Origin of the sequence: Caulobacter sp. AP07 (assembly GCF_000281955.1) — a bacterium.
In the GTDB taxonomy this organism is placed as follows: Bacteria; Pseudomonadota; Alphaproteobacteria; order Caulobacterales; family Caulobacteraceae; genus Caulobacter.
This window is the reverse complement of record NZ_AKKF01000130.1, coordinates 1-56,442: the sequence shown is the minus strand read 5'-3', so window position 1 is coordinate 56,442 and position 56,442 is coordinate 1. Positions and strand designations below refer to the sequence as shown.

The window sequence follows — 56,442 nt, the reverse complement described above, 5'->3', positions numbered from 1 at the left end:
CGCGGTCGGCAAGTTCTTCGACGAGCACGCCCCCGAGGCCGTGGTCGCGACGTGGCGCAAGAACCACGTCGTCGACCGGGCCATGTGGAACAAGTCGGGGGAGGCCGGCCTGCTCGGCCTCTCCATGCCCGAGGAATACGGCGGGGCCGGCGGCGACTATCGCCACGAGGCCGTGCTGATGGAGCAGTTGGGCCTGAAGGGCGTCGACGGCTTCGGCATCAGCCTGCACAACGCCATCGTCATGCCGTACATCCTGCACTACGGCACGGAAGAGCAGAAGCAGCGCTGGCTGCCGCGCCTGGCGACCGGCGAGCTGGTCGGGGCCATCGCCATGACCGAGCCGGGCGCGGGCTCGGACCTGCAGGGGGTCAAGACCACCGCCAAGCCGGTCGGCAACCAGTATGTGATCAATGGGTCGAAGACCTTCATCACCAACGGCCAGACCGCCAACCTGATCATCGTCGTCGCCAAGACCGACCCGACGGCCGGGGCGCGCGGGACTTCGCTGGTGGTGGTCGAGACCGACGGGGCCGAAGGCTTCGAGCGCGGCCGCAACCTCGACAAGCTGGGCCACGAGGCCCAGGACACCTCCGAGCTGTTCTTCAACGACGTCAAGGTCCCGACCGAGAACCTGCTGGGCTCCGACGAGGGCCAGGGCTTCTTCCAGCTGATGGGCCAGCTGCCCCAGGAGCGGCTGAACATCGCCGTCCAGGGCATGGCCACCATCGAGCGGGCCCTGGAGCTGACCATCGACTACGTCAAGCAGCGCAAGGCGTTCGGCAAGGCGATCCTCGACTTCCAGAACACCCAGTTCGTGCTGGCCGAATGCAAGACCGAGGCGACCGTCGCCAAGGTGTTCGTCAACCACTGCATCGAGCAGCACCTGGCCGGCAAGCTCGACGCCGCCACCGCCTCGATGGCCAAGTACTGGGTCAGCGACCTGGAGAACAAGATCGTCGACCGCTGCCTGCAGCTGTTCGGCGGCTATGGCTTCATGAACGAATATCCGATCGCCCGGATGTACCGCGACAGCCGCGTGCAGCGCATCTACGGCGGCACCAACGAGATCATGAAACTGCTGATCGCGAGGACGCTTTAGCCATGTTCGTCGACGCCCCCCCGCCTGCCCAGGAGTCCCGTTCCGCGGTCGTCTGCGTCCGCGCGGAGGGCCGTCGCCCGCTGGAGTTCTCCGGCAAGCTGATCGCCAAGCGCCCAGGCTACAAGCCGCCGCCGGGAACCGAGTTCACCGTGCCGCTGGGGCCGAACGTCCAGTGCAACAACCTGCTGCGCTCGAAGGTGGCCGACTGGTCGCTGTCGGTGACGACGTCGGGCTTCACGCCCTGCCGGCTGGCCGCGCCGGAGTTCGGCTACCGCGTCACCTACAGCGCCAAGTCCGGCGCGCGCGGCCTGTCCTGCGCCCAGACGGCGAAGGCGCCGATCGGACCGTGGAAATAATGACCCACGCCTCAGGCCTTGTTGACGCTGTTCGCCTTGATCTGGGCCGCCCCGCGCGCGTCCAGGTCCTGGCGCGTGGCCTCCAGGCTGAGCGGACCCAGCAGGGTGGCGTTGACCGCGTCCATGCCCGGGGCGGGAACACCCGGCTTGCGGGCGATCAGGTAGCGCAGGCTCAGGCGCTCGTTGTCGGCGGCGTCGGGCTGGGTGCCGTGCAGGGTGCAGGCGTGCCACATGGCCGCGTAGCCGGTCTGGCCGGTCAGCAGGTGCTGCCGGGTCTGGACCTCATGGCCGCGCCCGTCGCGATACAGCCAGCCGACCCCATTCTCGCCCGTGGCGTTCTTGGTCAGGTCGTGCGGGAACAGCGTCCCGCCCAGCTTGTGGCTGTCCTCCAGCAGGAACAGCGGCGCGTCATGCGTGCCGACGTCGTGCAGGTAGATGTACAGGGTGATGAAGTCGGCTTCCCGGTCCTTGTAGTCGATCAGGTCCTGGTGGAAGTCGATGCCGTAGAAATAGGTGATGTCCCGGAACGGGGCCTTCACATAGGCGCCCAGGTTGTTGACCGGGTTGCCGGCGATGCGGGCCTTCAGCCAGTCGGGCACGACGCTGGACGGCACGCCGCAGATCAGTTTCTTGAGCAGGATCTCGTAGCCCTCGCCCAGCAGGGCGGTCAGGGCCGAAACGATGGCCGGGTCGTTCTCGACGAAGGCCAGCTCGGCCTCGAACCGTTCCAGCAGGTTGCGGCCGGGCGCGGGGTTCACCCCGATATATTGCGGGTCGGCGTCGAACTCGGCCTCGCCGAGGAAGAGGTCCGTATCGAAGGTCCGCAGCGCCCGGATCTTGGCCAGCAGGTCGCCGGCCGCCGCCGGGTCCACGCCGCCCTCGAACACATGATAGCCGCGCGCGATGAAGTCGCTCACCACCGGGTGGGCGGCGTCCGTCGAGCGCTCAGCTGCCGTCATCGTCCTGTTCTCCAAGCCACCGGAAACAGACGCCCTTTTGGTTAACGAACCATCCAAGCCTACGCAGGAAGGAGCCATCAAATGGCCGACGCTTACATCTTTGACGCCGTGCGCACCCCGCGCGGCAAGGGCAAGAAGGACGGGTCTCTGCACGAGATCACCGCCCTGTCCCTGGCCACCCAGGTTCTCGAGAACCTGCGCGACCGCAACGGCCTGGACACCTCCAAGGTCGACGACGTCGTCCTCGGCTGCGTCTCGCCGGTGGGCGAGCAGGGCGCCGACGTGGCCCGCACCGCCGTGCTGACCGCCGACTACGCCGAGAGCGTGGCCGGCGTGCAGATCAACCGCTTCTGCGCCTCGGGCCTGGAAGCCGTGAACATGGCCGCGGCCAAGGTGATGTCGGGCGAAGCCAACCTGACCATCGGCGGCGGCGTCGAGAGCATGAGCCGCGTGCCCATGGGCAGCGACGGCGGCGCCTGGCCGACCGACCCGTCCTCGGCCTTCAAGACCTACTTCACCCCGCAGGGCGTCAGCGCCGACCTGATCGCCACCCTCTACGGCTTCTCGCGCGACGACGTCGACGCCTATGCCGTGGAAAGCCAGAAGCGCGCCGCCGCCTCGTGGGCCGACGGCCGCTTCAAGAAGTCGGTGATCGGCGTGAAGGACCAGCTGGGCCTGACCATCCTCGACCACGACGAAACCGTGCGCGGCAACACCACCATGCAGACCCTGGCCTCGCTGAACGCCTCGTTCGCCGGCATGGGCGAGATGGCCTTCGACGCCGTGGCGCAGCAGCGCTACCCGCAGGTGGAAAAGGTCAACCACGTCCACCACGCCGGCAACAGCTCGGGCATCGTCGACGGCGCGGCCGGCGTGCTGATCGGCACCAAGGAAATGGGCGAGGCCCTGGGCCTCAAGGCCCGCGCCCGCATCAAGGGCATGGCCTCGATCGGTTCGGAGCCCTCGATCATGCTGACCGGCCCGTCGCTGGTCACCGAAAAGCTGCTCAAGAAGCTGAAGATGGAGGTCAAGGACATCGACCTCTATGAGCTGAACGAGGCCTTCGCCGCCGTCGTCCTGCGGATGATGCAGGCGCTGGACATCCCGCACGACAAGATGAACGTCAACGGCGGCGCCATCGCCATGGGCCACCCCCTGGGCGCCACCGGCGCGATGATCCTGGGCACCATGCTCGACGAGCTGGAGCGCTCCGACAAGGAGACCGCCCTGATCACCCTGTGCGTCGGCGCCGGCATGGGCACCGCCACCGTCATCGAACGCGTCTAGTCGACGATCTAAGGATTAGAACCATGGAAAACTTCAAGATCGAGGTCGACGGCGACGGGATCGCCCTGGTCACCTTCGACGTCCCCGGCCGGACGATGAACACCCTGACCGCCTCGGTGATCCGCGAGATCGGCGAAGTGGTCGAGGCCATCAAAGCCAACGACGCCATCAAGGGCGCCGTCCTGACCTCGGGCAAGACCACCGGCTTCTGCGCCGGCGCCGACCTGGGCGAACTGGGCGGGGCCGAAGGCGGCATCGGCGGCGGTGATTTGAAGGCGGCGTTCGACGCCGGCTTCGCGCTGAACAAGGCGTTCCGCGCCCTGGAGACCGGCGGCAAGCCGATCGCCGCGGCGATCAACGGCCTGGCGCTGGGCGGCGGCCTGGAAGTCGCCCTGGCCTGCCACTATCGCGTGGTGGCCGACAATCCGAAGATCCAGCTGGGCCTGCCGGAAGCCAAGGTCGGCCTGCTGCCCGGCGGCGGCGGCACCCAGCGCCTGACCCGCCTGATGGGCGTGATGGCCGCGGCCCCGTTCCTGCTGGAAGGCAAGTCGATGAAGCCGGCCGAAGCCCTGGGCTTCAAGGTCGTGCACGAGGTCGTCCCCGCCGACCAGCTGGTCGAGGCGGCCAAGACCTGGGTCAAGACCAAGGGCGACCCGGTCGCGCCGTGGGACAAGAAGGACTTCAAGCTGCCCGGCGGCGGTCCCTACACGGCCGGCGGCAGCCAGGTGTTCGTCATGGGCAACGCCATGCTGCGCAAGAGCACCTACGGCAACTACCCGGCCCAGCTGAACATCATGAAGGCGGTCTATGAGGGCCTGCAGGTGCCGTTCGACGCGGCCATCCGCATCGAGACCCGCTACTTCCTCAAGACCCTGATGTCGCCCCAGGCCAAGGGCATGATCCGCACCCTGTTCCTGTCGCTTCAGGAACTGGGCAAGGGCTCGGGCCGTCCGGCCGGCGTGCCGCACTACGACGTCAAGAAGGTCGCCGTGCTGGGCGCCGGCATGATGGGCGCGGGCATCGCCTACGTCCAGGCCATGGCCGGCATCGAGACCGTGCTGATCGACCAGACGCAGGAAGCCGCCGACAAGGGCAAGGGCTACGCCGAAGCCCTGGTCAACAAGGCCGTGTCGCGCGGCAAGATGACCAAGGAAAAGGGCGAGGGTATCCTGGCCCTCATCCACCCCACCGCCGACTACGCCAACGTCAAGGGCAGCGACCTGGTGGTCGAGGCGGTGTTCGAGAACCGCGACGTCAAGGCGTCGGTCACCAAGCTGGCCGAAGCCCAACTGGCCGAGACCGCGATCTTCGGCTCCAACACCTCGACCCTGCCGATCACCGGCCTGGCCAAGGCGTCGGTGCGCCCCGCCTCGTTCATCGGCATCCACTTCTTCTCGCCGGTCGACAAGATGGGCCTGGTCGAGATCATCATGGGCGAGGAAACCTCGCAGGAGGCCCTGGCCAAGTCGATCGACTACGTCCTGAAGATCAAGAAGACCCCGATCGTCGTCAACGACAGCCGCGGCTTCTACACGTCGCGCTGCTTCGGCACCTTCGTGCAGGAAGGCATGGAGCTGCTGGCCGACGGCTACGCCCCGGCCATCATCGACAATGTCGGCCGGGCCACCGGCATGCCGCGCGGTCCGCTGGAGATGCACGACGACGTCGCGCTGGACCTCTCCTACAAGATCGCCCAGCAGACCAAGAAGGACCTCGGCGACAAGTACGAGGAGCGCCCCTTCACCACGATCATCGAGAAGATGGTCGAGGGCGAGGGCCGCTACGGCCGCAAGAACGGCAAGGGCTTCTACGACTATCCGGAGAGCGGCCCCAAGGTGCTGTGGAAGGGCCTGGCCGACCTCGCCCCGGTCAAGATCGCCGAGGTCGACAAGGCCGGCATCGAGGAGATCCGCACCCGGCTGCTCTACCGCCAGGCCGTGGAAGCCGCGCGCTGCTTCGAGGAAGGCGTGATCACCGACCCGCGTGAAGCCGACGTCGGGGCCATCCTGGGCTGGGGCTTCGCGCCCTGGACCGGCGGCCCGGTCAGCCTGATCGACGGCGTCGGCGTGGCCAGGTTCGTCGAGGCCTGCGACGCCCTGGCCCAGAAGTACGGCGCGCGGTTCGCCCCGCCCCAGCTCCTGCGCGACATGGCCGCCAAGGGCGAGACCTTCTACAGCCGCTTCGGCGTCAAGGAGAAGGCCGCCGCCTAAGGGCCGCGTCACGGCGACAACCCAAGGGGCCCGGCGGCGACGCCGGGCCCCTATTTTGTCGCCGAAACTATGCCGTAGCGGACATCAAAGCTATGCTGTGGCGATCACCAGAAGAGCCGCAGCCGTGCTTCACCGCGATATCGTCGCCCTCGCCCTGCTTTGCCTGGCGCCCGCCGCCTGCGGGCCCAGACCGAACGCCACCACGCCTCCGGCGGAGACCGCGTACGTGACCCCGGCCGACCCGGTCTCGGCGGCGCTTTCAGGCGCCGCGCAACGTTCGCTCGAACACCGCCATCCGGACGCCCAGATCATCCTGACGGACCAGGCCATGAACCAAGGCGTCGACCAAGCCTGGATTTGCGGCCGCTATATCCTGCTGGCCCGCAATACCCGCTACGACCGGTTCTTCATCGTCAGCACGACCGAGCTCGTGGAGTTGCGCAGCAAGGCCGACCGGCGTTGGGTCGAGACCTGCATCGACGCCAAACCCGTGCCGGGAACCCTGGACGCCGCCGGCGCGGAGGCCCAGGCCGCGCTGCTGACGCGTCGATAGTCACCCCGCTTGCCGCGTGCATCCTCGCTGGCCCGGCCTATGCCAGCATTGGACGCGGCCGAGCGTCGGAGGTACAGACGGCGGACCATGACCGTTATCATCACCGGCGCCGCCGGCTTCATCGGAGCCCATGTCGCTCACCGCCTTCTCGACCGAGGCGAGACCGTCATCGGGGTCGACGTCTTCACCGACTACTATGATCCGGCGCTGAAGGCGGCGCGGGCGGCGCGGCTGGAGGCCCGTCCGGGCTTCACCATGGTCCGCATGGACATCGCCGACGGCGCGGCGTTCGAGGCGCTGGTCCGCGACAGCGGCGCCAAGCGGATCGTCCACGTGGCCGCCCAGGCCGGCGTGCGCTACTCGATCGACAACCCCTTCGCCTATGAGCGCTCGAACCTGGCCGGCCACCTGTCGGTGCTGGAGGCCGCCCGGCGCAACGGCGTCGCGCACCTGGTCTACGCCTCGTCCAGCTCGGTCTATGGCGACCGTCTCCAGTCGCTCGACGGCGATCACGGCGCGGGCTTCAAGGAAACCGATCCGGTCGACGAGCCGGTGTCGCTGTACGCGGCCACCAAGCGGGCCAACGAGCTGATGAGCATCAGCTACGCCAAGCTCTACGGCTTCCCGATGTCGGGCCTGCGGTTCTTCACGGTCTATGGGCCGTGGGGCCGGCCGGACATGGCCTATTTCAGCTTCACCCAGAAGATCCTCGCCGGCCAGCCGATCGAGGTCTACGGCCAGGGCCGGATGGCCCGCGACTTCACCTATATCGACGACATCGTCGACGGCGTCGTCGGGGTGCTCGACCACCCGCCGGCCGCGGGCGGGCACGAGATCTACAACATCGGCGACAACGACCCCGTCGGGCTGATGGAGATGATCTCGACCCTGGAAACGGCCCTGGGCCGCGAGGCGGTCAAGGTCATGCGCCCGATGCAGCCCGGCGACGTCACGGCCACCTATGCCGACATCTCCAAGCTGCACGCCCTCACCGGCTACCGGCCCAAGGTCAAGCTCGCCCAGGGCCTGGAGCGTTTCACCGAGTGGTATCGCTCCTTCTACCCCTAGACAGGCCTCGCTGATCCCCGAGACAACCTGCTCGCCAAGGTCCGGAGACAGCGCCTTGGCGCGTCCCGCGCGATTCCATCGGGGTCGGGAACGGAGACGTTCGCCAGATTCAGGACGTCGGCGCGACCGCCATCGGCGGCAAGCCCTGCTCGGACGGCGCCCCTACCGGACATTTCGCAATCCGCCGGACGGCTCTCATCGGATCAGTTCGCCGTATATCGCCCAAAAATGACAGTTTTTACGTCATCGTCGGACGATAATGATTCAAATGTCGCCACCTTCTAAGCTTAAGCTTTAAGTTTCTCTATTCATCGACATCCCAATTGTATAACCAAACAACAGCACAAGACGACCGCAAGGAACTGTCATATGCGCAATGTTGTTGAAAATTCGATTCCAATACTGAAGGTTGGCGACGCACCGCGTTCCGGAAACCGGGCCTCATTCGACTGGACGGGCGGTAACCTTCGCGCTGTGGTGCGCAACGTCGCGATCGAGGACTTCCCCCAGGCGGACTGGACCGGCGGCGGCGGTGTCGCCCTGAGCCCGAGCGGCCGGCTCGCGCTTTTCCCCGCGGGCGCTCCGCGCATCGTCCCCGGGGCGGGGCTGCTGCTCGAGCCGGCCGCGACCAATCGGATAGCCGCCGACAATGTCAGGCCCGCGAACCTCCAGGATTTCGAGGTGACCGGCGGCGCGCTGGAGATCATCGACGACCACGAAGCCCTGCACCACGCGCGTGACGCGCGGTCAAACGCGCCGATCTTCCACGACCTGCTCACGGCGCGGGTGATGAACGGCAAGGTCTACCGGCTGCGGAACACCCATCCCGACGAGGAGGCCATGGCCGTCATCCCGGGTTCCATCGGGGCCGTGCGCGAACACGCCATCGCCGCCTATGTCCGCTGCCTGAGCGGAAGCGGCGCATTGCGGCTCACCGGCTCCGCCTCCGGCGTCGCCTTCGACAACGAGGCCTGGCGACGGGTTCAGCGCTCCAACCTCACGCCCGCCTCGAGGGAATCCCGCCTCGCCGTGGTCGCGCGGCCCGGCGCGGACGTCCTGTTCATTCTCATGGACCTGCAGAACCTGCCCACGATCACCAGCCCCATATGCACGCGAGGCGCGCCCACGCGCCGATCGGCCGACCGCCTGGTGATCGACGATCTGGGCGACCAGCTCCGCCTGCCGCTCACCCTGGAACTCGACGCCCAGATGGACGCGGCCGACGGCCAGTTCACGCCGCTGGTGCGCGTCGCGTCGTCCCGTGGCGGCGGCGAGGCCGCGATATGCCGCACTCAGGACAATGCGCTTTCGGCCACCATGACCCACGCCGTGCTGCGCCCCCGCGTCCCCAACTGCGTCGGCCCGGGATCGATCAAGGCGGCCCTCGCCCTTCGTCCCCAGGGGCGCATCCTCGCCTTCGGCGGCGCCCTCGCTTACGACCCCTTCTCCGCCCCGCCCGAGACCCTCGACCGCCTGATCCTCGGCCATTCCGGGAACGGCCGCAAATCCGGCGGGACCTTCTGGCTACGACGCCTGCTGATCGGCGGCTTTCTCGGCCAGGCCGCCCTCGCGGCCAACACGGTCCCGGCCTTCGACTGCGCGGCCAGCGAAGTCCATCGCTACATCGATCCCGCCGGCGACGACGCGGCCGACGGCAAGACTCCGGAGACGGCCTGGGCGAGCTTGGCGATGGCGCACCACGAGTCCATCCCAGCGGGCGCGGTCGTGATGCTGAAGCGCGGCGGTGTCTGGCCCGGCGGCCTGCTTCCCAAGAGCAACTGCACCTACGGGGCCTATGGCGAAGGCGCCAAGCCCAGGCTTGGTGAAGGCGTGGAATACGCCGTCGACGACAACAACGCTTCGGCCGTTCGCCTGCAAGACCTCATGCTCAGCGGGGCGACGATCCGCGGGATCAATGTCGACGGCGGTCCGACGAATGGTTGCGGCGGATGGCAGATCGTTCGGGTCGATGTTCAGAACATCGCCGCGGGCCAACCGGAAACCAACAGGGCCGGCATCGCCATTCGGCGCACGAGCAACGCCTATCTCGGCATGGTCCGGATCCGCGACGTCGTCGGCGATTGCGTCTTCGCCGAAGCGGTGAAGGGGCAGTTGATCGACGAGGCGGCCGACTATGGCACGCCGCAAGGCGTCGCCGCCGACTGCTTCCAGGCGACCGCTTGCGAGGAGGTGATCATTCGTCACCCGGTCATGTCGATGCAGCTTCAGCCGACGAACAGCGGCAAGGGGGCGATCACGGTGCAATCCACCAGCTTGCTGATCGAGGATTTCGACCTCACGGGATTGAACTTCGTCATCTCCCTCCTCGGCGACAACGTGACCGTCCGGCGCGGCGTTTGCCGGGGCGCCCGGATGAACACCTACAGCTGGGGGATCGGCGCGTCATCGACGTCCGACCAGCGAACCCACCTCTACGAAGACGTCCGGATCGAGAACTGCACGAGAGGGGTCGCGTCCTCGAGTTCGGCGGGTTCGATCGACACGGGTCCCAACCACTTCGACATCGTCACCCGCAACGTCGTCGTGCAGGGCTGCGACGTGGGCCTGCGCATCGATCGCCCGACCAGCGGCGATTTCAGCGGCCTCACCTTCGAGGACTGCAAGACGAACATGCAGATTCTCAGCAAGGTCGCGCCCGCGGGCGGCAAGTACACCGCCCTCATTACACCACCGTCGTGAGACCTGGCCGGCGACGGAGCGGTCAGCCGGCCGTCGCGGCCCGCCGGAGCCTCTTGAGGGCGGTGCGGAGCGTGAACATCGCCCGCTCGCCCGTCGTCAGGCCGTTTCGGAACTGCCCCAGCATCGCCTGCGCGCCGCTGCTGGCCGACAGGGCCTTGGGATCACTGGCGGCGACCTCGGCGAAGCGAACCGCCAGCCCCCGGGCCCCCGGGATGTTCGCGTACAGCTCGCGCCCCAGATAGGCATAGCTCTGGACCTTGACCGGCGCCCCGCGGCCGGTGAAGAGGTTGCCCCCGTGCACGACCTGCACACCCAGCGGCTCGTCCAGCAGATAGCCCGGCGCCAGGGCCCAGCAGCCGAACTTCAGGTACGACTCGTTCATCATGATGCCCGGCGCTTCAGGCATCGGCATGATCCGCGCCAGGCATTCCCGGTCGAAGGACAGGCCGCTGGTCGCCGGCAGCTTGACGGGGAACCGGCCCGTCCTGGCCGCCTCGCGCAGGTCGTAGACGCCGCTGCGCAGGTTGGCGGGATTGCGCGCGTCGCCCGCCTGGGGCGTCAGGTCGGGACCGGCCAGCGACATGGCATGGTGCGCCCAGCCCACGGCGTGCTCGCCATAGAGCCGCAGCACCCGTTCGACCTTGCCCGGCAGGAACAGGTCGTCGGCGTCGAGGAAGAAGACGTAGCGCCCCCGGCTACGCCGGAAGCCCTCGTTGAAGGCCGAAGCCTGGCCGCCGTTCGGCTTGATCACCACTTCGCAACGGTCGGCATAGGCCTGCACCACCTCGGTCGAGCCATCGGTCGAGCCGTCGTCGATGACGATGACCTGGCACGGCGGCGTCTGCGCCAGGGCGCTGTCGATCGCCGCGGCCACGCAGTCGACGTAGTTGTGGACGGTGACGATGATCGTCGCTTCGGGGATCGGACTGGACATTCGAGCCTTTTCGGTCGGTGCGGACGCTTTGGAACAACCTGCTTGCCTGTCGGCCCGCCGGGGCGGTCGGGCGGCTAGGGCGCGTATTCCTCATGCCGGTGCCCCACCAGGCCGAACACCGTTCCCGAGCCGCGCAGGATGTGGATCATGGCCCGCATCGCGTGGAAGGGACCCAGCAGCGCCATCGGCAGGCTCACGACGCCGAACCCGACACGCGCCACGCCATAGGCGAACAGGCGCAGCGACTGACCGCGATCGCCCTCCAGGCGCGCATCGACGGCGAAGGTGTTTCCCAGGCGATACTGGCGTTGCAGAATCCACTTCCAGGTCAACCGGTTGGCCGGCACCTCGTCATAGACCAGGCTGGCGGCCGACCAGATGATGGTCATGCCCTGCTTGCGGCCCTGCTTGAAGAACCGGTAGTCGGAGCCTCCCGTGAACCGCATGCGCTCGTCGAAGCGCAGCCCGGTCCGGCGGATGAAGGCCGTCGAGACCATGGCGTTGTTCGAGGCCGCGTGGCCGATCGGCGCGCCGTCGGCGAACCGCTTGCGCTCGAACACCCGGCTCTTGATGAACCAGGCTGGCGGATCCTCGGGATAGACCGGCTCGACGGGTCCGTAGACACAGTCGACGCGACCGTTGTCCCACTTGCGCAGAAGGCTGGCGATCCAGTCGAGAACCGGCCACTCGTCGTCGTCGACCAGGCAGAAGGCGTCGGCGTCCTCCGGAACGTTGTCGAGCGCGGTGTTGCGGGCGACGGGAATGCCCCGCCGGCGCTCGACGAAATACCGGACATCAAGCCTTGGCGAGTTCAGATAGGCCTCGGCCACCCCGCGCCCGCCCTCGTTCTCGTCGTTGTCGACCACCACCACCGAGAGCCGGAACGGCAGATCCTCGGGCCGCTCCTGCGCCTCCAGCGCATCGAGCAACCGCTTCAGTCCGTCCGGCCGCTTGTAGGTGATGACGGTCACGGCCACGTGCACAGGCTGGGCGGCGCTCATTTGTGGGCCTCGGCGGGGACAGGGTCCTGCGTCGCGGCCTCGGACGCCTCCGACAGCGCGGCCTCGGCCTCCGCCGCGGCGGCGACGTCGCGCGGCGTCTTCATCCGGCCATAGCGGCTGATGATCTCGATGTTCTCCCGGATGACCCGCGCCGGATTGCCCGCCACCAGCGAGCGGGGCGGCACGTTCTTGGTCACGACGCTGCCCGAACCGATGACGCATTCGTCACCGATCTCGACGCCCGGCAGGATGATCGAGCGGCCGCCGATGAAGCACCGCTTGCCGATCCGGGTGTGCAGATAGAGGCCCCGCGTCAGGTCGTGCGTCAGGATCGCCGCGTCGAACGCGATATAGGTCTCTTCACCGATATGTATTCCACGCGGGAAGGTCATATCCAGTCGCGCCGACGTCGAGAACGTCGCCAGCGGATGAATATCCATGCCCCACACCTTCGTGTAGTACAGCCACCTCAGCTTGACGAATGACTTCCGAAGCCATTGGAATTTGTTCAAACTCTTCATGCTACCCTCAACGACCTGGCTTCACTTGGATTCGGCGTTGAACCGCGCGACGACCGCATCGTAGTAATCCTCAAGCAACCGAGACTGCACTTGGATGTCGAAATTCTCCGCCACGAACGCCGTGGCGGCCTGACTGGACGCGGCCCACAGGTCGTCGTCGGTCAGCAGGCGGCCGATGGCGTCGGCCATGGCGTCGGTGTCGCGCTCGGGCACGGTGAAACCTGTCACCCCGGGGCGCATGGCCTCGCCCACGCCGCCGGAGTCAAAGGCCACCACCGGCGTGCCGACGCCCAGGGCTTCGAGATTGGCGAGCCCCATGGCTTCGGCGTGGCCGTTTTCCAGGGTGACGCTGCCGTGCACATAGACCCTGGCGCTGGACACCACGTCACGGATTTCCTGCTGGCTGAGGTTCTCCATGAGGACGACATCCGGCAGCCTCCTGCGCGCCAACTGCTCGATCTCGTCGCGAAGCGGCCCTTGGCCGATCATCACCAACTCGACTGGCACGCCCGCCGCCGCGACCTTGGCCAGGGCGTCGATGATGTAGCGATGGCCTTTGTATTCGACAAAACGGGCCACCGAAACCACGCGGGCCTTGCGCCGCACGACTTGGGGCTGAGGTGCGAACAACTTGGTGTCTATGCCGATATAGTGCTGAAAGATGCGTCGTTCGTCGAAACCCATGGCCAGCAGCCGTTCACGGATGAACCCCGACACGGCGATCGAAAAGCCCTTCCCGCTGGCCATGGCCGCCCGGCCGGTCCGGAAGAAGCGGGTCTGGTTGAAGCCGCCGGGCGTGGCCGGATCACCGGCGTAGGTGGCGTCGAAGCCGTGGAAGGTCGTCACCAGCGGCACGTTCAAGGTGCGCGCCAGCGGCCCGAGGATGTAGCCGTTCTTGCCGAAGTGCGCGTGCAGCAGCCGCGTGCCGCTCACCCCCGACCAGAGCGCCGCCGGCGCCAGCCGCGGCGCCTTCAGGAGAAGGCCGGCGGCCTGGCCCAGCCGGGAATCCCGCAGATTGCGCACCGGATAGTCACCGACCCCCGACAGGCGCGAGCCGGTACGGCCGAAGGTGAGGAACTCCGGCCGATGGCGGACAAGGGCGCTGGCCTGCTGAATGACGAAGGCCTGGCTCGGAGGCAGAAACCGATCCACGAAGATCGTGACCCGATCCTCGCTCTCCCGCGGAGCCGCCGCATGATCTGTCGTCGGGTCAACCATGTTCGCCTAGCATCCCCAAGCTCGAGTCCAGACAGAGATCGCCGCGCCGACGATTGGCGAAAGCAGGGCCCGGTCGTGATTTGCCGTCGCGGCGGACAGGCTCATCCTCACCTCGGTCGCGCCGCGACGACCGATGGGGTCCGTGGCCGATCCGAAGGCAAGGCGGCGGCCAGGAACGGCCAGAGAATGACCGGGGCCAGCATCAATCCGGCTTCGGTCATCGAGCCGATCATGATCAACAGGATGATCACGATGTCCTTGGCCTGGGCTTCCTGCAGAAGCGGCTCCCTTTGGACCATGCCGATCTTCTGGAAGACCGTGCCGATCAGGTAGACGCACCAGGTGATCGTCGCCGGAACGCCGATATTCAGGCACAGCTCGATATAGGTGTTGTGGATGGACAGAACACCGTGTCCCAGATGAACATACTGATCGATGATGTAGGATTGCCTGAACGTCGCGAAGCCATATCCCAGCAACGGGCGATCATAGATCAGCGGAATCAGCTGATTCCAGATATCCGAGCGCCCCGAAAAGGTAAGGTCTTTACCAAAGGCGCTCGCGATAGCTTCCGCGACGGTGAGATAGACGTAGGATCCCAGTACGCCGACGACGATACAAAGTGTCAGCACGATGATCGAGCGCAGCAACGAGTCGCCGATCTTCTGCAGCATGCGCAGTCCAAACAGCAGCGCGACTCCGGTGAACACCATGACGATCGCCGTCGAGGAATGGGCGATCACCACCAGCAGCAGGGAAAGCACCAGGGCGCATTTTCGCAGGATCTCGCGCTTGTCGAGCTTCCGATACAGCCCAGAGCCGGAAAACAGGATCAGGAACCCGACCGCGCTGAACTGGCCCAGACCGTTCTTGTGATAGAACAGGCCCTTCACGTCACCGGCATAGGAGCCGCCCATGACGGCGAACTGCGGAAACGCCACGGTATAGAGGATGTTGGCGAACGCGGAGACGATCGCGAAATTCGCCAACGCGCGGAAGGTCTCCGCCCCGCCATAGCGCAACCGGTACAGAAGCGGCGCCGCGGTGAGGATCGCCACGGCCATGATGCCGCGCAGGGACGCGCCCAGGTCAATGGAAACGACCAGCGAGGCGAGGCAGGCGGCGATCACCCCCGCCGCCATCAGCGGCATGCGCGTGAAATAGCCGAAGAACCGCCGAGGCTCGAACAGCACATACAGCCCAAGCAGCGGAATCAGGCTGTAGAGCATCACCTTCTGGGCGGTGGGATCGACGCTCACGCCCTCGAGGAACCGCGAGGGGTAGCCGTACCACATGCCCGTGGCGCGCCAGAGCGCCAGGTACAGGATCACGGTCAGCAGACGCCGGACATACACCTCGGTGCGCCCGCGATAGTGGGCGTGGGCGCCCTGGGCGCGGGCCCGGCGGATATCGACTTGAGCGCCGTAGTCTTGGGAACCAGCCGTCATGGGTGCGCTCTACGTCTTCACTCTTCACTTTTGGGGCAGCCGTGACGGAATAGCGCCGCTCCACAGCTTGACCATGCAATAAGCGCCCGTCGTCAATGCCGATCGGCAAAGTCACTAGCATCACATGGCATCGGATCAATGACAGAAGACCAACAAGGGTCAAGTTGAGACCGGCGCCTTCCGCCTCTCTATCGCCTTGAGGGATCAGAAACGAATCTTCGGGGGCCCCCGGATTACGTCTGCGTAGATTTTGCGCAGCGCGCGTTACAGGACGCGAAGTTCCCCCACCGATCGCCTGTGGCGATTTCATCCCCGGCCTGACGGCCGAAAACCGGCGCTCCAGCGGCGGCCGTCAGGCTCGCGGCGAACAGGCGAACTCGCCCCCATGCCGCGCGCGTCCGAGAGATCCAGCGTCTCACCGAGCGCTTTCCGTCGGAAAGATGTGACGAAACATTCAACAAGTCTGTATCGAAACTACGCTCGCCTTAACCATACTCGCATCATCAGGACGCTGCGGGTGACCGATCCGATGCACGTGTGCGAGCGTGGCGTCCACATTCAAGATCGAAACCATTTTCGCCATAATCCAAAGACGTACTAACGACTGATGTATCGAGCCCTCGACAGCGCCGCGATTTCCCCGGTCACCGCCGGCGAGACTTCGAGCGAGCCCGCCTCGAAGCGCTTCGGTTTCAGAGCGGACATCGAAGGGCTGCGCGCGCTCGCCGTCGGCGCCGTGATCGCCTTCCATTTCGGCGTTCCGGGCCTGCCAGGCGGCTTCCTGGGCGTGGACGTCTTCTTCGTGATCTCGGGCTATCTGATCACCGGACTGCTGACCGACGAGATCTCGCGCACGGGACGGATCGACTTCCTGCAATTCTACGCCAGGAGAGCCCGCCGCCTCCTGCCCATCGCCTTCGTCGTCCTGGTGGCCACCCTGGCGACCGGCGCGCTGATCCTGGCGCCGGCCGAACAGGATCACGTCACCCAGGGCGCCGCGGCGGCGTCGCTCTACGCCAGCAACATCTGGCTCCTCTTCCAGAGATTCGACTATTTCGCGCCCGAGAGCGCGCTGAACCCCTTCCTGCACACCTGGTCCCTGGCGGTGGAGGAGCAGTTCTATTTCGTCTGGCCCCTGTTGCTGCAGGTCGGGGCCAGCCTGTTCCGCGTTCGCAACCTGCCCTGGCTGATCGCGGCCTTCACTCTGGCCTCCTTCGTCGCCTGCATCATCGTCGTCGGCGTCTGGCCCCCGGTCGCCTTCTATGCCTCGCCGACCCGCGCCTGGGAATTCGGCATTGGAGCCCTGGCCTTCCTGGTCCCGCTGCCCGGAATCCTGCGGCGACCGATCCCGGCGCGGATCCTGGCCTGGACGGGGCTGGCCGTGCTGGCGGCCTGTATCGTCGTCATGAGCGAGCGGAACACGTTTCCGAGCTGGAGCGCCCTGCTTCCCGTGTTCGCCACGGCGGCCCTGCTCGCGGCCGGCGGCGCTTCGGACGGCCGCGCCCTGGGCTTGCTCTCCTCTCCCATCGCGCAGTTCCTCGGCAAGCGCTCCTACGCCCTGTATCTCTGGCACTGGCCGATCATCGTCTTCGCCCAGATCCTGAAGCCCGAACTCACCGGGTGGGAACGCCTCGCCTGCGGCGCGCTGACCCTGGCCCTCGCGACGGCCAGCTTGAGACTGATCGAGCGCCCGCTCAGACTCAGCCCCTCGCTGATGACCCGCCCGAGGACAAGCCTGGTCCTGGGCGTCGGGATCAGCCTGGCGGGCGCGCTGGTCGCCCTCGGCGGCCACGTCACCGCCCGCAGGATCGGAAACCGTCCCGAACAGCGGTTGATCGTCCGGGCCGCCGAAGAGACACCCCTCGTCAGTTCGACGCCCAGCTGCATGCAGAAGCTGGAACACACCCGGCCGACGACCTGCGCCTTCAACACCACGGCGACCGGCCCGAACGTGGTGCTGCTCGGGGACTCCCACGCCGCGCAATGGTTCACGCCGCTGGAAGCCTTGGCGCGCGAAAGGAACCTGCGACTGACGGCCGTGCTGAAGTCGTCTTGCGCCGTCGCGGACGTCCCGGTGTTCAGCACGCGGCTGCGTCGCGAGTTCTCCGAATGCTACGCGTGGCGCAAGGCCGCGATCGACCAGATCCTGGCCGCCCGCCCCGCCATGGTCATCCTGTCGGAACACGCCATGGGCTATGTCATATCGCCGACGGCGCCGGACAAGGACGACGCGGCGATGGTCGACGCCGCCGTCTGGGGCCAGGGCCTCAAGCGCGTCCTCAAGCGATTTTCCGACGCGGGCATTCCTGTGACGGTGATCGCCGACACGCCAAGACCGGGCTTCAACATCCCCACGTGCCTGGGCCGGGCCCAAAGGCGGGGACACCCGCTCTCCAGCTGCGACGTGAAGGCCTCCGTCGCGACCAACGCCGATCTTGCCATCGCCGAAGGCGCCGCCGTCGCGGACTTGCCCCATGCCACGCGCCTGGATCTGACGCCCCAGTTCTGCGGCGACGGAACCTGCCCGGCCATGCGCCAGGACCATGTGCTCTATCGCGACGCGAACCATATCTCGGAAGGCGCCGCGATCCGCCTCAAGCCCGCGCTGGAACGGATGCTCGGCCCCGGACTGGACGCCGCCACACGCTAACTAGGCCGCGCTCGGCGCCACGCTTCGCGGACGTCGCAACTGGTTCAGCCAACGCCGCGCGGGTTGTTCGACGAAATAGAAGCTCGCCACGCCGCAGACCGTCGCCATGGCCAATAGGGCCCAGGTCGGGAAGGAGCCGATCAGCTTGTAGAAGGGCTGCTGCCAAAGGTAGAGCGAGAAGGACCAAAGCCCGATCCGGACGACGATCGGATGCCCCAGGATCTGGAGCGCGAACCGCGGGGCCACCGGCAGGGTGACGACTGAAAGGGCGAAGCATAGGGTTCCGGCCGTATACTTCACCATGTCGGGCACGTGGTTGATGCTCAACAGGACGCCGAGGGCGCCCAGCACGATCGGCGTCCAGGCGGGTGGCGTCTTGGACCGGAGGTAGAGATAGGCTGCGGCGCCGGCCAGGATCGAGGCGGCCCGCACGTCCGTCCGCCAGTAGACGCTGTAATAGTCGCCCCCGAGCAGGGTCTGCACGACGCCGTTCGCCGCGCAGGCCAGCGCCAGTCCGGCGAGGAGCGCCTTGACGTCGAATGAAAGCCGTCGCGCGAAGACGGCCAGAATCCCCAGGAGAACATAGGACCACTCTTCGATGCAAAGCGACCAGATGTGGTCGTACAGCGGCAACCGGGCCTGGGATTCCGAAAAGTAATTGATGGTGAAGGTCAGCGCCGCGACGATGTGGAGAAGGTCAACGCGGAGCAAGCCGCTCGCGCCAAAGACCACCCCTGACGCCAGGACGAAGAAGAAAAGGGCGGGCCAGATACGCGATATGCGCCGCAAGAAAAATTCCGGGAGCGGGTATTTTTCAACGAACAGGATTTCGGCCATCAATCGACCGCTGAGCACGAAGAAAAGCTCAACACCCATCTTGCCGATATTGATGCCTGGCAGGATAGCGAAGTGACCGACGAAGACGCTGAAAATCGCCACGCCGCGCCAGCCGTCGAGGAACAATACGCGCTCGCGGCCATGAACCGTAGCCGGAGTGATCGCGCTCGCTGCGTCCGTCATAGCGCCCCCTTCGCGTTATCGCGCGCGCCGGTTCGTGCGCGGCCGCGCTTGAACAGGCCTGACAATTCGGAAATCCAGGCGCGATCGAGCACGCTCAGGACCCCGGCATAGACCAGCGCCCCCAGTCCGATCAGCACGACCAACAGGATCGGATCGCTCAGTTGGCGCCGCAGAAAATGCTCCGCGGTCACGCCCGCGACCACCATCGCCGTCCCCGCGCCGATCGCGGGCGTGATGGCCTTGAGCTGCTGGGCCACCGAAAGGCCCATCACCCGCCGAAGGATCGAGAAGTTGGCGGGGGTCCACAGGGCGAGGCGCAGCACCTGAATCACGCCGGCCGAGATCGGCCCCATGCCCGCCAGCAGCAGGGCGGGGAACAGGGCCAGCGACAGGAAGACGCTGACCACATGGAAGGCCAGCAGGGCGGCCGGACGCCCCACGGCGGTCAGGCCGACACCGGCATATTGCTGGGCGAAGCTCCAGGCGGCGGCGACGGCGAAGATCTGGGTGGTGGGAATGGCCGACTCCCACTCCGGCCCGAAGATGATTCGGATCAGCGGCCCGGCGATGATGAACTCGCCAAGGAACATGGCGGTGGTGATCAGGGTGGTGGCGCGGGTCAGGGACTGATAGGCGCGCTGAACCTGTTCCAGGCTGTCCTGGCGTCGCGACAGGTGCGGCAGCGAGAAGCCGATCAGGCCGGACGAGATTGCCGAGCGCGGCAGCTCGACGATGCGCCAGGCCAGGGTGACGATGCCGGTCGCGGCGTGGCCGGCGAAGATCCCGACGACGATCGGCAGAGACCGCGTGAAGATGTCGTACACCATGCCGCGCACGGCCAACGGGGCGCCAAAGCGCAGGTGGTCCATCATCAGGCGCGTGCTGAAGCTCCACCTTGGCCGCCAAGGGCTCATCAGCCAGAGGGCCGCGGTCGCGAAGGCGCTCATGGCCACGGGCTGGGCGACCAGGCTCCAGGCTCCGTAGCCGCCGTAGACCATCCCAATGCTGACGGCGGCGCCCAGCGCCCGGCCGATCAGGGTCCGGCCGGCAAGCACCTTGAACTGGTCGGCGCGCCGCAACAGCGCCATGTGGGTCAGTGAGATCGCGGTGAGCGGGATCTGAATCGCGCCGAATGCGCTCATCCACGCGACGCGCGGGTCGCCGAACTGAGCCCAGATCACGGAGCCGATGACGAGCAGCAAGGCGCCAATCGTGCCGATCCCGACGCAGGACCAGAAATTGGTGTTCTTGTCCTGCTCGTCGATCTCCTTCTTCTGAACCAGAATATCCTGGAACAGCGACGTAAAGGCCATCACCAGGAACTGGCCGATGGACATGGCGAACACGCCAATCCCGAACTCCGCGGGCCCCAGGACTTTCGCGAAGACGAAGAAGGTCACGATCGAGATCGCGACCGTGCCGAATTTCTCGATCATCACCCAGGTGAGCGATACGATCGACTTCAGGCCATCGTCGCGCTTCTTGGCGTTTTGAGAATTGGCGGTGGTCATTATAACTCTACAAAAACAGCGTTTGTTGGAGGACTTCGACCACGCGTCGCCGCCACACCGGGAGGCGGGCCATCTATCGCGCCACGATCTGAACGACGTGGTAGCCGCGCGCCCGCAGGCCCTCCAGGAGGGCTGGCAAGAGCTTGGCCGTGTTGGCCTGGGCGTCGTGAAGGATCAGGATGCCCGATCCACGCGCGTCCAGCCGGGAGAAGATCCGCGCCAAGGTCACGTCCGGCGCATCGCCCCGCCAATCTTCGGAACTGATATCCGTACTGATGACGGCCACGCCGCGCGCCCGCGCGTGGTCCAGCAAGACGGCCGTGTCCTTGAATTGCGGAAAGCGAAAGACCGGGGCGGGACGCTGTCCAAGAGCCTTCTCGAGGCTGGCGAATCCGCGATCGAAATCAGCGACCTGATCGGCGGGCGCCAGGCTGGGCATCAGCTGGTGTGACCAGCTGTGCGATCCGACGGTATGGCCGTCCTCGAGAACCTGCCGCGCGATCTCGGGATGGGCGTCGACCCGCTGACCGATCATGAAGAACGTGGCCCGCACGCAGTGCTCGCGCAGCGTGGCCAGGATCGCCGGCGTGGTCCCCGGCCGTGGGCCGTCGTCGAACGTCAGCGCCACTTCCTTGTCGGCGAGCAGACGGCGCCCGTAACGCAGGTCGCCGTAACGCTCCCCATGCCGGTCGTCGATCACCACCTTGCGCGCGACAGCGCCAGCCTCGCAGCGCGCGGCCGCCCCCGCCTGCCCAGCGAAGCCGGACAGGCCCATGACCAGCACCGCGACGGCGACTAGGTCGAGCCTGTGGCGGCGCCTCGCGGATTTGGCGGATCGCCTCGCCACATCAGCCTGCCGCGGTTTTCAGGGAGTGATTGATCGTCTTCACCAGGACGGAAAGCGAAGGGCTGCCGTCGGCCTCGGGCGCGACGAGATCGTCACGCCGCAGCAGCGCTTCCAACGCGTCGCGGTCGTGCGCGATATAGACGCCGCGGCGCTGTTCCAACTGCTTGGCCGTCGCGACCTGGTGGTCGTTCCGGTGCTCCCCCATGGCCGCCCGCCTCGGGAAGATGATGATCGGGCGCCGATGTTTCTTGGCCGCCAGGACCGTCCCGATGCCGGCGTGGGCGACAATGCGGTCGGCCTGCCGGAACAGCTCCTCGAACTGCCGGGGCTCCATCGTTCGATAGTGCTCGATGTTCTTGGGGAGTTCGGGATTGTCGCCGATCTGCGCGACCACGCGATCCTTCAGGGACGGAGCCAGCTCGTCCAGGATTCGGATCAATCGGGGAAAGGGCAGCTGCGTTCCAACGGTCGCCAGGATCACAGGACGGCCCCCGCATAGAGGGGGCCTTCCGGCCGCGCCAGATGCTCCCACTGGGTCAGCCTGAGGTGGGCGATGCGACGGATCATCGAGCCCGACATCGACAGCCGCTCGGAGTTGGCGATGCTGTCGATCCAGATGGTGTGCTTGCCCATCAGCCGCCCGACCGCCAGCGCCACGAAGCCCGGCGCGGCCCCCGTCGAGACGATCGCGTCGGCTCTGGACCGCAACACCAGCTGGAAGATCGACCACAGGCTGAGCAACGTCTTCACGGGCTTCTGTGCGTTGAAGTCCGGGATGATCGTGGCCTCGTCGACGCCCGAGCGCTCGGCGAGGCCCGACAGGGTCGTCGCATAGACGACCTCGCAATCGGCGAAGGCCTCGCGCAGCAGCATCAACTGCTCCCAGTGACCGCCCGACGAGGAAACAGCCAGGACCCTCATCGCGCGCTTCGCCTCCGCCTCGCTCGACATGGCGGCGCTCACGCGTTGGCGGCGGAGAGGGTTGGCGCCGACGCCGGCGCCGGCACGGTTTCCGTCAGCTGCCCGCGTCCGATGGAGGCGTAGGTGAAGCCGGCGCGGACCATTTCGGCGGGCTTGTAGACATTGCGCAGGTCGACGACGACCGGGGCGTTGAGCAAGGTCTTCAGGCGGTCGAGGTCGAGGGCGCGGAACTGGTCCCACTCGGTGAGGATCAGCAGCACGTCGGCGCCTTCGGCCGCCTCGTAGGGACCGGACTTGAACGCGACGCCGGGCAGCATGTGGGCCGCTTCCTTGGCGCCTTCCGGGTCGAAGGCCTGGACGCTGGCGCCCATGGCCTGCAGGGCCGGCAGGATGTCGAGGCTGGGGGCGTCGCGCATGTCGTCGGTGTTGGGCTTGAAGGTCACGCCCAGCACGCCGACGGTCTTGCCCGCCAGGTCTTGCGAACCGAGCACCGCGGCCACCTTCTGGGCCATGGCCTTCTTGCGCGCGTCGTTGATCGCCACCGTGGCCTCGATCAGCCGGGTCGGCGCGCCGTAGTCGTTGGCGGTGCGCACCAGGGCGATGGTGTCCTTGGGGAAGCAGGAACCGCCGTAGCCGGGGCCGGCGTTGAGGAACTTGCTGCCGATCCGCTTGTCCAGGCCGATGCCGCGGGCCACCTGCTGGACGTCGGCCCCGACCTTTTCGCACAGGTCGGCCATCTCGTTGATGAAGGTGATCTTCATCGCCAGGAAGGCGTTGGCCGCGTACTTGATCAGCTCGCTGGTGCGCCGGCCGGTGAAGACGATCGGCGTCTCGTTCAGCGACAGCGGGCGGTAGAGTTCGCGCATCACCGCCTGGGCGCGCTCGTCCTCGGTGCCGACCACCACGCGGTCGGGGCGCTTGAAGTCCTCGATCGCCGCGCCTTCGCGCAGGAACTCGGGGTTGGAGACCACCGCGAACAGGGCGTCCGGACGCGCCCTCTTGATGATCGCCTCGACCTCGTCGCCGGTGCCCACCGGCACGGTCGACTTGGTGACGATCACGGTGAAGCCGTCGATCAGGCCGGCGATCTCCTCGGCGGCCGCATAGACGTAGGACAGGTCGGCATGGCCGTCGCCGCGCCGGGTCGGGGTGCCGACGGCGATGAACACCGCGTCGGCGTCCTTGATGGCTTGGGCGCCTTCCAGGGTGAAGGACAGCCGCCCTTCGCGCACGTTGCGGGCGACAAGGTCGTCAAGGCCGGGCTCGAAGATCGGGATCTCGCCCTTCTCCAGACGCTCGATCTTGCCCGGATCCTTGTCGATACAGGTCACCACGTGACCAAAATCGGCGAAGCACGCCCCCGACACCAGGCCCACATAGCCCGTGCCAATCATCGCTACACGCATACTATCCCCGCTCCGATCCGAGCTCGCCGAAAACCGACGACACAAACAACATCACGTGTATTTCGCCATTCCGCCGCCGAGTGCAATCTTTCTCCTGTGACAATCGCAAAAGAAATCCTGTCGGTCGAAGTTTGCGGCACAGACGTATGCACGCTCGCACAAATGAGCATCTTGGCGTCGTTATCGCCCAGGGCCCAAACTTAGCCATGCGAAGGATAAACGCCGCCTTGGGCGGTCAAGCTCAACCGTCGCCTACTGGATATACTGGTAGACCGGCTTGGCGGCCTCAATGCGGCGGAGAATCGCCTTCAGCGCGATCGGCGCGAATACCCCGCTGATCATCAACACCAGAACCAGCAGGCCAAACCAGGCCCCCTCGTACGGAAACAACCGCACGTACAGCACCTTGGCCACCCCGATCGCCAGGGTGTTGAACAGGTAGATGACCATCGAGTTCTCACCGAACCAGACCAGAACGCGATCGCGGGCGAAGACCGGCAGATTCAGCAGGCCGTGCAGAACCGGGATCGACAGCACGCCGCAGATCAGCAGCGCATGGGGCATGGCGCGACCGACATAGAGCGCCACGGCGAAGGCGGCGATCGTCAGCGGCAAGGTCCATCGATAGGCCTTCAGCACCGTCGGCGCATAGCGGCACGCCGCCATGCCCAGCACGAAGAAGATGAAGTAGCGCAGAATGCGCGCCAGGTAGAACGCCTCGGGCGCCGGGATGAACTGGACGCCCAGCGCGATGGCCAGCAGCAGCAGCCAGCGACCGTGGGTCAATCGCCACAGGAACGGCGTCGATACCGCGTAGACGAACAGCGTCAGCAGATACCAGACCGAGATCGAAGGATTGTTCGGGCCGTTGGAAATCACCGCCCACAGGCCGCTCAGCAGATTCGACACCCCGTCGTCGACATGGGCCAGCAGGCCGCCGAGGATCTTGGCGACCACCACCAGCAGCGAAATCGCCAGGAAGGGCACCAGCAGGCGATCGACCCGGGCCTGAAAGAACTTGCCGAACCGGCGGCCCAGGTGCGAGCCGGTGTGGAAATAGACGAAACCGCTCAGGTACATGAAGAAGGGCATGTGGAAGAGATAGATCGAGCCCTTGGTCAGGTTGTACCAGTAGGGCTCGCCCAGCGAGCCGGCCATCACCAGGTGGCCGTAGACGACCAGCAGGATGCCAAGCCCCTTGCCGCGCTCGATGTCCAGAAGCTTCGCCCGCGGCTCGCGCGGCGTTGGCGTGGCGTTCCGGCTAGGGTCTTGCACGTCCGACATCAGCAGTCCTTCCGGCGGCACTTCGACGATCAGCACGATTCCGGGGCCGCCATGCCGGAGCGCTCATGAAACGTTCGGCGGCGGCGCGCAACCGTCGAACGGCGACAGCGGCGTCGAAACCCGGCGATCGCCGCGTTTGGACGCAGGCCGCCACACCGAGCGGCCGCGACCGGCGTTGGCGAAGGCCCGGGCGACGGCGCCGCGCCCTTCGCCCCTTTTCAGCGCGCCCGCCGAGCGTCACCATGCCCTCGCGCGGCGGCCAGGGACGGACGCCGGTTTCGTCGGCGCTCGCGCTCTCTCCAGCGTCGCCGACGACCTTACGGGAACGACATGAGCAAGCTTGCCGAGCATCTGCGAAACCTGCGGCGATCGCGATATTTCCTGCCGGGCGTGTTGGTCGGCGCCGCCCTGGGCTTCGCGGCGGGGGCCGGCGCCACGCTGTTTGCGACGGGCGCGCCGCAATGGCGCCTCACCGGAAGCGCCCTGGCGGCCACCCACGTCGCCTTGCCTCCCCCGTCGGGCGGACCGACACGCCTGAAGCCCGGCGCGACGATCATCTGCGAGGGCGATAGCCTGACCTACGGGTTCGCGCGCGGCTGGACCCCGACCCAGGGCGGCATCAACGGGTCGCTGGCGCCCCGCAGCCTGACCCCCTACCCCGAAGAGCTGGGCCGGCTGCTGGGCGGACAGATCAAGGTGGTCAACCTCGGCATGCCGGGCGACCGCACGCTGGAGGGCGTCACACGATGGGCCGACGCCCCCAGCGGCCAGCTCGCGATCATCATGTACGGCGCCAACGACGCCGCCGTCCGTGGCCGCAACGCCCCCTTGGGCGTAGCGACCTATGGCGCCTTGCTGGAAGCGCTGGTCCGGCGACGGCTCAACGACGGGGCCCAGGTCATCGTGCTGCTGCCGCCCCCGGCCTCGGCTCGCGACACCCAGCCCCGCCTCGACCCCTATCGACAGATGGCCGCCGAGGTCGCCGCCCGGACGGGCGCGAAGGCCATGGACGCCGGCGAAGCGTTGCGGGGACTCGACGCCCCCTTGCAATATGACGGACTGCATCTCAGCGACCAAGCCAATCAGGCCATAGCGAAAGCCTTGGCCAGCCGGATCGTGGTCGAACCCTAGCCGTCCAACGCCCAACTCGAGCAACGCGCGGGGCCGATGGCTAGAAGAACCGTTCGCCAATGCGAATGGTGTCGCCCGGCGCCACGGTGGTCGAAGGCGAAAGCTCGGTCTTCACCTCCGAGGTCTCGCCGTTGCGCTTGATGAAGACCTTGTTCTTGTCGGCCCGGTAGGTGTAGCCGCCGGCCGTCGCCACGGCGTTGAGCACGGTCAGGCCCGACGTATAGGGATAGGTGCCGGGCTTGGTGACTTCACCCAGGATATAGAATGGGCGGAAGCCCAGGACCTCGGCGCTGACGCGCGGTTCCTTGAGATAGCCGTCGCTGAGGGCCTTCTGCACGGCCTCCTGGAACTGGCCGACGCTGAGGCCCGCGGCCTTGACCTCGCCGACCAGCGGCAAGGAGACCAGGCCGCTGCCCGTCACGAAAAATTCGCCCGACAGGGTGGGCTCGCCATAGACGGTGACGCGCACCTTGTCGCCGGAGCCGAGCTGGTAGTCCGGCTCGGTGATGGTGGTGGGAACGGCCGATGCGGCGGCCATCGGCGCCGAAGCCGCGGGAGCAGCGGCCGGGGGCGGGAAGGGGATCGCGTCCTGGGCCAGCGCCGGAGCGGCCTGAAGGCCGATCAGGGCGACACCCAACGGCAACGCTAAACGATTCAGGAAACGTCGAACGAAAGTCATCGGATAAGTGTTCTCAAGATTACGCACAGTCCCTGTGAGCGGTGTGATGGCACGGGGATGTGACGCCGACAAGGCGAAGCGCTAAACGCGGCGAGATTTTCGAGCCTGAAGCACAACAGGCGGACTCTCAGTCAAACGAACAGCGGTCAAGACGCCCGTCGCGTAGGCGCCGGTGTCGATATTGATGCGGTCAGGACCGATGAAAGGCTCCGCGTCCGGCGTGTGACCGTGCACCACAACGCAGCCCAGACGGTGGGGCAGGGACAGGAAGTCGTTGCGGATCCACAGCAGGTCCTCGGGCTCCTGCCGGTCCAGGGGCACGCCCGGTCTGACGCCCGCGTGGACGAACAGGTAGTCGCCGTACCGGGCCGACAGCTCCAGCGCCCGCAGGAACGCCAGGTGGTCGGCGGGCAAGTTCCGTTGGAACTGGGCTTGCACGTCCCGCCAGCTGTCGGCGTCGCCGCGACCCGGCGGCCGCACCACGTCGTAGGACGCCAGGGTCTCGCCGCCGCCGAACTCGACCCAGGCCGCGCCGGCCTCGGGCGTGTCGAGAAAGGACAGCAAGGTCTGCTCGTGGTTGCCCATCAGGGCGCGAACCTCGAAGCCGCTCCCCTGGTCGGAGAGCGTCTTCAGGGCCAGCACCCGCTCGATCACGCCGCGCGAGGCCGGGCCCCGGTCGACATAGTCGCCGACGAAGACCAGCACCGCACGGTCCTTCCGATCCGGCTCGCGCTCCTTCAGGTAGGCGAAGTCGCGGACGATGGTGTCCAGCAGATCGTCGAGCAGGTCGAGATAGCCGTGGATGTCGCCCACCGCATAGACCACGCGGCCGCCCGTCGACGCGACGACTGGGCCGGTCGCGGGGCGGGCCTTGGGACGAAGAAAGTTGAAGCGCATCACCTGGCCAATCGGCGCGCCACGGCGCCTAGGTTCGACGCCCGGCAACTTGCCTCACCCGTCCGCGCCGATCAACCGCCCAGCAACAACCTTAGCAATCAATACACCATAAATCTCAACGACCTAGTAATATAGTCTTAAGCGTTTCATTTACCAATAACAGACCAGTTACCAATAGAATTGATATAGCTGTTACCATGTCTTTTGATCGGATATTCAGACGATAACTTCACTCTAGTCTCACTCTCACCGGTGAGGCTTCGATGAAGATCCGAAGGAAGTTAGGCAGCATCGTTAGCGCGAGCGTCGCCATACTGATGGGCACGGCGGCGCAGGCTGGCGAACGCCCGTTCATGCCGCTGGGCGACGCGGTCGCGCCGCCGCCGGGCTTCGCCGACCTCTGCCAGAGGGGCGAGGTCGCCTGCGAGCCGCTCGAACCGTCGCTGGCCCAGGCGGCCCTGACGCCGACCGCCGCCGTGCTGGCCACCTCCTCGATCGGCTATTCCTGGCCGGAGCGGGTCGCCGCCGCGGCGGCCGCGGCGGCCGAGGACGCGAAACCCGACCCGACGGTCGCCCTGGCCCAGTTCACGGCGCTTGACGCCTATCGCCCGACGATCGCCGCCGATTTCGTACCGGCCGGCGGCTGGTCCTGGACCTCGGCCGAACAGGCCGCCCCGCCCCCCGCCCAGATCGCCGAAGCCGCGCCGGCGCCGGCGCCGGCGATCATGACCGCCCCCTTGCTGCGGTCGGCCCAGATGAAGATGGTCAACACCATCAACCGCGAGGTGAACCGCGACGTTCACAAGGCCACCGACTTCGATCTCTACGGCCTGCTGGAATACTGGTCGTTGCCGCGCGTCATCGACGGCAAGATGTATGGCGACTGCGAGGACTACGCCCTCGAGAAGCGTCGCCGCCTGATCGCCGCCGGCGTGCCGGCCCAGGCCCTGTCGATGGCCGTCGCGGTCACGGCGCGCGGCGAGAGCCACGCGGTCCTGGTCGTCAGCTTCGAGTCCGGCGACTGGGTGCTCGACAACCTCACCCCCTGGGCCACGCCCTGGGAGGAGCTCAACTATCGCTGGGTCCAGCGGCAGGTCGCGGGTTCGTCCAACTGGACGACGGTCGGCTAGGCGCCAGGCGGAGGGCGGTCGGCCGCCCTCCCGCTTCGGGTCGCGGACGCGCGCCGAACATAAAGACCCCCGCGGCGGCGCCGCGGGGGTCTTTATGTTCGGCGATGGGCGCCGCGCGTGACGCGGCGGCGGCGAGCGCTCAGAACGCCAGGCGAACCAGCTCGATGAGGCCATACCACAGGGCGCCGCCCACCGCGGCCGTCAGCATCCAGCCCACCAGTCGCGGCAGGCGGCGACGCGTCGAGGTCGCGGCGGTAGCCGTCGCAGTAACCAAAGAAACGTCAGCCGGGATCGTGGACATGGGGGGTGCTCCTCTAAGCTGGAGCCTAGATCACGAGCCCTAATCCCCGCCTAACGAACGTGATTTACGCAGCTTTATCATAATCTATGGTTAAGCTGAGGTTTATAAGGGACGGCGCGCGTGCATTGCGGTAGACAGTCACCGGGCTGCCTCTGAACCACGCTCAGAGCGGATTTATAGGGGATAGTGCAGTGAGCGGGAGCTTGAATACAGAAGTCATGCAGCGCGCTACGACTGAATTCCTTCCGCGAGTGGCGGTCGATCCGCTTAAACGCCTTTGCGACATTTTTGCGGCGTTTCTGTTACTGGTGTTCTTCGCGCCGGTGCTGTTGCTGACGGCGCTATTGATCAAGCTGGAGTCTCCGGGCCCCGCTCTATTCCGCCAGACGCGAGGTGGACTGAACGGCCGGCCGTTCACCATCTACAAGCTGCGTTCGATGCGCTGCGAAGAGAACGGCCCCAATGTCGTGCAGGCGCAGCGTGGCGACGATCGCATCACCCGAATCGGCAAGCTGATTCGCATGGCCAGCGTCGATGAACTGCCGCAACTGCTCAACGTCCTGAAGGGCGACATGTCGCTGGTCGGGCCGCGTCCGCACGCCCAGGCCCATGACGACTATTACGGGGCCTTGATCCCCAGCTACAGCCAGCGCTTCCAGGCCCGCCCGGGCCTGACCGGCCTGGCCCAGATCCGCGGCCTGCGCGGCGCCACCGGCGACGTCGACGAGATGTCCCAGCGGGTGAGGGCCGACCTCGACTACATCGACAACTGGACGCTGCTGTCGGACATCCGGATCATGCTACTGACCGTGCCGCACCTGCTGCTGGCCGAGAACGCCTACTAGGAGCAAGCCGCCGCTCCGCGCGGCGGGCCCCTAGCGGACCCGGGACGACATCCGCAGCACGGCGACCTGCAGCGCCAGCCCCACCCGGCCGGCGGGATTGCGGATACCGTTGGCCATGGCCACGAACCGCGCCGGTCGGCCCCGCAACCACTCGGCCTTGAGGTGGTAGACCGTCTGGTCGCGCGCGGCCGGGCTCAGGCGGTCCCAGTGTTCGTAGGCGAAGACCGTCCGCCGGTCGAACAGGCTGCTCTGCAACGGCGCCACCAGGAACGACCGCTCCAGCGCCTCGCTCGACGCCTCGTCATGGCCAAGCTCCGCCTCGATCGCGGCCCGCCGCAGCCACGCCGCGCCGGAGGCCGGCCGCAGCGCCAGCTCCCGCGCGTTGATCCGCTCCAGGCGCGCCAGCGCGGGCAGGCCGGGCCTGGGCGCGGCGAGGCCGGTTTCCACGCTCTGGGCCAGCGCCTCGGCGGGCGCGGTGGGCCAGGCCGACAGGTCGCCGCCCAGCTTCGCCGCGACCAGCGGCGGGCCGGCCAGGAGGGTCGCCAGGACGGTCCCGCCAGCGACGACGCCGATCGGCCATCGCGGCAGGACGCTCCCACCGCGTCGCGCACCGGTCCGCGCCAACGCCATGCCGCCGACCACGCCCAGCACCATCACGCACAACGCCTGGATGGCCGGAACCTGCAGCGCGAAGTCCGTCACCCCGTGCACCAGGAACACCACGGCGGCGCAGACGGCGGCCCGCGCCCAGACCCCGGCGGCGCTGTCGACCAGGCCGCCGCGCAGGATCGGCCAGGCCAGGCTGACGAACAGCGCCAGCATGGCCAGCGACCCGACCACGCCGCCCTCTTCCAGCCATTGGAGATAGAGGTTATGCGCCGCCCGGACATCGTGGAGGACCGACAACGAGGTCCCGGTGACGATCAGCTGGTTGACCGTCGGGAACGCACCCAGACCAAAGCCGCTCCACGGCGTCGACAGGAAGGCCTCCCAGTGGGGGGCGAAGATGTTCGAGCGAACCTCGATGTCACGACCGGTCGCGCTGAAGCGGTCGGCCAGATGGTCGACGCTGCGCAGGGCGACGGCGGCGACCAGCAGGACGGCGGCGACCACGATCAGGCCCGCCCCGCCGCGCAGGCTCTGGCGTTGGGCGAAGACGTTCCAGACCAGCAGCAGACCCAGGCCGATCAGCGAGGCGACGACCCCGGCCCGCGAGGCGGTCATCAGCAGCACGGTGGCCAGCAGGGCCACGACGCCCAGATAGGCCATGGCCTCGGGATCGCCCCGCCGCAGCACGGTCAGGCCGGGATAGCGCCGAAACCGGTTCACCGCGGCGGCCACGGCCAGCAACAGGCCCGCCCCGAAGGTCGTGGCCGCGCTGTTGGGGCTCAGCAGGGTGGCGGTCAGGCGCGCGGCCCGGCGCACGCCGACATGGTCGGCGATGGCCATCGCCGCATAGGCGGCCAGGGCGATCACGGCGGCGCGCAGGAACCAGGCCCCCCGCGCTTCGGAGGCGCCGAGCAGCCGGGCCGAGACGTACAGGGACGCCAGGCCGAACAGCTGCAGGAGATTGAGCAGCAGCGCCGAGCGGTCGACCGTCAGACTGCCCATGCGCCCGGGCAGGTAGTCCCAGACCGGATGGGCGCCGCCCGGCCCCCAGGCGGTCAGGGGCCAGAGCACGGCCGCCGCCAGGAGCGCGAACAGCACCGCCTGAAGGGGCAGGCCGGCCATCTTGCCAAGGTCACGCCGCGCCCAGTCGCACGTCGCCAACAGGCCCAGCAGATAGGCGGCGTAGAGGCCGGAGAACAGGACCGCCGTGACGACCTCGCTGGCCCCGAAGGCCAGGACGGCGGCGAACACCAGGGCCAGCAGGCCCAGCGCGGCGACCTTCTCCGACGCCGCCAGCCTGCGCGCGCGACGACGGGGCGTCCGATCGCCCGCGGCGACCGGGCGCCCCACCGCCGTGTCAGTCGGCATAGTACTTGCGGTAGCTCTTGTAATAGTAGTTGGCGTCGCCGTAGCCGTAGCGGCCCTGGGCCTTCAGATCGACCTGGGTCAGGGCCACGCCGGCCACGAACACGCCCTGGCCCTGCAGCAGCGACAGGGCCGAGGTGATCGCCTTGACCGGGGTCTTCTTCCAGCGCGCCAGCATCACAACCGCATCGGTTGAAGGGGCCAGGATGCGGGTGTCGGCGATCGCCAGCAGGGGAGCGGTGTCGAGCAGCACCAGGTCGAACTTTTGACGCAGCTCGGCCAGCAGGCGGCGCATGGCCACGGAGCCCAGCACGTCGCGCGGCGTATTGGCCGACTTCGCCAGCGGCAGGACCTTGGCCCCGCTGGCGTCGGTGATCAGCGCCTGATCCAGCGTGCAGACGCCGTTCAGCACTTCGAGCAGGCCCACCGTCGGCGGCTCGGCCAGGAACCGGCTGATCGCGCTCTGCCGCAGATCGCAGTCGACGACGACGACATTGGCGCCCGCGGTCGCCAGCGTGCGGGCCAGGGAGAAGGTGGTGGTGGTCTTGCCTTCGCCGGGCAGCGACGAGGTGATCGCGATCACCTTCACCGGCTCGCCGACCTTCGAGAACAGGACGGCGGCCCGCAGCTTGCGGAAGCTCTCGGCGAAGCCCGACAGCGGCTTGGTCAGCAGGTAGTCGGCCGGGCTGACATTGCGGGCCAGCTTGCCGTCGACGGCGGAGCTGAGCAGCGGCACCGAACCCAGATAGGGCAGGCCCAGGCGGTGCTCGACCTCGTCCTCGGTGAACAGGCCGGCCATCAGGATTTCCGCCATCACGACCGCCGCCAGGCCAGCGCCCAGCGCGCCGACCAGACCCACCATCAGGTTCAGCGACGGCTTGGGATAGCTCGGCGAGGTCGGAATCTTGGCCTGCGACACGACCCGGGCGTCAGGCTGTTCGATGCCCTGGCTGGTCGTGGTCTGCTTGAAGCGCGCCAGCAGGGACTCGTAGAGCGTGCGGACGGATTCGGCCTTGCGCTCCAGTTCGGCCAGGCGGATGCCGGCCCGGTTGTTGCCGGCCAGCGTGCCCTTGGAGACCGAAACGCTGCCCGCCATCGAGCCGGTCCGTTGACGCGCCACCTGGGCCTGCGCCTCGAGATTGGAGATGATGCGGCGAATCTCGGCCTGGATCTGGCCGTCCATGTCGGCCAGCTCGCGCTTGGCCTTCAGCAGGTCGGGGTGACGGTCGCCGTAGCGGCCGCTGAGGTCGGCGACCTGGGCGCTTTTTTCGGCGCGCTGCTTGCGCAGCTGCTGGACGACCGGCGAATTGAGGGATTCACCGACATCCTCGCCGTTGCTGCCGCGCGCCAGCTGGCTGCGGGCGATGTTGAGGCGGGCGTCGGTCTCGGCCTGGGCGGCCTTGGCCGAGGCCAGTTGCTGGTTGAGGCCTGAGATCTCCTGCTCGGTCAGGGTGGCGCCCTCGGCGCTGAGCAGGTTGTTGGCGATCTTGTACTGCTGGACTGCGGCCTCCGCCTGCTGCAGCTGATCGCGCAGTTCGACGACCCGGGTGTCCAGCCACTCGTTGGCCTTGGCGGTGGCGTCGAACTTGGCTTCGAGCTGTTCGGTCAGATAGAGGTCAGCGAAGGCGTTGGCCAACTTGGCCGCCTGCGCGGGGTCGGGGTGAGTGTAGTCGACGGCGATCAGGTAGGTCAGGCCGGCCCGATGGACCTTCAATCCGTCGAGCAGATTGTCCACGATCCTCTCACGACGGCGCTGAGCCTCGATCGAGTCGACCGCCGGGGTGGGCGCCACTGACTTCTTGATCCAGGGCAGCCACGACTTCAGCCCCTTGGACTGTTCGAGGTAGGGATTGAAGTAGGGATCCTGGTCGAGTTTCAGCTGGGTGACGACGCGGTTGGCCAGCGAGCGCGAGCGCAGCACCTCGACCTCGGTGTCCATCACCTGGGTGTCGGCCGGCAAGCCCGAGAGCACGGCGCTCATGTCGGTCACCTGCTCGGTGCGGGTGTCGAGCATGACCTGGGCCGTCGCCGTATAGCGCGGCGTCTGCTGCAGGGTAAAAAGCAGGACGGCGACGAAAACGACCAACGCCACCGCCGCGAACAGACGCAGACGGCGGCGGAAGGTGGCGATCAGGACATTGAGATCAAGCGTCATCTCTCCGACGCCGGGCGCCGGAGAGATCGGGGTTTGGTAAGCTGAGCCGTCCATGAAAAACTCTCGATGGGCGCTGGGGAAAGATCCCGGACGCTTTCCTAGAACTGCAGTGCGACGGAAGCCGCGAGCTTGTTGTCAGTGAAGGACGTCCCGTGGTCTCCACCGGAGGAGTTCTGCTTCAGGTAGGTGTACGTCAGGAAAAGCCCGACCCGACGGTTCAGCAGGTAGGCGGCCGAGGCGCCCGCGCCGGTGCGCTTGTCGCTGCGGTCGATCTTCTCGTAGTCATCCTTGCGGTAGTTGGCGTTGGCCGACAGCAGCACGTTGCGCAACAACTCGTGGTCAATGTTGAGCCCGATATTGTTCGAAATGTAGCCTGGCGCGCCTGAAGCGACCGCTTCCTCGATCGTCCGGCCGGCCGTGGTCGTCACGGTGGTCAGGGCGGTCGGGAACCATTCGACGCTGGCTTCGCCGCTGAAGCCGTCGATCTTGCCGTAGAGCGGGTTGTCGTAGGACTGCTTCATGTAGCCGACCGCGACGTCGCCCCGGACCACTTCGGAAAGCTCGAAATTGGCGCCGACCGTGGCGACATAGCCATCGGAGTCGCGACCGGCGATGGCCAGGTCATAGTTCTTGTTGTTGCCCAGCACGGACAGGAACAGGGCCGTGTCCGGGCTCATGGCGTATTCCACCTTGCCGCCGTAGTAGAATTCGTTGCGGTCGCGGGTGTCCTGCTCGACCAGGCCGCCGCTGATGTTGGCGCCGTCGTCGTAGTTGTAGTCGTAGTCCGACAGCTTGCCCGTCAGGCGCAGGCGGTTGAATTCCTTCACGCCGGTCACCTTGCCGGTGACCAGGCTGTATTCGATCGGCTTGACCGCTCCGACCGGCGACTGCGGCGAGGTCCGCGGTTCGGTCAGGGCCTGGTACTGCAGCGAACCGGTGACGTTCGAGCCGCGGACCACGTCCAGGCGGCCGTTGACCGCCACGGTGTATTCCTCGGTGTCTTCGCTGCCGAAGTCGGCATAGCGGTTGATCGAGGCCGACGCGAAGGCGCCCAGGGCGTGCCGCGACCAGTTGGAGCGCACCGCCAGCTCGGGCTTCACGCGCCAGATGGCGTCGGCCTTCTCGTCGGTCTTGGTGGCGTAGATGTTGTCGTTGCGCTCGACGCTCGCGGTCACCCGCGGATACAGCGTGAAGCCGCCCGCCTTGACCCCGATCGCCTCGTAGTCCGGGCGAGGACGCTCACGGACGCTGACATTCCTGTCGCGCTTGAAGTTCGACGCCAGATCCTGGGCCGAAGCCACGTGCGGAGTCGACACGACCAGCAAGGCCGCGATCGCCGCGGAAACCAGATATTTCATTTGGTCTATCCCCACCTTTTGGAGACATGCGTCTCCGCTAGGACCTTCACAAACACAAAGAGGTCGAACGCCCGATCGAAACCGATCGGGACGTAGCTAGCCGCCGCAGTACGCGGCGATCACGCCGGCGCAGGGGTCGAAAGGCGCCGCGGGAGCGGCCGCGCCGCCACCGCCGCCACCCGTCGCGCCTTGCAGGCTGACCAGGACGCTGACCGAAGGCCCGCCGTCCGTCGCGCCCGTCACCGTGGCCGATTGGCCGGTGGCGGCGAGTTGGGCGACGACCGCCGGGTCGTTGGCGACCATCTGGGCGAATTCCGGAGCCACGGCCGCGGCCACCGCGATCGCGACGCCGGCGCTGATGACGCCCGACTTGACCGCCTGGACCAGCGCGGCGGCGATCACCTCGGGCGAGGCGCCGCTGGTGGCGAGCGCCTGGGTGACGGCCGCCTGGATGGCCGCGAGCTTGTCGGCGTTGGAGAGGGCCGAGAAGCCCGCCGTCGAGGCGGCCGCGCGGGCGGCCGAGGAGATGGTGGCCTGCAGCGAGGCGGCGGTCGCGACCGGCGTGGCGCGAGCCCAGACGACGGACTGACCGATCGGTGCAGTGACCATCGCCAGTCCAATGACGATGGCGCTCAGATGACGCGATGACATGGCGAGTTTCCCACTTTGAATTTCACCAGCGGTATAATGCCGCACTCGCGAACACTCCAGCATTATTTACACGCTGTTATGGAAACCACCGTGTGACTCGTAAATTGCACGCGAACACGCCACTTTTCGAGCGATGATGGCCTAAAAACGGCAAATGCGCAGCATAGCGACGCTTCGAGATACGATAATCTTCTTCGGATTTCGCGCGCAGGGGGCATTCCCGCGTGGGGCGACTTCGCACACCTGATCAATTCGATGAGACAATTAAAACATTTGTCCAAGTTCACCGAAGAGCGGACCGCTATCGAAGCGCCCGCCGAAGCCGTCTTAGCACCCGCAGCAAATGCGGCTCGAGACTCGGCCAGATCAGCATTGCGATCAGGACCAGGATGATCAGCGCGGCGAGCTTCACTGACTCCCTCCGAAGACCCACGCCGACTAGCACGGCCTTGTGACGATCGTTCCCTGGCGAGGCGCGAAAATCCGGTTCGTGGCGCGAATTCGTCGAGGGCGCCCATAACCCGGGCGCTCCAGCATCCGCGTGGGGCGGTTCGCCGGCCGATTGCTCCAGGTCCGAAACACCGCGGCCATGGTCTCGCCTCAAGGTGACGCTAGCCAAGAGACACCGTGGTGGCGTGAAGGAGAAGTCGATGCGCCTGCCCGAGCGCCCATGGCCTTGAAGCGCGGCGTACGGCGGTGGCTGGTCATCGGCCTGACATCCCTGGCCCTGCACGCCGTGCTGGGATGGGCGTTGCTGCGAGGGGTCCCGCCGGCCCCGACCCTGGTCGAACCGCCCAGCCTGGTCGTCGACCTCCTGCGGCCCACCCCGCCGCCCGCCGCCAAGCCGCCGCCCCGGTCGCCCAGCCACACGACGCCGGCGCCCCGGCTTCCAGAGCTCCACCGGCCCGCGCTCGCGCCGCCGGCGAATATCCCGCCGATCGCCGCCGCCCCCGGTCAGATCGTCGCGCCGCCGGGCTTCGTCGCGCGCGGAACGCCGACCGGCGGCGGCGACGCCCTGCGCCAGGCCGCCCGCCAGGGCGGCGGCTGCAACCACGCCGACATCCTCAAGCTCAGCAAGGCCGAGCGCGAGGCCTGCGCCGAAGCCTTGGGCGCGAAGAACAAGAACGGGCCGGCCCTCTACGCGGCGATCGATCCGGACAAGAAGGCGGCGTTCGACGGCGACTGCAGGAAGGACGACGACTGGTGCCTCTACCGCACCGGCAAGGGCCCCTATCCGGGCCTGTTCGCCATCGGCAAGAAGAAGAAACGGCCCGGCTGGGATGACTGAAGGCGCGGGGCCCTTGATCGTCCGGGATGACAAGAGCGCCGATCAATCTGCTTACAGCCGAACGGCGATATCGTCGGACAAATCGTTTAATCGCGCAACAAGTGTTGGAGGCTCATATAGGCTGCGGCTTCTGACAGGGAGATCTACGTTGCTGTTCAGAACGGCGTTGGGCGATCAATTCGAGTTGCCCGACGAATGGGTTCGAGAGGCGGGGGCGGAGAATTTCCGCCCACTCAGCAGCTCTTATGCCGCTGCGACACCAGCAGCCGGATGGCCCGACTCGCAATTGGTTCTTATGACCGACCTCAGCCCGCCCAGACGGTCGTCCGGTGTCCGCTTGTTAGATCGGGTTCGGTCGATTGCGATCTTGTCGGCCTTTGTGGAGGGCATCCCCATTCCGCCGCTAGAGGCCTACGCCACACCCGACGAACACTTTGCATACCGTGTTGGTGATGGATGCCACCGGTTCCATCTATCCCTTGCCGTTGGCTTCACCCACGTTCCGGCATCGGTCAAACCGTGGGACCCACGATGGACCGAGTACGCCGGACTTTAACTTTGAATCTCAGGGAAAAGTGGTGCCGCTTACAGGACTCGAACCTGTGACCCCCTCATTACGAATGAGGTGCTCTACCAGCTGAGCTAAAGCGGCGCGCTTTCGTCCCCCAAGAACGCCGGGGTGACGCTGGTTTCCTCCGCCCGGCAAATCACCGCCCGGCGCGAAGAGCGGCCTATTTAGCGGCGCGCGGGCCGCTTGCCAAGCGTCGGCGTGAAGCTGTGTTGCGACGGGGCCCCGGACCGCCCGGTTCGCCGTCCGGTCCGCCGTCCATGACCGCCGTCGGGTCGAACACACCGGGGTCGTCGGGAATGGGCATCAGCGCCCCGCCGGTCTCGGCCGCGCGGACGAAGGGTGTGGATTCCACATAGGCCGAGGGCAGCTCGGGCAGCTCGCTCATCGCCCGCTCGCGGCGCTCGAAGCGCGGGTGGATCAGCTCGCCGGTCTCGGCGTAGCTGACGGCCAGCCGGGCCCAGTCGCCCTGGGCGTAGGCGAAGGCCCGGCCCTCGGGGTCGAGGTCCGACCAGTCGGCCTCCTGCGGCGCGGCCGCGCCCCGGGCGATCCAGGCGCGGGCCTCGTCCGGTTCGCCGTTGGCGTAGGCGACGCGCGACATCAGGCCGGCGGCGCGGGCCGTCAGCTCCTCTTCCGGAAGCAGCCGGGCGGCGGCGCGGGCGGCGACCGGATCACCGCCGATCAGGGCGCTCTCGACCTTGAGCAGGCGACTCTCGCGGGCCTCGGGCTTGAGGTTGGCCAGGGCCGCCAGGCGCGTAGCCCGCAGCTTGGGCGTCTCGTTGGTCTTCAGGTCGCGATAGGCCAGCCACAGGGCCGGGTGGGGCGAAAGTTTCCAGGCCGCCTCGATCAGGCTCCCGGCCTTGGCGGCCTTGCCGTCGGCGGCCAGCAGGCGGGCGGCCATCACCACCCCGGGGGCGAAGTCGGGCTTCAGCCGGGCGGCCTGGGCGGCGAAGTCGAGCGCCTGGGCCAGGGCCTTGGGATCGTCGGACTCCTCCAGGCTGGCGGCCGAGGCGGCCAGCAGGGCGGCCCGGGCCCGTTCGGCGACCAGCGGCGGCACGATCTTGCGGTCCAGGGCGCCCTGGACGAGATCGAGCGCCGCCTTCCAGTCGCCGGCCTCGAGCCGGGCCTCGAGCAGGGCGCGCCAGGCCCAGCGGGCGGTCTTGGCCAGGCCGTAGGCGGTCTCGGCGTGCTTCAGGGCCAGGGCCTTGTCGCCCTCGGCCAGGGCGGTCTGCATCAGGCCGCGCAGGCCGGCCAGGCGCATCTCGGGAAAGCCGAGCATGGCGTTATAGGCCGACCGGGCGGCGACGTGGTCACCGGCCGCCTCGGCGGCCTGGGCGGCCAGCACCCGGATCAGGGCCGGGGCGTCCTGGGCCAGGTCGGCGGCCTTCTGGGCCAGGCGGCGAGCCTCGGAGCCGTCGCCGGCCGCCACCGCGAGAAAGCCGCGCGACAGGGCCTCGACGCCCTGCTTGCGCTTGGCCTCGGCCCGGGCGCGGGCGGCGCGGCGCGGCGCCTCGACCACCCACAGCAGGCCGCGCCACAGGATGGTGGCCAGCAGGGCCGCGAACAGGGTCAGCAGCGCGGCGGCGGCGGCGGTCATCTCGACCCGCCAGCCCATCCAGTCGAGGCTGGCCGCGCCCGGTTCGCCGGTCAGGGCGACCACCGCCACGGCGATGGCGGCCACCAGGAAGAAGACGATCGCCGCGCGGATCATGGCGCCACCGGCGCGGCGGTCGGCGCGGCCACGACGGGGACGTCCGCCGACTGGGCCCGCGCCACCTGCACCAGGCCGGCCAGGGCGTCGGCGCGGATCGCGGCGATGTGGCGGTCGATCTCGACCCGGCGTTCGGCGGCGGCGCGCCAGGGGGCCAGCACGGTCTGGGCGCTGGCGGGCAGCGGCTGGATCTTGACCAGGGCGCCTTCGAGGTCGCCTTCGTTCAGCAGCGTCTGGGCGCCGCCCAGCAAGGCGTCGGGCGTCGAGCCCTGGGTCGCGCCGACCTGGCGGATCGAGACGATGCTGGACAGGGCGTGGCGCAACCGCGCCAGGAAATCGGCGCTGCGGCCGGGGTCGCGGGCGGCGACCGCGGCGCGGCCGGCCAGGGTCTCGAACTCGGCGGCCAGGCCGGCGCGGGTCGGCGCCCCGTCCTGGGCCAGGCGGGTCAGGGCCCGCAGGTCCGGCGACAGCGGCAGGACCCGCTCAAGACCGGCCAACTCTTCGGCGAACGGACGGGCGGTGCGGGCGGCGTCGGCCAGGGTGGCGGCGGCCAGGGCCGCGCCGGCCGCGTCGAGCGCCCGCTGCTGGCCGGTCTCGAGCAGGGCGACGCGGTTTTCCAGGCGGGCGACGTTTTCGGGCGCGACGGTCGGGGCCGATGGCGCGACCGGTCCGCCGAACAACGGGCGATCGCTCAGCGGTTGGACCGGCGTCCCGCCGCTGACCGGTTGCTGGACCGCGACCGGGGCCTTGGCCGCGAACCAGCTGGGGCCGAATCGCGCCAGGGCCGCGCCGGCCGCCACGCAGATCACCCCGAAGGCGATCACCGCCCAGAAGCCGAGGCCCAGGACACGGCGGGGCGCATAGAGCGCCGGATCGCGTGGGGTGGCGATTTCAGCGGGATCGGGAGCAGCGGTCATGGCCCATTCGTGCCCCACGCCGCCGCGCCGCGCAATCGCTCAGCTACGGCGTGAGCAGGCCGAGCAGCGCGGTTTCGTCTGGACGCGGCGCGAACGCCACAGAGCCCAGGGCGCCCGTTCGCTCCGGCGTCGCGAGCGGCGCGGCGACGGCGGCGGACAGGCAGAGGGCTTTCAGGCCCGGCGCGGGGTGCGTTGCGAGCACCTCGGACAATTTCCGCGCGGCCCTCGGCGAGTGCAGCAGCACCGCCTCCAGGTCGCCCAGGGCGGCCAGGGTCGAGGGCGCCGGATCGCGGGCCACGGCCTCGTACAGCGCCGTGCGCCGGGCGCTCAGCCCCGCCGCGATCAGGGGCGACAGCAGGTCGCCGGCCGGCTCCAGGGCGCTGGGGTGGAGGACCGCGCCCTCCAGGCTGGCGGCGTCGCCGACAATCAGGGCGGCCAGGGCCTCGACGTCGCCGTCGGCCGAGGCGACCTGGGCGAAGCCGGCCGCGCGGGCGGCGGCGGCGGTGCGGTCGCCGACCGCGAACACCCGCCGGGCGCGGTCCGGGCAGGTCCGAGCGAACGCGGCGACGCCGTTGACGCTGGTGAAGGCCAGGGCCGCCACGCCCGTCAGGTCGATCCCGGCCCCAAGGTCGCGCACCGCCAGCAGCGGATCGATCAGCGGCGTCAGGCCCAGGGCTTCGAGGCGAGCGGCGGTGGCCTCCGCGCCCGGCGAGGCCCGGGTGACCCAGATCCGCCGCGCGCCGCCGGTCATCGGCCTACTCGGTGAGGATCAGGGCCGGACCGCCCTCGATCCGGACCTGGCCGCCCAGGTCCAGGCCCAGGGCCCGGGCCTGGTCGGTGGCCTCGAGGCCGGAGAGCGTCACCGCGCCCTCGCGGCGGAAGCGGTGGGCCCCGTCCGGGGTCAGGGCCTCGACGATCATCGTCAGGTCCAGCCCGTCCAGCCGGGCATAGGCCCCGACCGCCGTGCGGCACGAGCCTTCCAGGGCGTAGAGCGCGCCGCGCTCGGCGGCGACGGCGAGGGTCGTGGCCTGGCAGCGCACGGCCTGCAGCCAGGGCAGGTCGACGTCCTCGGCCCGGGTCTCGATGACCAGGGCGCCCTGGCCCGGGGCCGGCGGGGCGGCGATCGGATCCAGCCAGCTGCGCGTCAGGTGGCCCAGGCCCAGGCGGTTGAGGCCGGACTGGGCCAGCAGGATGGCGTCGGCCTCGCCCCGTTCCAGCTTGGCCAGGCGGGTGTCGACATTGCCGCGCAGCATGACGATCTCCAGGTCGGGCCGCACGTGCAGGGCCTGGGCCTGGCGACGCAGCGAGGCGGTGCCGAGCCGCGCGCCCTTCGGCAGGTCTTCCAGCCGCTCGCAGACATGGCTGATGAAGGCGTCGCGCGGATCCTCGCGCTCGGGCACGGCGGCCAGCACCAGGCCCGGCGGCAGCACGGCCGGCATGTCCTTCAGCGAATGGATCGCGCAGTCGATGCGGCCATCGAGCAGGGCCTCCTCGATCTCCTTGGTGAACAGGCCCTTGCCGCCGATCTCCATCAGCCGGCGGTCCTGGATGCGGTCGCCGCTGGTGACGATCGGGATCAGCTGGGCGAAGGCGTCGAGGTCGTCGCCAGGACCCGCTCCAAGCGCGGTGGCGATACGGGCCTGCATCAGGCCGGACTGGGCCAGCGACAGCTTGGAGCCGCGCGCGCCGATGCGGATGGGTTGCCGGGACACGGTGGGGGCGTTACCTGCAGAGCGATACGAAGCCTTCGCTGCTACAGGAGCGGCGGGAACCCCGCAACATAATGACAACCCTTACGAACTCGGGCCCGATCAAACCGAGCCTCACCATCCTCGGGCTGGAAACCAGCTGCGACGAGACCGCCGCGTCCGTCGTGCGCCGGGGCGAGGACGGCCGGGTCGAGGTGCTGTCGTCGATCGTCGGCACCCAGTTCGAGCAGCACGCCCCGTTCGGCGGGGTGGTGCCGGAGATCGCCGCCCGCGCCCATGTCGAGGCGATCGACGGCGTGGTCGCCGAGGCGATGCGGGCGGCGGGGATCGATTTCGAGGCCCTGGACGGCGTCGCCGCCACCGCCGGGCCCGGCCTGGTCGGCGGGGTGATGGTCGGGCTGGCGTTCGGCAAGGCCGTGGCCCTGGCCCGCGACCTGCCGCTGGTGGCGGTCAACCACCTGGAGGGCCACGCGGTCTCGGCCCGGCTGGGGGCGGACATTCCCTATCCCTTCCTGCTGCTGCTGGTCTCCGGTGGCCACTGCCAGCTGCTGGAGGTGGCCGGGGTCGGGGCCTGCACCCGCCTGGGCACCACCATCGACGACGCGGCCGGCGAGGCGTTCGACAAGATCGCCAAGAGCCTGGGCCTGCCCTATCCCGGCGGCCCGGCCCTGGAGACGCTGGCGGCGTCGGGCGACCCGACGAAATTCGACCTGCCCCGCGCCCTGCTGGGCCGCAAGGACTGCGACTTCTCGTTCTCCGGCCTGAAGACCGCCGCCGCGCGGCTGGCCGAGAAGGTCACCGGCGAGCAGGAACGCGCCGACCTGGCCGCCGCCGTGCAGTTCGCCATCGCCCGCCAGCTGTCGGAGCGCACCGACCGGGCGATGAAGCTCTACGCCGCCAGCCATCCGGGCCAGCCCCTGCGCTTCGTGGTGGCCGGCGGGGTGGCGGCCAATGGCGCGGTCAAGGCGGCGTTGCGCCGGAACTGCGACGACAACGGCTTTTCCTTCGACGCCCCGCCCCTGGCCTATTGCACCGACAACGCCGCGATGATCGCCCTGGCCGGAGCCGAGCGGCTGGCGGCGGGCGTCTCCGACGACCTGGACGCCGTGGCGCGTCCGCGCTGGCCCCTCGACGAGGCGGCGGCCTTATCCAATCCGAGCAACAGTTTCGGCCGCAAGGGAGCCAAGGCATGACGTTCAAGCACGCGGGCGTCATCGGCGCGGGCGCCTGGGGCACGGCCCTGGCCCAGGTCTGCGCCCGGGCGGGGCTGCGGGTCACCCTGCAGGCGCGCGAGCCGGAAGTGGTCGAGGCGATCAACGCCCGCCACGAGAACAGCGTGTTCCTGGCCGGGATCGCCCTGGAGCCGGCGATCAGCGCCACCCACGACCTGGCCGACCTGGCCGCCTGCGACCTGATCCTGGCCGTGGCTCCGGCCCAGCACCTGCGCTCGGCGCTCGCGGCCTTCGCCCCGCACCACCTGGACGGCGCGCCGATCGTGCTGTGCGCCAAGGGCATCGAGCAGGGCTCGCTGAAGCTGATGGCCCAGGTGCTGGCGGAGACCATCCCCGCCGCCCCCGTGGCCGTGCTGGCCGGGCCCAGCTTCGCCAGCGAGGTGGCCCGCGGCCTGCCCGCCGCCGTCACCGTGGCCTGCCACGACGAGGTCCTGGGCCGGGCCATCGCCGAGGCCATCGCCACCCCGACCTTCCGCCCCTACCTGGCCGACGACACCATCGGGGCCGAGGCCGGCGGGGCGATGAAGAACGTCCTGGCCATCGCCTGCGGCGTCGTCGAGGGCCGCGAGCTGGGCCGCAACGCCCACGCCGCCCTGATCACCCGCGGTTTCGCCGAAATCACCCGCATGGCCGTGGCCCTGGGCGGCGACGCCGAGACGGTGGCCGGCCTCTGCGGCCTGGGCGACCTGGTGCTGACCTGCTCCAGCCCGCAGTCGCGCAACATGAGCGTCGGCCTGGCCCTGGGCGGCGGCCAGACCCTGGAACAGGCCCTGGCCGGCAAGGTCTCGGTGGCCGAGGGCGTGACCTCGGCCCCGGCCGTCCGCGCCCTGGCCGCCAAGCTGGGCGTCGAGACCCCGATCTGCGACGCGGTGGCCGCCATCCTGGCCGGCGAGGTGGCGGTCGACGCGGCCATCTTCGGCCTGCTGGCCCGCCCGATCCGCGTCGAAAGCTGACCTTCCCCTGGACCAAGGAACGATCCGCATGCCCCTCTACGCCATCATCTGCAAGGACAAGCCCGGCGCGCTCGAAACCCGCCTGGCCACCCGCCCGACCCACCTGGACTATCTGAACAACAGTCCGAACCTGAAGCTGGCCGGCGCCCTGCTGGACGACGCGGGCGCGCCGATCGGCTCGATCATCGTGGTCGAGGCCGACGACAAGGCCGCCGCCCAGGCCCAGGCCGACAACGACCCCTTCACCGCCGCCGGCGTGTTCGAGAGCGTCGAGGTCCATTTCTGGCGGCTGGCGATCGGCAGCCTCTGATCCAACCCACCTAGGTTCGTCATCCCCCGCTTTATGCGGGGGACCCAAGCTGACCTGACCGACACGGCTTGGGTCCCCCGAACAAGTCGGGGGATGACGACCATGATAGACTGAGAATGTCCCGCACCGACCCCGACAATCCCGCCCGCCCCATGCCGGGAACCGTGCTCTGCCCGCTGGACGAGATCGCCTCGCCCGGCGCGCGTGGCTTCCGCTTTCGCGTGGACGCGGCGGTGTTCGCCGGTTTCGTGGTGCGGCGGGGCGAGGTCCTGGTCGGCTATGTCGACAGCTGCCCGCACGCCGGCTGGCCGCTGGCCGGGCCCAGCGGCCGGTTCCTGACCCGCGACAACGACCTGATCCTGTGCGGCGGCCACGCGGCCCTGTTCCGCATCGAGGACGGCGTCAGCGTCGCTGGCCCCTGCGAGAACATGACCCTGACGCCCTGGCCGGTGCGGCTCGTGGACGGCGCGGTCGTCACCGGCTGAGAGAACATCGGTCGCCAAGCGCCGTGGCCAAGGTTAGGGTCCCCTCGACCAGACGGGGGGCGCGACATGGATCTGTTTCTGCTGCAACCGGGCGATCCCGACATCCTGTATGGCGGCGACCCCATGCAGATCGACGGGCTGCCCCCCAAGGACGACATCTTCGATCCCAGCCTGTGCGTGCCGCTGATCTCCTTCGGCCAGACCCTGAAGCAGCCGGTGACGAGCGACGCCGCGGCGCGCATCGCAGGGACGCCGACCGCCGACTTCACCCTGGTCAAGCCGGTGGATTCGCTGTCGGTGCGGCTCTACGAGTTCTGCATGCAGGCCAGGCCCCTGGGAGCGGGCCAGATGCGCCCGACCTATCTGCACATGCTGCGCGACCTGGACGGACCGGCTCCGTTGGTGATGACCGTCTCCCTGCGCGACGCGCTGATCAGCGGGATCCAACTGCAGTCGCGACCCGACGGCCCGACCACGGAGCTGATCACGCTGAACGTCACCGAAGTGCTCTGGCTCTATCGGCTTCAAGACCACGGCGCCCTGCGCACCGGCTGGAGCGTGGCTCAGAACAAGCCGCTCATCAGTTTCACCACCTGACCGTTCATTAACGCCTTGGCGCTAGGGTTTCCCCCGACTGAAACGGGGAAACCGACGCCATGGCCGACGGGTCCAATCCGAATTTCGACGCCGAACTGACCGACGCCGACGACGCGCGCGGCCTGGGCGACAAGCTGCGCTCGTTCGCCAAGGTCAATCCGCGCTTTGCGCCGGACCTGGCCCGCACCATGCTGGCCCCGCGCGACCACACGGTGGTCGACGCCTTCAACGCCCACAGCGAGACGGTGGGCTACGAGTTCACCTCGGGCTGGGCGTCCAACAACATCCCGTTCGTCACCCCGCTGTTGCGCGACTTCGCCGGCAAGCGCGGCGGCGAGCCGATCCGCTACATGGAGATCGGGGCCTATGAGGGCCGCAACCTGGCGTTCATGGACTGGCTGATGCCGGACCGCCTGGACGTCACGGTGATCGACCCCTGGTTCGACGAGGCCCTGAACCCGGAAGAGAAGTACCACGCCGTCGAGCCGCGCTTTCACCGCAACATGGCCAAGACCTCGTTCCGCTCGATGACCGCCCGCAAGGGGTTCTCGACCTACGAGCTGCCGAGGATGCTGGCGGCCGGCGAGCAGTTCGACCTGATCTATGTCGATGGCAGCCACACGGCCCTGGCCGTGCTGATCGACCTGTGCTTCTGCGCCAGCCTGCTGAGCGTCGGCGGCATGATGGTGCTGGACGACTACTGGCACGACATCAGCGAGATCGGCGGCCCGGGCGTGAAACAGGCGGTGGACCAGTTCCACGGCGCGTTCGGCCGCTATTTCGAGATCACCGCGGTGTACCGCCAGGTGGTGCTGACCAAGACCGCCGAGATCCCGCGGTAGGTCACGATCGGGGACAGGCGCAGGCGCCTCCCCATCCGCGCCTCCCGACGCTAGACCCGCGGCTCCGCCGAGAACTCGGCCAGGTCGTCGATCAGCGACTTGGCCGCCAGCGCCACCAGCGCCCCGCCCTTCTCCGGCGTCGCCTGGGCCGGGTCGGAACCCATGCGGCCGTCGGCGTAGCGGGCGCGGAAGTCCAGCGCCTCGCGGATCGGTCCGGTGGGCGCGATCCTCGGTTCGTAGGCGGCGGTCTTGATGCTGGCCGGATAGCCCCACTGGGTCACCGCGATCTCCGACGGGGTGGCGTGGCTGCCGTGGCCGAGCGGGAACTGCTGGCTGGCCAGCGACAGCACACCCTTCAGGTCCCACCAGTTCTTGAGCTTCAGGGCGAAGGGCGCCCGCTCCTTGCGGAAGCTGTACTCGGCGTAGATTTCGGAGAAGGCCGCCTCGATCGAGGCGACATTGCCGCCGTGGCCGTTGAGGAAATAGATCTTCTCGAAGCCGTGGGCCCCCAGCGACCGCACCCAGTCGCCGATCGCGGCGATGAAGGTCGAGGGCCGCAGGAAGATGGTGCCCGGAAAGGCCAGGTGGTGCTGGGCCATGCCGACATTGAAGGTCGGGGCCACCAGCACGGTCGCCGACAGCTTGCTGGCCTCGTGCGAGATGATCTCCGGGCACAGCCAGTCGGTGCCCAGCAGGCCGGTCGGCCCGTGCTGCTCGTTGGAGCCGATCGGCACCACCACCGTCTTGGAGTCCTCCAGAAAGGCTTCGATCTCGGGCCAGGTCGAAAGGGCGAGCAGCATGGCTGGAAACTCCGCGAGAAATCCGGGGCGGCGCGCGACAGGCCCCGCGCCTACAATTTGGGCACGGCTTTACGCCTATCCAACGGTGAAGCCGACCCTATTTAGCGCCGCGCAACCGCCCAATGAGGGTCTCGGACAGGGCCAGCAGGTCGTCCTGGGCGGAGGGGTCGGCGACGTTGGACGGCAGGACCACGCCCAGCCGGTCTTCGGGATAGAGGTCGCAAAAGCTGCTGAACCCGTAGGCGCCGCCCGCCCGCCGGGGTCTGGCCGATGATCCAGAAGCCGACCTAGAGCTTGCGATCCAGCGTGGCCACCGTGGAAGTCCGCAGATTCCCCAATGGTCTTCTTGCGCCCCGCCCCCCGCCGCGCATAACTCCCGCGCAACAAGGCCAAGGGAGTAGACGGCGTGAGCGACGGTCAGGTTTTTCCGGTTCCCGACGACTGGGCGGGCAAGGCGCATATCGACGCGGCCGGCTATGAGGCGGCGGTGGCGCGGGTCGAGGCCGACCCCGAGGGCTATTGGCGCGACCTGGCCGCCCGGCTGGACTGGATCACCGCGCCGACCCAGATCAAGGACGTCTCGTTCGCCAAGGACGACTTCCGCATCCGCTGGTACGCCGACGGGGTGCTGAACGCCTCGGTCAACTGCCTGGACCGCCACCTGCCGCACCGCGCCGACGACGTGGCCCTGATCTTCGAGGGCGACGAGCCGGGCGTCTCGCACACCGTGACCTATGGCCAGCTGCACGCCCAGGTCTGCAAGATGGCCAATGTGCTGAAGGACCTGGGCGCCAGGAAGGGCGACCGGATCACCATCTACCTGCCGATGATCCCGCTGGCGGCGGTGGCCATGCTGGCCTGCGCCCGCATCGGGGCCGTGCACTCGGTGGTGTTCGGCGGCTTCTCACCGGACTCGATCGCCGGCCGCATCCAGGACTGCGAGAGCCGCCTGGTGATCACCGCCGACCAGGGCTGTCGCGGCGGCAAGCGCGTGCCGCTGAAGGCCAATGTCGACAAGGCTCTGGAACAGTGCCCGCAGGTCGACAAGGTGCTGATGGTCCGCTGGACCGGGGCGCAGGTCGGCCTGGTCGCCGGCCGCGACGTGGTCTGGAACGACGTCCAGGCCGCCGCCAGCGCCGACTGCCCGCCCGAGCCGATGAGCGCCGAGGATCCGCTGTTCATCCTCTACACCTCCGGCTCGACGGGTAAGCCCAAGGGCGTGCTGCACACCACCGGCGGCTACCTGGCCTGGGCCAGCTGGACCCACGAGGCGGTGTTCGACTACCGGCCCGGTGAAGTGTTCTGGTGCACGGCCGACGTCGGCTGGGTGACCGGCCACAGCTACGTGGTCTACGGCCCGCTGGCCAATGGCGGGACCAGCCTGATGTTCGAGGGCGTGCCCAACTATCCCACCCCGGCCCGGTTCTGGGAGGTGGTCGACAAGCACAAGGTCGAGATCTTCTACACCGCCCCCACCGCCCTGCGGGCCCTGATGCGCGAAGGCGACGACTGGGTGACCAAGAACGACCTGTCCTCGCTGCGGCTGCTGGGCAGCGTCGGCGAGCCGATCAATCCCGAGGCCTGGCTGTGGTACCACCGGGTGGTCGGCAAGGACCGCCTGCCGATCGTCGACACCTGGTGGCAGACCGAGACCGGCGGCGTCCTGGTCTCGCCCCTGCCCGGCGCCACGGCCCTGAAGCCCGGCTCGGCCACCAAGCCGCTGCCCGGCGTCAAGCTGCAGCTGGTCGACGCCGAGGGCCGGGTGCTGGAGGGCGCCACCGAGGGCAACCTGGTGATCACCGACAGCTGGCCGGGCCAGATGCGCACGGTCTACGGCGACCACGGCCGGTTCTTCGAGACCTATTTCAGCGCCTATCCGGGCAAGTACTTCACCGGCGACGGCTGCCGCCGCGACGAGGACGGTTATTACTGGATCACCGGCCGGGTCGATGACGTGATCAACGTCTCGGGCCACCGCCTGGGCACCGCCGAGATCGAGAGCGCCCTGGTGGCCCACGCCGCCGTCGCCGAGGCGGCCGTGGTCGGCTACCCGCACGACATCAAGGGCCAGGGCGTCTACGCCTACGTCACGCTCAAGGCGGGGGTCGCCTCGACCGACCAGCTGCGCAAGGACCTGATCCTCTGGGTGCGCCAGGAGATCGGGCCGTTCGCCGCGCCCGACGTCCTGCAGTGGGCCCCCGGCCTGCCCAAGACCCGCTCGGGCAAGATCATGCGCCGCATCCTGCGCAAGATCGCCGAGAACGAACTGGGCTCGCTCGGCGACACCTCGACCCTGGCCGATCCCAGCGTGGTCGACGACCTGGTGAAAAATCGCGCCAACGCTTGATGCGCATGGAGATGAAAACCGGCTAGGCTTCACCCCATGCCCAAGCTCGGTCTCGTCGTTGCGTTGGTGGTGCTGGCGGCCTCCGGGTTCGCCTCCGCCACGACGGCCGACACGCCGAACCCCGACTGGCTGCGCCGGGTCGAGAGCGGCGACGTCGCCCTGAAAGCCCGTCCCGATCCGGGCGGGCGCGGCGGATCGGTGCGGGCGATGATCGACATCGCCGCCCCGCCCGACGTCGTCTGGCGCACCATCCTCGACTGCGAGCGGGCGGCGCGGATGACCCCCAGCGTCAAGCGCTGCACGGTGCTGTCGCGCGACCCCTCCGGCCGCGGCGAGCTGCGCGAGCACGTGGTCAAGTGGGGCTTCCTGTTTCCGGCCTTCCGTTCGGTGTCGCGCCTGGAGCTGGACCCGCAGCGACGGATCGCCTTCCGCTGCGTGGACGGCGACATCAACGACTGCGAGGGCCAGTGGCTGCTGGAGCCCCTGGACTATGGCAAGGCCACCCGCGTGACCTACGAGAACCGCGCCCAGGCGCCCTACGGCATGCCGTCCGGCCTGACGGTGATCGCCATGCGCCGCGACGTTCCCGCCGCCCTGCGGGCCCTGCGCCGCGAGAGCGTGGCGGCGGCGCGATGAGCGGCCCGTCCGACCCGGGGCCGGAGCCGCTGTGGCTGTTCGACGGGGTGTGCAACCTGTGCTCCGGCTCGGTGCGGGCGGTGCTGGCCATGGATCGCAGGGGCCTGATCCGCTTCACCCCGATCCAGTCGGTCTATGGTCGCCAGCTGGCCGTGGCCCACGGGATCGACCCGGACCAGCCGACCAGCTTCCTGTTCCTCGACGACGGCCGCGCCCTGGCCAAGAGCGCCGCCGTCCTGGCCCTGCTGCGCCGGCTGGGTCCGCCGTGGTCGTGGCTGGCGGTGATCGGCGCCCTGCCGGAGGCCTGGCGCGACGCCGGCTACGATTGGCTGGCCGCCAACCGCTACCGGCTGCTGGGCAAGCGCAAGACCTGCATGCTGCCGACCCCGGCCCAAAGGGCCCGCTTCATCCTCGAGCCGCCGCCCGAATGAAGGACACCCGCAAACGTATCGTCCTGGTCGGGGCCAGCGGGGTCTTCGGCCAAAGACTGGCGGCGATGATCGCCCGCTGGCCCGACGTCGTGCTGGTGCTGGCGGCGCGGAACACGCCGCCGCTGGAGGCCCTGGCCGCGAGCCTGGCCAAGACCAGGCCGGCGGCGAAGATCGAGGTCGCCCGCCTCGACCGGCTCGCCCCCAAGCGCCTGGCGGCGCTGGCGCCCTGGGCGGTGGTCGACGCCGCCGGGCCGTTCCAGGGCCAGGACCACGCCTTCCCCCACGCCGTGCTCAAGGCCGGCGCCCACTATGTCGACCTGGCCGACGCCCGCGACTTCGTCGGCGGGTTCGAGGCGGCGCTGGACGGCCAGGCCCGGGCGGCCGGCCGCTGGGCGATCACCGGCGCCAGCTCGACCCCGGCCCTCAGCCACGCCGCGCTCGACGCCATGACCCACGGTTGGAGCCAGATCGACCGGGTCGAGGCGGCGATCTCGCCCGGCGCCCGGGCCCCGCGCGGCCTGTCGGTGGTCCGCGCCCTGCTGGCCTGGGCCGGCGGGCCGGTGCGGCTGTTCACCGAAGGACACTGGACCACCCTGCCCGGCTGGAGCCGGCCGCGTCGCACGCCGTTCCCGGGCCTCGGCCTTCGCTGGACCAGCCTGGCCGAGACCCCCGACCTCGACCTGCTGCCCGCCCGCTTCCACGCCCGTCGCGAGGCGACCTTCCGGGCCGGGCTGGAGCTGCCGGTCCTGCACCTGGGCCTCTGGGCGCTGAGCGTCCTGCGCCGGACCCGGCTGGTCCGGTCGCTGGAGCCCCTGGCCGTCGTGCTGGGCGAGGCGGCGGGGCTGGTCGCGCCGCTGGGTTCGGATCGCGGCGGCATGGTGGTGTCGGCCGAGGGCCTGGACGCCGACGGGGCGCGACGCCTGGCCCGCTGGAGCCTGTGCGCCGAGGCCGGCGCCGGTCCGAACACCCCGGCCGCCCCGGCGGCGGCGATCCTGCGGGCCCTGCTCGACGGTCGGCTCGCGGCCCCGCCCCGCGCCACGCCCTGCGTCGGCCTGCTGCCCCTCGACGCCGTTCTCGATCCGCTGCGCGACCTGCCGATCCGCACCCAACTGGAAAGCCAGCGTCCCGACGCCGCCGGCCTGTTCCCGCGGCTGCTGGGCGACGCCTGGGCGGCCTTGCCGCCCGCCGTCCGCCACGCCCATGCCGGGACCCAGGTCGTCACCCTGACCGGCCAGGCCCGGGGCCGCGGCGCGCCCGGCCTGGCCGCCCTGGTCCGCCGGCTGCAGGGCATGCCGCCGGCCGGGGTCCACGCCACCACGGTGACCATCGCGCCCGACGGCGCGGGCGAGCGCTGGACCCGCCGGTTCGGAGCCCGGACCTTCGGCTCGGTGATCACCCCGGCCAGGGACGATCCCTGGGCGTTCGAGGAAACCGTCGCGCCCCTGACCTTCCGCTTCACCGCCGCGCCCTATCCCGGCGGCTTCTCGTGGACCTTCGCGGGGTGGCGGCTGGGCCCGATCCCCCTGCCCCGCGCCTGGGCGCCGCGAACGCGAGCCCGGACCTTCGCCCGAAATGGCGTCTACCGCTTCCGCGTGCTGGTCACCCACCCCTGGCTGGGGGTGATCTTCGGCTATGCCGGCCGGCTTTCATGACAACACGGTAAGCTTGGCGCCCCGGACGCCGGTGATAGGGTCGCGCCCTCAAGCTTTCGGAGCGCCGCCCTCATGATCCGTCCCGCCGCCAAGGCCGCCCTCGTGGCGCTGGCCCTCTCGACCACCGCCCTGTCGCCGCTGCTGGTCGCGGGTGGAGCCCATGCCCGGGCCGCCAGCCCGGCGCCGGCCGCCGGCGTGGCCGTGCCGCCGATCGTCTACAAGGAACGCACGCTGGCCAACGGCATGAAGGTGTTCACCTCGCGCGACGCCAGCACCCCCAACGTCACGGTGCAGGTCTGGTACGGCGTCGGCAGCAAGGACGACCCCGAGGGCCGCTCGGGCTTCGCGCACCTGTTCGAACACCTGATGTTCAAGTCGACGCGCAACATGCCCAACGAGTTCTTCGACCGTCTGACCGAGGACGTCGGCGGCTTCAACAACGCCTCCACCTACGACGATTTCACCAACTATTACGAGGTGGTGCCGGCCAACCACTTGCAGCGCCTGCTGTGGGCCGAGGCCGAGCGCCTGGGCTCGCTGGTCATCGACGACGCGGTGTTCAAGTCCGAGCGCGACGTGGTCAAGGAAGAGCTGCGCCAGCGGGTGCTGGCCAATCCCTATGGCCGGTTCTTCAACCTCTACATCACCCAGGCCTCGTTCGCCCAGCACCCCTACAAGCGCCCCGGCATCGGCTCGATCGAGGAACTGGACGCCGCCACCGTCGACGACGTGCGCGCCTTCCACGCCGCCTATTACCGCCCCGACAACGCCGCCCTGATCGTGGTCGGCAACTATGACGAAACCCAGCTGAACGCCTGGATCGACCAGTATTTCGCGGGTCTGAAGACCCCGGCCGGGGCGATCAAGCCGGTGACGGTGGTCGAGCCGCCGCGCGCCGGTCCCAGGACCGTCACCACCTATGGCCCCAACGTGCCGCTGCCGGGCGTGGCCATGACCTGGCTGGCCCCGGCCGCCGCCGATCCCGACGCCCCGGCCCTGTCGGTGCTGGACGCCATCCTCTCGGCCGGCAAGTCGTCGCGGCTGTACAACAGCCTCGTCTATGACCAGCAGATCGCCCAGTCGATCTTCTCCTCGACCAGCACCAACGCCCAGCCGGGGATTTTCTACGTCGGCGCGATCATGGCCGGCGGCAAGACCGTGGAACAGGGCGAGGCTTCGCTGAGCGCCCAGGTCGCCCGCCTGCGCGACGCCCCGCCGACGCCCGCCGAACTGGCCGAGGCCAAGGCCGGCCTGCTGGCCGACGCCGTGCGCGGCCGCGAGACCATCGACGGCCGGGCCTTCGCCATCGGCTACGCCCTGCGCACCGAGGGCGACGCCGCCCGCGCCAACACCGACCTGGCGGCCCTGCAGGCGGTGACCGCCGCCGACGTCCAGCGCGTGGCCAGGAAGTACCTGGTCGACGACCGTCGCGTGGTGGTCCGCTACCTGCCGGAATCGGCCAGGCCGGCCGGCGCCAAGGACCCGTTCGAGGCCCCCAAGGCGGTGGCGTCGGTCAGCTATGACGGTCCGGTCACCACCCTGGCCCCCGAGGCCGGTCGCGTCGCCCCGCCGGCCCCGGGCCAGCCGGTGTCGCCGGTGCTGCCTTCGCCGGTCGAGAAGACCCTGGCCAACGGTCTGCGGGTGATCGTCGCCAAGTCCAGCGACCTGCCGCTGGTCACCGCCGACCTGACCGTCAAGGGCGGGGCCGGCGCCGATCCGGCCGGCCTGGCCGGGGTCTCCAGCCTGACCGCCGAACTGCTGACCGAAGGCACCAAGACCCGCACCGCCACCCAGGTGGCCGCCGCCACCGAGGCCCTGGGCGCCAATCTGGAGGCCGGTTCGGGCTGGGAGTCCTCGTCCCTGACCCTCAGCGTGATCGCCGACAAGGCCGCCGCCGGGCTGTCGATCATGGCCGACGTCGCCCAGAACCCGACCTTCAAGGCCGAGGAACTGGAGCGGGTGAAGACCGAGGCCCTGGACGCCCTGTCGGTCAGCCTGCAGCGGCCGGGCGCCGTGGCCGGCTTCGCCGTGCCGACCGTGATCTATGCCGGCTCGGGCTATGGCCACGTCGCCAGCGGCACGCCGGGCTCGTTGCCCAAGATCACCCGCGACGCCCTGGTCAAGACCCACGACGCCTACTGGCGGCCCGACAACGCCATCCTGGTGCTGACCGGCGACCTGACCCCCGACCAGGGCTTCGCCCTGGCGGAGAAGGCGTTCGGCGGCTGGAAGAAACCGGCCGGCGCCGCCCCGGCCCCGATCAAGGGTCCGACCGGCTACGCGCCGCGCAATGTGGTCATCGACCTGCCGGGCACCGGCCAAGCCGCCGTGGTGGTGGCCAAGCCGGCGATCCTGCGGGCCGACCCGCGCTACTATGCCGGGCTGGTGGCCAACGGCGTGCTGGGCGGCGGCTATTCCTCGCGGCTGAACCAGGAGATCCGCATCAAGCGCGGCCTGTCCTACGGCGCCAATTCCAGCCTGACGCCGCGCGCCGCGATCGGCGGCTTCACGGCCAACGTCCAGACCAAGAACGAGTCGGCCGCCCAGGTGGTGACCCTGATCCGCGAAGAGCTGGCCCGGCTGGGCGACGCCCCGGCCTCGGCCGGCGAGCTGGCGGCCCGCAAGTCGGTGCTGGTCGGCGGCTATGGCCGCGAGCTGGGCACTTCCGAGGGCCTGGCCGACATCCTCGGCGGCCTGGCGGTCTACGGCGTGCCGCTGAACGAGATCCAGGCCTATACCGGCAAGGTCGAAGCGGTGACCGCCGCCGACGTCCAGACCTTCTCCAGGACCGTGCTCGACCCGGCCCAGGCCAGCGTCATCGTGGTCGGCGACGCCAAGACCTTCGGCGACACGGTGAAGGCCGTGCTGCCGGGCGCCGAGACCATCGCGATCGACCAGCTGGACCTCGACAGCCCGACCCTGAAGAAGGGCAAGTAGCATGACCGACGACCGCCAGGGCGATCCCTCCAGCATGGAGGAAAGGCGTGCGGCGCAGCTGGCGTCGCCCTCCTATCGCCTGGCGGCCCTGGACCAGGACTTCCTGCTCGGCGAATCGATGCGCGGGGTGCGGTTCCTGCTGGAGTTCGCCAAGGCCGACGAGGCGCTGCGGGCCTGGGGCGTGCGCTCGACCGTCGTGGTGTTCGGCAGCGCCCGGGTGCGGGAGGACGGACCCGGGCGCCAGGCCCACTGGTACGCCGAGGCCCGGCGCTTCGGGCGCATCGCCTCCGAACGCGGCGGGGCGCTGAACGGCCACGACGGCGTGCGCGACAACGTCATCGCCACCGGCGGCGGCCCGGGGGTGATGGAGGCGGCCAACCGCGGGGCCTGGGACGCCGGCGCGCCGTCCGTCGGCTTCAACATCACCCTGCCGCACGAGCAGCAGCCCAACCCCTACGCCACCCCGGACCTGTCGTTCCGCTTCCACTATTTCGCCATGCGCAAGATGCACCTGGCGATGCGGGCCAACGCCCTGGTGGTGTTCCCCGGGGGCTTTGGCACCTTCGACGAGCTGTTCGAGATCCTGACCCTGCGCCAGACCGACAAGGCCCCGCGCATCCCCATCGTGCTGTTCGACGAGGCCTATTGGCGATCGGTGGTGAACTTCGAGGCCCTGGCCGAGCACGGCATGATCAACCCCGTCGACCTGGAGCTGTTCCGGTTCGCCGAGAGCGCCGAGACCGTGTGGTCCAGCCTGCTGGCCTGCGGGTTGAAGCCGGGCGAGACCATCGAATTGAGGGACGAGCAGGTTCCGGAGGAATAGAGGCCCTCCCCCTGTGGGGGAGGTGTCAGCGAAGCTGACGGTGGGGGGAGTGATACGACCTCCGCGGGCAGGATCAACGATCCCAACACT

General features: G+C 68.7%; 49 protein-coding genes and 1 tRNA gene (1 of these 50 only partly in view). 24 read left to right on the top strand and 26 right to left on the bottom strand.

Annotated elements, in window-relative coordinates; translation table 11 throughout:
* Together PMI01_RS08810 and PMI01_RS08805 are read left to right on the top strand one after the other, a co-directional pair.
* Positions 1-1,099, top strand: the 3' portion of a protein-coding gene (locus PMI01_RS08810; protein WP_007666946.1) for an acyl-CoA dehydrogenase family protein. It extends 65 nt beyond the left edge of the window; the window shows 1,099 of its 1,164 coding nt (coding positions 66-1,164); its start codon lies off the left edge, out of view; the stop codon is at positions 1,097-1,099.
* A 2-nt stretch (positions 1,100-1,101) separates the two neighbouring features.
* Positions 1,102-1,455, top strand: a complete 354-nt coding sequence (locus tag PMI01_RS08805; RefSeq protein WP_007666945.1) for a hypothetical protein — start codon at positions 1,102-1,104, stop codon at positions 1,453-1,455.
* An 11-nt stretch (positions 1,456-1,466) separates the two neighbouring features.
* On the opposite strand, the gene PMI01_RS08800 is transcribed toward PMI01_RS08805, so the two are convergent.
* Positions 1,467-2,414 carry a phytanoyl-CoA dioxygenase family protein gene (locus PMI01_RS08800; RefSeq protein WP_007666944.1) on the bottom strand — a complete coding sequence of 316 codons (948 nt, stop codon included), beginning with the start codon at positions 2,412-2,414 and terminating at the stop codon, positions 1,467-1,469.
* Positions 2,415-2,495: 81 nt separating this feature from the next.
* Between PMI01_RS08800 and PMI01_RS08795 the strand changes: the two genes are divergently transcribed.
* The 5 genes from PMI01_RS08795 to PMI01_RS08775 all read left to right on the top strand — a co-directional run bounded on the left by PMI01_RS08795 (position 2,496) and on the right by PMI01_RS08775 (position 10,232).
* Positions 2,496-3,701 carry an acetyl-CoA C-acetyltransferase gene (locus tag PMI01_RS08795; protein WP_007666943.1) on the top strand — a complete coding sequence of 402 codons (1,206 nt, stop codon included), beginning with the start codon at positions 2,496-2,498 and terminating at the stop codon, positions 3,699-3,701.
* A 23-nt stretch (positions 3,702-3,724) separates the two neighbouring features.
* Entirely contained in the window at positions 3,725-5,911 is a 2,187-nt protein-coding gene (locus tag PMI01_RS08790) for a 3-hydroxyacyl-CoA dehydrogenase NAD-binding domain-containing protein (RefSeq protein ID WP_007666942.1), read from the top strand.
* Between the two features lie 124 nt (positions 5,912-6,035).
* Positions 6,036-6,464 carry a hypothetical protein gene (locus tag PMI01_RS08785; protein ID WP_007666941.1) on the top strand — a complete coding sequence of 143 codons (429 nt, stop codon included), beginning with the start codon at positions 6,036-6,038 and terminating at the stop codon, positions 6,462-6,464.
* 87 nt (positions 6,465-6,551) lie between these two features.
* Positions 6,552-7,532 (top strand): NAD-dependent epimerase/dehydratase family protein, encoded by a 981-nt coding sequence (locus PMI01_RS08780; RefSeq protein WP_007666940.1) that lies wholly within the window; start codon positions 6,552-6,554, stop codon positions 7,530-7,532.
* Between the two features lie 477 nt (positions 7,533-8,009).
* A complete protein-coding gene (locus tag PMI01_RS08775; RefSeq protein WP_157223716.1) occupies positions 8,010-10,232 on the top strand; it encodes a hypothetical protein in 2,223 nt (740 codons plus the stop codon).
* A gap of 22 nt (positions 10,233-10,254) precedes the next feature.
* Here the strand turns inward: PMI01_RS08775 and PMI01_RS08770 are convergent, their stop codons facing one another.
* The 5 genes from PMI01_RS08770 to PMI01_RS08750 all read right to left on the bottom strand — a co-directional run bounded on the left by PMI01_RS08770 (position 10,255) and on the right by PMI01_RS08750 (position 15,354).
* Positions 10,255-11,166 (bottom strand): glycosyltransferase family 2 protein, encoded by a 912-nt coding sequence (locus tag PMI01_RS08770; RefSeq protein ID WP_007666937.1) that lies wholly within the window; start codon positions 11,164-11,166, stop codon positions 10,255-10,257.
* A 74-nt stretch (positions 11,167-11,240) separates the two neighbouring features.
* The gene (locus tag PMI01_RS08765) at positions 11,241-12,167 is read right to left on the bottom strand and encodes a glycosyltransferase family 2 protein (RefSeq protein WP_007666935.1); all 927 of its coding nucleotides are present in this window, start codon (positions 12,165-12,167) and stop codon (positions 11,241-11,243) included.
* Complete coding sequence (locus PMI01_RS28120; protein ID WP_304412070.1) at positions 12,164-12,607, bottom strand: acyltransferase; 444 nt, start codon at positions 12,605-12,607, stop codon at positions 12,164-12,166. Before PMI01_RS28120 ends, PMI01_RS08765 begins: the two co-directional genes overlap by 4 nt.
* A gap of 102 nt (positions 12,608-12,709) precedes the next feature.
* Positions 12,710-13,906, bottom strand: coding sequence for a glycosyltransferase (locus PMI01_RS08755; protein ID WP_007666932.1), 1,197 nt, complete (start codon positions 13,904-13,906; stop codon positions 12,710-12,712).
* 107 nt (positions 13,907-14,013) lie between these two features.
* A complete protein-coding gene (locus PMI01_RS08750) occupies positions 14,014-15,354 on the bottom strand; it encodes an O-antigen ligase family protein (RefSeq protein ID WP_007666930.1) in 1,341 nt (446 codons plus the stop codon).
* A 607-nt stretch (positions 15,355-15,961) separates the two neighbouring features.
* On the opposite strand from PMI01_RS08750, the gene PMI01_RS08745 reads away from it, so the two are divergent.
* Positions 15,962-18,004 carry an acyltransferase family protein gene (locus tag PMI01_RS08745; protein ID WP_007666928.1) on the top strand — a complete coding sequence of 681 codons (2,043 nt, stop codon included), beginning with the start codon at positions 15,962-15,964 and terminating at the stop codon, positions 18,002-18,004.
* Here the strand turns inward: PMI01_RS08745 and PMI01_RS08740 are convergent, their stop codons facing one another.
* The 7 genes from PMI01_RS08740 to PMI01_RS08710 form a co-directional block, all read right to left on the bottom strand.
* The gene (locus PMI01_RS08740; RefSeq protein ID WP_007666926.1) at positions 18,005-19,024 is read right to left on the bottom strand and encodes an acyltransferase family protein; all 1,020 of its coding nucleotides are present in this window, start codon (positions 19,022-19,024) and stop codon (positions 18,005-18,007) included.
* Positions 19,021-20,535, bottom strand: a complete 1,515-nt coding sequence (locus PMI01_RS08735) for an oligosaccharide flippase family protein (RefSeq protein ID WP_007666924.1) — start codon at positions 20,533-20,535, stop codon at positions 19,021-19,023. Before PMI01_RS08735 ends, PMI01_RS08740 begins: the two co-directional genes overlap by 4 nt.
* Before the next feature lie 73 nt (positions 20,536-20,608).
* Complete coding sequence (locus tag PMI01_RS08730) at positions 20,609-21,310, bottom strand: polysaccharide deacetylase family protein (protein WP_007666922.1); 702 nt, start codon at positions 21,308-21,310, stop codon at positions 20,609-20,611.
* A 73-nt stretch (positions 21,311-21,383) separates the two neighbouring features.
* Positions 21,384-21,863: a glycosyltransferase gene (locus PMI01_RS08725; protein ID WP_007666920.1), complete on the bottom strand. Its 480-nt coding sequence runs from the start codon at positions 21,861-21,863 to the stop codon at positions 21,384-21,386.
* On the bottom strand, positions 21,860-22,303 hold the full coding sequence (locus PMI01_RS08720) for a glucuronosyltransferase (RefSeq protein ID WP_202948072.1): 444 nt from the start codon (positions 22,301-22,303) through the stop codon (positions 21,860-21,862). Before PMI01_RS08720 ends, PMI01_RS08725 begins: the two co-directional genes overlap by 4 nt.
* 38 nt (positions 22,304-22,341) lie before the next feature.
* Positions 22,342-23,709, bottom strand: coding sequence for a UDP-glucose dehydrogenase family protein (locus PMI01_RS08715; RefSeq protein WP_007666916.1), 1,368 nt, complete (start codon positions 23,707-23,709; stop codon positions 22,342-22,344).
* Between the two features lie 252 nt (positions 23,710-23,961).
* Entirely contained in the window at positions 23,962-25,029 is a 1,068-nt protein-coding gene (locus PMI01_RS08710) for an acyltransferase family protein (protein ID WP_007666914.1), read from the bottom strand.
* A gap of 294 nt (positions 25,030-25,323) precedes the next feature.
* Here PMI01_RS08710 and PMI01_RS08705 point away from each other — a divergent pair, with 294 nt between their 5' ends.
* Entirely contained in the window at positions 25,324-26,124 is an 801-nt protein-coding gene (locus PMI01_RS08705; protein WP_007666912.1) for an SGNH/GDSL hydrolase family protein, read from the top strand.
* A 40-nt stretch (positions 26,125-26,164) separates the two neighbouring features.
* Here the strand turns inward: PMI01_RS08705 and PMI01_RS08700 are convergent, their stop codons facing one another.
* Together PMI01_RS08700 and PMI01_RS08695 are read right to left on the bottom strand one after the other, a co-directional pair.
* Positions 26,165-26,803: a polysaccharide biosynthesis/export family protein gene (locus PMI01_RS08700; RefSeq protein ID WP_007666910.1), complete on the bottom strand. Its 639-nt coding sequence runs from the start codon at positions 26,801-26,803 to the stop codon at positions 26,165-26,167.
* A gap of 81 nt (positions 26,804-26,884) precedes the next feature.
* On the bottom strand, positions 26,885-27,700 hold the full coding sequence (locus PMI01_RS08695) for a metallophosphoesterase family protein (RefSeq protein WP_007666908.1): 816 nt from the start codon (positions 27,698-27,700) through the stop codon (positions 26,885-26,887).
* A 263-nt stretch (positions 27,701-27,963) separates the two neighbouring features.
* Between PMI01_RS08695 and PMI01_RS08690 the strand changes: the two genes are divergently transcribed.
* Complete coding sequence (locus tag PMI01_RS08690) at positions 27,964-28,830, top strand: transglutaminase-like cysteine peptidase (RefSeq protein WP_007666906.1); 867 nt, start codon at positions 27,964-27,966, stop codon at positions 28,828-28,830.
* 139 nt (positions 28,831-28,969) lie between these two features.
* Here PMI01_RS08690 and PMI01_RS27025 read toward each other — a convergent pair whose 3' ends face one another.
* Complete coding sequence (locus tag PMI01_RS27025; RefSeq protein WP_007666904.1) at positions 28,970-29,131, bottom strand: hypothetical protein; 162 nt, start codon at positions 29,129-29,131, stop codon at positions 28,970-28,972.
* A gap of 218 nt (positions 29,132-29,349) precedes the next feature.
* Here PMI01_RS27025 and PMI01_RS08685 point away from each other — a divergent pair, with 218 nt between their 5' ends.
* Entirely contained in the window at positions 29,350-29,976 is a 627-nt protein-coding gene (locus tag PMI01_RS08685) for a sugar transferase (RefSeq protein WP_007666900.1), read from the top strand.
* Between the two features lie 30 nt (positions 29,977-30,006).
* On the opposite strand, the gene PMI01_RS08680 is transcribed toward PMI01_RS08685, so the two are convergent.
* From PMI01_RS08680 to PMI01_RS08665, 4 genes are all read right to left on the bottom strand, one after another.
* Positions 30,007-31,953 carry an O-antigen ligase family protein gene (locus tag PMI01_RS08680; RefSeq protein WP_007666899.1) on the bottom strand — a complete coding sequence of 649 codons (1,947 nt, stop codon included), beginning with the start codon at positions 31,951-31,953 and terminating at the stop codon, positions 30,007-30,009.
* Entirely contained in the window at positions 31,943-34,159 is a 2,217-nt protein-coding gene (locus PMI01_RS08675) for a GumC family protein (protein ID WP_007666898.1), read from the bottom strand. The genes PMI01_RS08680 and PMI01_RS08675 overlap by 11 nt, the downstream gene beginning before the upstream one ends.
* 44 nt (positions 34,160-34,203) lie before the next feature.
* Complete coding sequence (locus tag PMI01_RS08670; RefSeq protein WP_007666897.1) at positions 34,204-35,463, bottom strand: outer membrane beta-barrel protein; 1,260 nt, start codon at positions 35,461-35,463, stop codon at positions 34,204-34,206.
* A gap of 96 nt (positions 35,464-35,559) precedes the next feature.
* Positions 35,560-36,114: a hypothetical protein gene (locus PMI01_RS08665; protein WP_007666896.1), complete on the bottom strand. Its 555-nt coding sequence runs from the start codon at positions 36,112-36,114 to the stop codon at positions 35,560-35,562.
* Positions 36,115-36,784: 670 nt separating this feature from the next.
* Here PMI01_RS08665 and PMI01_RS08660 point away from each other — a divergent pair.
* Positions 36,785-37,402: a hypothetical protein gene (locus PMI01_RS08660; protein ID WP_007666895.1), complete on the top strand. Its 618-nt coding sequence runs from the start codon at positions 36,785-36,787 to the stop codon at positions 37,400-37,402.
* A gap of 576 nt (positions 37,403-37,978) precedes the next feature.
* On the opposite strand, the gene PMI01_RS08655 is transcribed toward PMI01_RS08660, so the two are convergent.
* The 5 genes from PMI01_RS08655 to hemC all read right to left on the bottom strand — a co-directional run bounded on the left by PMI01_RS08655 (position 37,979) and on the right by hemC (position 42,310).
* A tRNA-Thr gene (locus PMI01_RS08655) sits at positions 37,979-38,054 on the bottom strand.
* A gap of 79 nt (positions 38,055-38,133) precedes the next feature.
* Positions 38,134-39,681 carry a heme biosynthesis HemY N-terminal domain-containing protein gene (locus tag PMI01_RS08650; protein ID WP_007666893.1) on the bottom strand — a complete coding sequence of 516 codons (1,548 nt, stop codon included), beginning with the start codon at positions 39,679-39,681 and terminating at the stop codon, positions 38,134-38,136.
* The gene (locus PMI01_RS08645) at positions 39,678-40,598 is read right to left on the bottom strand and encodes a COG4223 family protein (RefSeq protein ID WP_007666892.1); all 921 of its coding nucleotides are present in this window, start codon (positions 40,596-40,598) and stop codon (positions 39,678-39,680) included. The genes PMI01_RS08650 and PMI01_RS08645 overlap by 4 nt, the downstream gene beginning before the upstream one ends.
* A 43-nt stretch (positions 40,599-40,641) precedes the next feature.
* Complete coding sequence (locus PMI01_RS08640) at positions 40,642-41,349, bottom strand: uroporphyrinogen-III synthase (RefSeq protein WP_007666887.1); 708 nt, start codon at positions 41,347-41,349, stop codon at positions 40,642-40,644.
* Positions 41,350-41,353: 4 nt separating this feature from the next.
* On the bottom strand, positions 41,354-42,310 hold the full coding sequence (hemC, locus tag PMI01_RS08635) for a hydroxymethylbilane synthase (RefSeq protein WP_007666886.1): 957 nt from the start codon (positions 42,308-42,310) through the stop codon (positions 41,354-41,356).
* 71 nt (positions 42,311-42,381) lie between these two features.
* Here hemC and tsaD point away from each other — a divergent pair, with 71 nt between their 5' ends.
* From tsaD to PMI01_RS08605, 6 genes are all read left to right on the top strand, one after another.
* Entirely contained in the window at positions 42,382-43,500 is a 1,119-nt protein-coding gene (gene tsaD, locus PMI01_RS08630) for a tRNA (adenosine(37)-N6)-threonylcarbamoyltransferase complex transferase subunit TsaD (protein WP_007666885.1), read from the top strand.
* Positions 43,497-44,492 (top strand): NAD(P)H-dependent glycerol-3-phosphate dehydrogenase, encoded by a 996-nt coding sequence (locus tag PMI01_RS08625; RefSeq protein ID WP_007666884.1) that lies wholly within the window; start codon positions 43,497-43,499, stop codon positions 44,490-44,492. The genes tsaD and PMI01_RS08625 overlap by 4 nt, the downstream gene beginning before the upstream one ends.
* Positions 44,493-44,520: 28 nt before the next feature.
* Positions 44,521-44,802 carry a YciI family protein gene (locus PMI01_RS08620; RefSeq protein WP_007666883.1) on the top strand — a complete coding sequence of 94 codons (282 nt, stop codon included), beginning with the start codon at positions 44,521-44,523 and terminating at the stop codon, positions 44,800-44,802.
* 116 nt (positions 44,803-44,918) lie between these two features.
* Positions 44,919-45,287, top strand: coding sequence for a Rieske (2Fe-2S) protein (locus tag PMI01_RS08615; protein ID WP_007666878.1), 369 nt, complete (start codon positions 44,919-44,921; stop codon positions 45,285-45,287).
* Positions 45,288-45,353: 66 nt separating this feature from the next.
* Positions 45,354-45,884: a type VI secretion system tube protein Hcp gene (locus PMI01_RS08610; protein ID WP_007666876.1), complete on the top strand. Its 531-nt coding sequence runs from the start codon at positions 45,354-45,356 to the stop codon at positions 45,882-45,884.
* Between the two features lie 59 nt (positions 45,885-45,943).
* Positions 45,944-46,726: a class I SAM-dependent methyltransferase gene (locus PMI01_RS08605; protein WP_007666874.1), complete on the top strand. Its 783-nt coding sequence runs from the start codon at positions 45,944-45,946 to the stop codon at positions 46,724-46,726.
* Positions 46,727-46,776: 50 nt separating this feature from the next.
* On the opposite strand, the gene PMI01_RS08600 is transcribed toward PMI01_RS08605, so the two are convergent.
* Positions 46,777-47,526: a creatininase family protein gene (locus PMI01_RS08600; protein WP_007666872.1), complete on the bottom strand. Its 750-nt coding sequence runs from the start codon at positions 47,524-47,526 to the stop codon at positions 46,777-46,779.
* 406 nt (positions 47,527-47,932) lie between these two features.
* Here PMI01_RS08600 and acs point away from each other — a divergent pair, with 406 nt between their 5' ends.
* The 6 genes from acs to PMI01_RS08570 all read left to right on the top strand — a co-directional run bounded on the left by acs (position 47,933) and on the right by PMI01_RS08570 (position 56,352).
* A complete protein-coding gene (gene acs, locus PMI01_RS08595) occupies positions 47,933-49,873 on the top strand; it encodes an acetate--CoA ligase (RefSeq protein ID WP_007666870.1) in 1,941 nt (646 codons plus the stop codon).
* Positions 49,874-49,909: 36 nt separating this feature from the next.
* Positions 49,910-50,509 carry an SRPBCC family protein gene (locus PMI01_RS08590; protein ID WP_007666868.1) on the top strand — a complete coding sequence of 200 codons (600 nt, stop codon included), beginning with the start codon at positions 49,910-49,912 and terminating at the stop codon, positions 50,507-50,509.
* Entirely contained in the window at positions 50,506-50,940 is a 435-nt protein-coding gene (locus PMI01_RS08585) for a thiol-disulfide oxidoreductase DCC family protein (protein WP_007666866.1), read from the top strand. Before PMI01_RS08590 ends, PMI01_RS08585 begins: the two co-directional genes overlap by 4 nt.
* Positions 50,937-52,592, top strand: a complete 1,656-nt coding sequence (locus PMI01_RS08580) for an SDR family oxidoreductase (RefSeq protein ID WP_007666864.1) — start codon at positions 50,937-50,939, stop codon at positions 52,590-52,592. Before PMI01_RS08585 ends, PMI01_RS08580 begins: the two co-directional genes overlap by 4 nt.
* A gap of 72 nt (positions 52,593-52,664) precedes the next feature.
* Positions 52,665-55,529 carry a M16 family metallopeptidase gene (locus PMI01_RS08575; protein ID WP_007666862.1) on the top strand — a complete coding sequence of 955 codons (2,865 nt, stop codon included), beginning with the start codon at positions 52,665-52,667 and terminating at the stop codon, positions 55,527-55,529.
* Between the two features lie 34 nt (positions 55,530-55,563).
* The gene (locus tag PMI01_RS08570; RefSeq protein WP_035035431.1) at positions 55,564-56,352 is read left to right on the top strand and encodes an LOG family protein; all 789 of its coding nucleotides are present in this window, start codon (positions 55,564-55,566) and stop codon (positions 56,350-56,352) included.
* The last annotated feature ends 90 nt before the right edge of the window (positions 56,353-56,442 follow it).

What these genes read in the sequence shown, in the direction of transcription:
- PMI01_RS08575 (WP_007666862.1), top strand. Translation starts at nt 52,665, where the DNA reads ATGATCCGTCCCGCCGCCAAGGCCGCCCTCGTGGCGCTGGCCCTCTCG.
- PMI01_RS08705 (WP_007666912.1), top strand. Translation starts at nt 25,324, where the DNA reads ATGAGCAAGCTTGCCGAGCATCTGCGAAACCTGCGGCGATCGCGATAT.
- PMI01_RS08795 (WP_007666943.1), top strand. Translation starts at nt 2,496, where the DNA reads ATGGCCGACGCTTACATCTTTGACGCCGTGCGCACCCCGCGCGGCAAG.
- PMI01_RS08665 (WP_007666896.1), bottom strand. Translation starts at nt 36,114, where the DNA reads ATGTCATCGCGTCATCTGAGCGCCATCGTCATTGGACTGGCGATGGTC.
- PMI01_RS08780 (WP_007666940.1), top strand. Translation starts at nt 6,552, where the DNA reads ATGACCGTTATCATCACCGGCGCCGCCGGCTTCATCGGAGCCCATGTC.
- PMI01_RS08730 (WP_007666922.1), bottom strand. Translation starts at nt 21,310, where the DNA reads ATGGGCCTGTCCGGCTTCGCTGGGCAGGCGGGGGCGGCCGCGCGCTGC.
- PMI01_RS08750 (WP_007666930.1), bottom strand. Translation starts at nt 15,354, where the DNA reads ATGACGGCTGGTTCCCAAGACTACGGCGCTCAAGTCGATATCCGCCGG.
- PMI01_RS08600 (WP_007666872.1), bottom strand. Translation starts at nt 47,526, where the DNA reads ATGCTGCTCGCCCTTTCGACCTGGCCCGAGATCGAAGCCTTTCTGGAG.
- PMI01_RS08610 (WP_007666876.1), top strand. Translation starts at nt 45,354, where the DNA reads ATGGATCTGTTTCTGCTGCAACCGGGCGATCCCGACATCCTGTATGGC.
- PMI01_RS08740 (WP_007666926.1), bottom strand. Translation starts at nt 19,024, where the DNA reads ATGACGGACGCAGCGAGCGCGATCACTCCGGCTACGGTTCATGGCCGC.
- PMI01_RS08800 (WP_007666944.1), bottom strand. Translation starts at nt 2,414, where the DNA reads ATGACGGCAGCTGAGCGCTCGACGGACGCCGCCCACCCGGTGGTGAGC.
- PMI01_RS08590 (WP_007666868.1), top strand. Translation starts at nt 49,910, where the DNA reads ATGCCCAAGCTCGGTCTCGTCGTTGCGTTGGTGGTGCTGGCGGCCTCC.
- PMI01_RS08640 (WP_007666887.1), bottom strand. Translation starts at nt 41,349, where the DNA reads ATGACCGGCGGCGCGCGGCGGATCTGGGTCACCCGGGCCTCGCCGGGC.
- tsaD (WP_007666885.1), top strand. Translation starts at nt 42,382, where the DNA reads ATGACAACCCTTACGAACTCGGGCCCGATCAAACCGAGCCTCACCATC.
- PMI01_RS08790 (WP_007666942.1), top strand. Translation starts at nt 3,725, where the DNA reads ATGGAAAACTTCAAGATCGAGGTCGACGGCGACGGGATCGCCCTGGTC.
- PMI01_RS08805 (WP_007666945.1), top strand. Translation starts at nt 1,102, where the DNA reads ATGTTCGTCGACGCCCCCCCGCCTGCCCAGGAGTCCCGTTCCGCGGTC.
- PMI01_RS08700 (WP_007666910.1), bottom strand. Translation starts at nt 26,803, where the DNA reads ATGACTTTCGTTCGACGTTTCCTGAATCGTTTAGCGTTGCCGTTGGGT.
- PMI01_RS08715 (WP_007666916.1), bottom strand. Translation starts at nt 23,709, where the DNA reads ATGCGTGTAGCGATGATTGGCACGGGCTATGTGGGCCTGGTGTCGGGG.
- PMI01_RS08585 (WP_007666866.1), top strand. Translation starts at nt 50,506, where the DNA reads ATGAGCGGCCCGTCCGACCCGGGGCCGGAGCCGCTGTGGCTGTTCGAC.
- PMI01_RS08675 (WP_007666898.1), bottom strand. Translation starts at nt 34,159, where the DNA reads ATGGACGGCTCAGCTTACCAAACCCCGATCTCTCCGGCGCCCGGCGTC.
- PMI01_RS28120 (WP_304412070.1), bottom strand. Translation starts at nt 12,607, where the DNA reads ATGGATATTCATCCGCTGGCGACGTTCTCGACGTCGGCGCGACTGGAT.
- PMI01_RS08580 (WP_007666864.1), top strand. Translation starts at nt 50,937, where the DNA reads ATGAAGGACACCCGCAAACGTATCGTCCTGGTCGGGGCCAGCGGGGTC.
- PMI01_RS08680 (WP_007666899.1), bottom strand. Translation starts at nt 31,953, where the DNA reads ATGCCGACTGACACGGCGGTGGGGCGCCCGGTCGCCGCGGGCGATCGG.
- PMI01_RS08645 (WP_007666892.1), bottom strand. Translation starts at nt 40,598, where the DNA reads ATGACCGCTGCTCCCGATCCCGCTGAAATCGCCACCCCACGCGATCCG.
- PMI01_RS08695 (WP_007666908.1), bottom strand. Translation starts at nt 27,700, where the DNA reads ATGCGCTTCAACTTTCTTCGTCCCAAGGCCCGCCCCGCGACCGGCCCA.
- PMI01_RS08620 (WP_007666883.1), top strand. Translation starts at nt 44,521, where the DNA reads ATGCCCCTCTACGCCATCATCTGCAAGGACAAGCCCGGCGCGCTCGAA.
- PMI01_RS08660 (WP_007666895.1), top strand. Translation starts at nt 36,785, where the DNA reads ATGGCCTTGAAGCGCGGCGTACGGCGGTGGCTGGTCATCGGCCTGACA.
- PMI01_RS08690 (WP_007666906.1), top strand. Translation starts at nt 27,964, where the DNA reads ATGAAGATCCGAAGGAAGTTAGGCAGCATCGTTAGCGCGAGCGTCGCC.
- PMI01_RS08570 (WP_035035431.1), top strand. Translation starts at nt 55,564, where the DNA reads ATGGAGGAAAGGCGTGCGGCGCAGCTGGCGTCGCCCTCCTATCGCCTG.
- PMI01_RS08765 (WP_007666935.1), bottom strand. Translation starts at nt 12,167, where the DNA reads ATGAGCGCCGCCCAGCCTGTGCACGTGGCCGTGACCGTCATCACCTAC.
- PMI01_RS27025 (WP_007666904.1), bottom strand. Translation starts at nt 29,131, where the DNA reads ATGTCCACGATCCCGGCTGACGTTTCTTTGGTTACTGCGACGGCTACC.
- PMI01_RS08605 (WP_007666874.1), top strand. Translation starts at nt 45,944, where the DNA reads ATGGCCGACGGGTCCAATCCGAATTTCGACGCCGAACTGACCGACGCC.
- PMI01_RS08735 (WP_007666924.1), bottom strand. Translation starts at nt 20,535, where the DNA reads ATGACCACCGCCAATTCTCAAAACGCCAAGAAGCGCGACGATGGCCTG.
- PMI01_RS08625 (WP_007666884.1), top strand. Translation starts at nt 43,497, where the DNA reads ATGACGTTCAAGCACGCGGGCGTCATCGGCGCGGGCGCCTGGGGCACG.
- PMI01_RS08615 (WP_007666878.1), top strand. Translation starts at nt 44,919, where the DNA reads ATGTCCCGCACCGACCCCGACAATCCCGCCCGCCCCATGCCGGGAACC.
- PMI01_RS08745 (WP_007666928.1), top strand. Translation starts at nt 15,962, where the DNA reads ATGTATCGAGCCCTCGACAGCGCCGCGATTTCCCCGGTCACCGCCGGC.
- PMI01_RS08755 (WP_007666932.1), bottom strand. Translation starts at nt 13,906, where the DNA reads ATGGTTGACCCGACGACAGATCATGCGGCGGCTCCGCGGGAGAGCGAG.
- PMI01_RS08650 (WP_007666893.1), bottom strand. Translation starts at nt 39,681, where the DNA reads ATGATCCGCGCGGCGATCGTCTTCTTCCTGGTGGCCGCCATCGCCGTG.
- PMI01_RS08685 (WP_007666900.1), top strand. Translation starts at nt 29,350, where the DNA reads ATGCAGCGCGCTACGACTGAATTCCTTCCGCGAGTGGCGGTCGATCCG.
- PMI01_RS08670 (WP_007666897.1), bottom strand. Translation starts at nt 35,463, where the DNA reads ATGAAATATCTGGTTTCCGCGGCGATCGCGGCCTTGCTGGTCGTGTCG.
- PMI01_RS08720 (WP_202948072.1), bottom strand. Translation starts at nt 22,303, where the DNA reads ATGAGGGTCCTGGCTGTTTCCTCGTCGGGCGGTCACTGGGAGCAGTTG.
- PMI01_RS08770 (WP_007666937.1), bottom strand. Translation starts at nt 11,166, where the DNA reads ATGTCCAGTCCGATCCCCGAAGCGACGATCATCGTCACCGTCCACAAC.